The 55,656-nt window shown below is 73.5% G+C and carries 52 protein-coding genes and 1 pseudogene (1 of these 53 only partly in view); 28 read left to right on the top strand and 25 right to left on the bottom strand.

All coding sequences use genetic code 11. The features are described from left to right. Window positions 1-99: 99 nt before the first annotated feature. The 3 genes from ABZ951_RS18165 to ABZ951_RS18175 form a co-directional block, all read right to left on the bottom strand. Window positions 100-597, bottom strand: a complete 498-nt coding sequence (locus ABZ951_RS18165) for a nucleoside deaminase (RefSeq protein WP_344095000.1) — start codon at window positions 595-597, stop codon at window positions 100-102. 93 nt (window positions 598-690) lie between these two features. After that, the gene (cynS, locus tag ABZ951_RS18170) at window positions 691-1,161 is read right to left on the bottom strand and encodes a cyanase (RefSeq protein ID WP_344095022.1); all 471 of its coding nucleotides are present in this window, start codon (window positions 1,159-1,161) and stop codon (window positions 691-693) included. Window positions 1,162-1,269: 108 nt separating this feature from the next. Next, complete coding sequence (locus ABZ951_RS18175) at window positions 1,270-1,872, bottom strand: carbonic anhydrase (protein WP_344095002.1); 603 nt, start codon at window positions 1,870-1,872, stop codon at window positions 1,270-1,272. A 123-nt stretch (window positions 1,873-1,995) separates the two neighbouring features. Here ABZ951_RS18175 and cynR point away from each other — a divergent pair, with 123 nt between their 5' ends. The 5 genes from cynR to ABZ951_RS18200 all read left to right on the top strand — a co-directional run bounded on the left by cynR (window position 1,996) and on the right by ABZ951_RS18200 (window position 5,639). Further along, the gene (gene cynR, locus ABZ951_RS18180; protein WP_344095004.1) at window positions 1,996-2,913 is read left to right on the top strand and encodes a transcriptional regulator CynR; all 918 of its coding nucleotides are present in this window, start codon (window positions 1,996-1,998) and stop codon (window positions 2,911-2,913) included. Between the two features lie 74 nt (window positions 2,914-2,987). Next, window positions 2,988-3,830 carry a 3-keto-5-aminohexanoate cleavage protein gene (locus ABZ951_RS18185; RefSeq protein WP_344095006.1) on the top strand — a complete coding sequence of 281 codons (843 nt, stop codon included), beginning with the start codon at window positions 2,988-2,990 and terminating at the stop codon, window positions 3,828-3,830. 131 nt (window positions 3,831-3,961) lie between these two features. Further along, window positions 3,962-4,411, top strand: a complete 450-nt coding sequence (locus tag ABZ951_RS18190) for a helix-turn-helix domain-containing protein (RefSeq protein ID WP_344095008.1) — start codon at window positions 3,962-3,964, stop codon at window positions 4,409-4,411. Window positions 4,412-4,663: 252 nt separating this feature from the next. Then, the gene (locus ABZ951_RS18195) at window positions 4,664-4,846 is read left to right on the top strand and encodes a hypothetical protein (RefSeq protein ID WP_344095010.1); all 183 of its coding nucleotides are present in this window, start codon (window positions 4,664-4,666) and stop codon (window positions 4,844-4,846) included. A gap of 343 nt (window positions 4,847-5,189) precedes the next feature. Further along, complete coding sequence (locus ABZ951_RS18200) at window positions 5,190-5,639, top strand: nucleoside deaminase (protein ID WP_344095012.1); 450 nt, start codon at window positions 5,190-5,192, stop codon at window positions 5,637-5,639. A gap of 20 nt (window positions 5,640-5,659) precedes the next feature. On the opposite strand, the gene ABZ951_RS18205 is transcribed toward ABZ951_RS18200, so the two are convergent. Further along, on the bottom strand, window positions 5,660-6,499 hold the full coding sequence (locus tag ABZ951_RS18205; protein WP_344095014.1) for an alpha-L-glutamate ligase: 840 nt from the start codon (window positions 6,497-6,499) through the stop codon (window positions 5,660-5,662). 5 nt (window positions 6,500-6,504) lie between these two features. Next, a complete protein-coding gene (locus tag ABZ951_RS18210; protein WP_344095016.1) occupies window positions 6,505-7,395 on the bottom strand; it encodes a hypothetical protein in 891 nt (296 codons plus the stop codon). Between the two features lie 344 nt (window positions 7,396-7,739). Between ABZ951_RS18210 and ABZ951_RS18215 the strand changes: the two genes are divergently transcribed. Beyond that, entirely contained in the window at window positions 7,740-8,228 is a 489-nt protein-coding gene (locus tag ABZ951_RS18215; protein WP_344095018.1) for a glutathione peroxidase, read from the top strand. Window positions 8,229-8,285: 57 nt separating this feature from the next. On the opposite strand, the gene ABZ951_RS18220 is transcribed toward ABZ951_RS18215, so the two are convergent. Beyond that, window positions 8,286-8,528 carry an alpha/beta hydrolase gene (locus tag ABZ951_RS18220; protein WP_344094998.1) on the bottom strand — a complete coding sequence of 81 codons (243 nt, stop codon included), beginning with the start codon at window positions 8,526-8,528 and terminating at the stop codon, window positions 8,286-8,288. A 239-nt stretch (window positions 8,529-8,767) separates the two neighbouring features. Here ABZ951_RS18220 and ABZ951_RS18225 point away from each other — a divergent pair, with 239 nt between their 5' ends. The 8 genes and pseudogenes from ABZ951_RS18225 (at window position 8,768) to hemC (ending at window position 15,127) form a co-directional block, all read left to right on the top strand. Further along, complete coding sequence (locus ABZ951_RS18225) at window positions 8,768-9,979, top strand: helix-turn-helix transcriptional regulator (RefSeq protein WP_344094996.1); 1,212 nt, start codon at window positions 8,768-8,770, stop codon at window positions 9,977-9,979. 93 nt (window positions 9,980-10,072) lie between these two features. Further along, window positions 10,073-10,540: a hypothetical protein gene (locus ABZ951_RS18230; protein WP_344094994.1), complete on the top strand. Its 468-nt coding sequence runs from the start codon at window positions 10,073-10,075 to the stop codon at window positions 10,538-10,540. Window positions 10,541-10,883: 343 nt separating this feature from the next. Continuing rightward, on the top strand, window positions 10,884-11,198 hold the full coding sequence (locus ABZ951_RS18235) for a hypothetical protein (protein ID WP_344094992.1): 315 nt from the start codon (window positions 10,884-10,886) through the stop codon (window positions 11,196-11,198). A gap of 105 nt (window positions 11,199-11,303) precedes the next feature. Then, complete coding sequence (locus ABZ951_RS18240; protein WP_344094990.1) at window positions 11,304-11,588, top strand: hypothetical protein; 285 nt, start codon at window positions 11,304-11,306, stop codon at window positions 11,586-11,588. A gap of 5 nt (window positions 11,589-11,593) precedes the next feature. Continuing rightward, a complete protein-coding gene (locus tag ABZ951_RS18245; RefSeq protein ID WP_344094988.1) occupies window positions 11,594-12,595 on the top strand; it encodes an MvdC/MvdD family ATP grasp protein in 1,002 nt (333 codons plus the stop codon). Continuing rightward, window positions 12,592-13,704 (top strand): methyltransferase domain-containing protein, encoded by a 1,113-nt coding sequence (locus ABZ951_RS18250; RefSeq protein WP_344094986.1) that lies wholly within the window; start codon window positions 12,592-12,594, stop codon window positions 13,702-13,704. The genes ABZ951_RS18245 and ABZ951_RS18250 overlap by 4 nt, the downstream gene beginning before the upstream one ends. Before the next feature lie 237 nt (window positions 13,705-13,941). After that, a pseudogene (locus ABZ951_RS18255) lies at window positions 13,942-14,046 on the top strand (glutathione peroxidase); the annotation flags it as partial. 145 nt (window positions 14,047-14,191) lie between these two features. Beyond that, entirely contained in the window at window positions 14,192-15,127 is a 936-nt protein-coding gene (gene hemC, locus ABZ951_RS18260) for a hydroxymethylbilane synthase (RefSeq protein ID WP_344094983.1), read from the top strand. A 26-nt stretch (window positions 15,128-15,153) separates the two neighbouring features. Here hemC and ABZ951_RS18265 read toward each other — a convergent pair whose 3' ends face one another. Continuing rightward, window positions 15,154-16,374, bottom strand: coding sequence for a cytochrome P450 (locus ABZ951_RS18265; protein WP_344094981.1), 1,221 nt, complete (start codon window positions 16,372-16,374; stop codon window positions 15,154-15,156). Window positions 16,375-16,589: 215 nt separating this feature from the next. On the opposite strand from ABZ951_RS18265, the gene ABZ951_RS18270 reads away from it, so the two are divergent. Further along, a complete protein-coding gene (locus ABZ951_RS18270; protein ID WP_344094979.1) occupies window positions 16,590-17,636 on the top strand; it encodes a hypothetical protein in 1,047 nt (348 codons plus the stop codon). A gap of 4 nt (window positions 17,637-17,640) precedes the next feature. Here ABZ951_RS18270 and ABZ951_RS18275 read toward each other — a convergent pair whose 3' ends face one another. Further along, window positions 17,641-19,791 carry a beta-galactosidase trimerization domain-containing protein gene (locus ABZ951_RS18275; RefSeq protein ID WP_344094977.1) on the bottom strand — a complete coding sequence of 717 codons (2,151 nt, stop codon included), beginning with the start codon at window positions 19,789-19,791 and terminating at the stop codon, window positions 17,641-17,643. A 361-nt stretch (window positions 19,792-20,152) separates the two neighbouring features. Here ABZ951_RS18275 and ABZ951_RS18280 point away from each other — a divergent pair, with 361 nt between their 5' ends. Continuing rightward, window positions 20,153-20,788: a 50S ribosomal protein L25/general stress protein Ctc gene (locus ABZ951_RS18280; RefSeq protein ID WP_344094975.1), complete on the top strand. Its 636-nt coding sequence runs from the start codon at window positions 20,153-20,155 to the stop codon at window positions 20,786-20,788. A gap of 63 nt (window positions 20,789-20,851) precedes the next feature. On the opposite strand, the gene ABZ951_RS18285 is transcribed toward ABZ951_RS18280, so the two are convergent. From ABZ951_RS18285 to ABZ951_RS18295, 3 genes are all read right to left on the bottom strand, one after another. Further along, window positions 20,852-21,628, bottom strand: coding sequence for a VOC family protein (locus ABZ951_RS18285; protein ID WP_344094973.1), 777 nt, complete (start codon window positions 21,626-21,628; stop codon window positions 20,852-20,854). Window positions 21,629-21,893: 265 nt separating this feature from the next. Then, the gene (locus ABZ951_RS18290; RefSeq protein WP_344094971.1) at window positions 21,894-23,732 is read right to left on the bottom strand and encodes a M4 family metallopeptidase; all 1,839 of its coding nucleotides are present in this window, start codon (window positions 23,730-23,732) and stop codon (window positions 21,894-21,896) included. A 359-nt stretch (window positions 23,733-24,091) separates the two neighbouring features. Further along, complete coding sequence (locus ABZ951_RS18295; RefSeq protein WP_344094969.1) at window positions 24,092-24,508, bottom strand: gamma-glutamylcyclotransferase family protein; 417 nt, start codon at window positions 24,506-24,508, stop codon at window positions 24,092-24,094. Window positions 24,509-24,596: 88 nt separating this feature from the next. Between ABZ951_RS18295 and ABZ951_RS18300 the strand changes: the two genes are divergently transcribed. From ABZ951_RS18300 to ABZ951_RS18310, 3 genes are read left to right on the top strand one after another with little or no spacing between them, the layout of a single operon-like run. Beyond that, window positions 24,597-26,894: an FHA domain-containing protein gene (locus ABZ951_RS18300; protein ID WP_344094967.1), complete on the top strand. Its 2,298-nt coding sequence runs from the start codon at window positions 24,597-24,599 to the stop codon at window positions 26,892-26,894. A gap of 18 nt (window positions 26,895-26,912) precedes the next feature. Next, window positions 26,913-27,530 carry a hypothetical protein gene (locus ABZ951_RS18305; RefSeq protein ID WP_344094965.1) on the top strand — a complete coding sequence of 206 codons (618 nt, stop codon included), beginning with the start codon at window positions 26,913-26,915 and terminating at the stop codon, window positions 27,528-27,530. Continuing rightward, a complete protein-coding gene (locus ABZ951_RS18310; protein ID WP_361280236.1) occupies window positions 27,530-28,552 on the top strand; it encodes a serine/threonine-protein kinase in 1,023 nt (340 codons plus the stop codon). The genes ABZ951_RS18305 and ABZ951_RS18310 overlap by 1 nt, the downstream gene beginning before the upstream one ends. A 4-nt stretch (window positions 28,553-28,556) precedes the next feature. Here the strand turns inward: ABZ951_RS18310 and ABZ951_RS18315 are convergent, their stop codons facing one another. Continuing rightward, a complete protein-coding gene (locus tag ABZ951_RS18315; protein ID WP_344095020.1) occupies window positions 28,557-29,825 on the bottom strand; it encodes a streptophobe family protein in 1,269 nt (422 codons plus the stop codon). A 666-nt stretch (window positions 29,826-30,491) separates the two neighbouring features. Here ABZ951_RS18315 and ABZ951_RS18320 point away from each other — a divergent pair. Together ABZ951_RS18320 and ABZ951_RS18325 are read left to right on the top strand one after the other, a co-directional pair. Further along, window positions 30,492-31,394: a DUF6777 domain-containing protein gene (locus tag ABZ951_RS18320; protein ID WP_344094961.1), complete on the top strand. Its 903-nt coding sequence runs from the start codon at window positions 30,492-30,494 to the stop codon at window positions 31,392-31,394. A gap of 48 nt (window positions 31,395-31,442) precedes the next feature. Further along, on the top strand, window positions 31,443-32,180 hold the full coding sequence (locus ABZ951_RS18325) for a DUF998 domain-containing protein (RefSeq protein ID WP_361280238.1): 738 nt from the start codon (window positions 31,443-31,445) through the stop codon (window positions 32,178-32,180). A gap of 21 nt (window positions 32,181-32,201) precedes the next feature. Here the strand turns inward: ABZ951_RS18325 and ABZ951_RS18330 are convergent, their stop codons facing one another. The 8 genes from ABZ951_RS18330 to ABZ951_RS18365 form a co-directional block, all read right to left on the bottom strand. Further along, window positions 32,202-32,882, bottom strand: a complete 681-nt coding sequence (locus tag ABZ951_RS18330; RefSeq protein WP_344094057.1) for a helix-turn-helix domain-containing protein — start codon at window positions 32,880-32,882, stop codon at window positions 32,202-32,204. 795 nt (window positions 32,883-33,677) lie between these two features. After that, window positions 33,678-34,946: an MFS transporter gene (locus ABZ951_RS18335; RefSeq protein WP_344094055.1), complete on the bottom strand. Its 1,269-nt coding sequence runs from the start codon at window positions 34,944-34,946 to the stop codon at window positions 33,678-33,680. Beyond that, entirely contained in the window at window positions 34,943-35,545 is a 603-nt protein-coding gene (epsC, locus tag ABZ951_RS18340) for a serine O-acetyltransferase EpsC (RefSeq protein WP_344094052.1), read from the bottom strand. Before epsC ends, ABZ951_RS18335 begins: the two co-directional genes overlap by 4 nt. Further along, complete coding sequence (locus ABZ951_RS18345; RefSeq protein WP_344094050.1) at window positions 35,542-36,111, bottom strand: NADPH-dependent FMN reductase; 570 nt, start codon at window positions 36,109-36,111, stop codon at window positions 35,542-35,544. Before ABZ951_RS18345 ends, epsC begins: the two co-directional genes overlap by 4 nt. Next, window positions 36,108-38,630: an ATP-grasp domain-containing protein gene (locus tag ABZ951_RS18350; RefSeq protein WP_344094048.1), complete on the bottom strand. Its 2,523-nt coding sequence runs from the start codon at window positions 38,628-38,630 to the stop codon at window positions 36,108-36,110. The genes ABZ951_RS18345 and ABZ951_RS18350 overlap by 4 nt, the downstream gene beginning before the upstream one ends. Window positions 38,631-38,686: 56 nt before the next feature. Beyond that, on the bottom strand, window positions 38,687-39,937 hold the full coding sequence (locus tag ABZ951_RS18355) for an ATP-grasp domain-containing protein (protein ID WP_361280241.1): 1,251 nt from the start codon (window positions 39,935-39,937) through the stop codon (window positions 38,687-38,689). A gap of 1 nt (window position 39,938) precedes the next feature. After that, entirely contained in the window at window positions 39,939-40,583 is a 645-nt protein-coding gene (locus ABZ951_RS18360; RefSeq protein WP_344094044.1) for a methyltransferase domain-containing protein, read from the bottom strand. Then, a complete protein-coding gene (locus ABZ951_RS18365; protein WP_344094042.1) occupies window positions 40,580-41,611 on the bottom strand; it encodes a pyridoxal-phosphate dependent enzyme in 1,032 nt (343 codons plus the stop codon). Before ABZ951_RS18365 ends, ABZ951_RS18360 begins: the two co-directional genes overlap by 4 nt. 1,069 nt (window positions 41,612-42,680) lie before the next feature. Between ABZ951_RS18365 and ABZ951_RS18370 the strand changes: the two genes are divergently transcribed. Further along, window positions 42,681-43,751, top strand: coding sequence for a hypothetical protein (locus tag ABZ951_RS18370; protein WP_361280244.1), 1,071 nt, complete (start codon window positions 42,681-42,683; stop codon window positions 43,749-43,751). 54 nt (window positions 43,752-43,805) lie between these two features. Here the strand turns inward: ABZ951_RS18370 and ABZ951_RS18375 are convergent, their stop codons facing one another. Continuing rightward, window positions 43,806-44,747, bottom strand: a complete 942-nt coding sequence (locus ABZ951_RS18375; RefSeq protein ID WP_344094038.1) for an MBL fold metallo-hydrolase — start codon at window positions 44,745-44,747, stop codon at window positions 43,806-43,808. Window positions 44,748-44,865: 118 nt separating this feature from the next. On the opposite strand from ABZ951_RS18375, the gene ABZ951_RS18380 reads away from it, so the two are divergent. Continuing rightward, window positions 44,866-45,765 (top strand): AraC family transcriptional regulator, encoded by a 900-nt coding sequence (locus ABZ951_RS18380; protein WP_344094036.1) that lies wholly within the window; start codon window positions 44,866-44,868, stop codon window positions 45,763-45,765. Between the two features lie 13 nt (window positions 45,766-45,778). Here ABZ951_RS18380 and ABZ951_RS18385 read toward each other — a convergent pair whose 3' ends face one another. After that, window positions 45,779-46,870, bottom strand: coding sequence for a PP2C family protein-serine/threonine phosphatase (locus ABZ951_RS18385; RefSeq protein WP_344094034.1), 1,092 nt, complete (start codon window positions 46,868-46,870; stop codon window positions 45,779-45,781). A gap of 687 nt (window positions 46,871-47,557) precedes the next feature. On the opposite strand from ABZ951_RS18385, the gene ABZ951_RS18390 reads away from it, so the two are divergent. Together ABZ951_RS18390 and ABZ951_RS18395 are read left to right on the top strand one after the other, a co-directional pair. Continuing rightward, window positions 47,558-47,728, top strand: a complete 171-nt coding sequence (locus tag ABZ951_RS18390; RefSeq protein WP_344094031.1) for a hypothetical protein — start codon at window positions 47,558-47,560, stop codon at window positions 47,726-47,728. Then, window positions 47,725-48,471, top strand: coding sequence for a DUF2334 domain-containing protein (locus tag ABZ951_RS18395; protein ID WP_344094029.1), 747 nt, complete (start codon window positions 47,725-47,727; stop codon window positions 48,469-48,471). Before ABZ951_RS18390 ends, ABZ951_RS18395 begins: the two co-directional genes overlap by 4 nt. A 70-nt stretch (window positions 48,472-48,541) precedes the next feature. Here the strand turns inward: ABZ951_RS18395 and ABZ951_RS18400 are convergent, their stop codons facing one another. Beyond that, complete coding sequence (locus ABZ951_RS18400; protein WP_344094027.1) at window positions 48,542-49,480, bottom strand: hypothetical protein; 939 nt, start codon at window positions 49,478-49,480, stop codon at window positions 48,542-48,544. Between the two features lie 273 nt (window positions 49,481-49,753). Here ABZ951_RS18400 and ABZ951_RS18405 point away from each other — a divergent pair, with 273 nt between their 5' ends. Together ABZ951_RS18405 and ABZ951_RS18410 are read left to right on the top strand one after the other, a co-directional pair. After that, window positions 49,754-51,070 (top strand): alpha/beta hydrolase-fold protein, encoded by a 1,317-nt coding sequence (locus ABZ951_RS18405; protein ID WP_344094025.1) that lies wholly within the window; start codon window positions 49,754-49,756, stop codon window positions 51,068-51,070. Continuing rightward, entirely contained in the window at window positions 51,067-53,595 is a 2,529-nt protein-coding gene (locus tag ABZ951_RS18410) for a DUF2156 domain-containing protein (RefSeq protein ID WP_344094023.1), read from the top strand. The genes ABZ951_RS18405 and ABZ951_RS18410 overlap by 4 nt, the downstream gene beginning before the upstream one ends. An 85-nt stretch (window positions 53,596-53,680) precedes the next feature. Here ABZ951_RS18410 and map read toward each other — a convergent pair whose 3' ends face one another. Next, window positions 53,681-54,448 carry a type I methionyl aminopeptidase gene (map, locus tag ABZ951_RS18415; RefSeq protein WP_344094021.1) on the bottom strand — a complete coding sequence of 256 codons (768 nt, stop codon included), beginning with the start codon at window positions 54,446-54,448 and terminating at the stop codon, window positions 53,681-53,683. Window positions 54,449-54,509: 61 nt separating this feature from the next. Between map and ABZ951_RS18420 the strand changes: the two genes are divergently transcribed. Next, window positions 54,510-54,785, top strand: a complete 276-nt coding sequence (locus ABZ951_RS18420; RefSeq protein ID WP_344094018.1) for a helix-turn-helix transcriptional regulator — start codon at window positions 54,510-54,512, stop codon at window positions 54,783-54,785. A 59-nt stretch (window positions 54,786-54,844) separates the two neighbouring features. On the opposite strand, the gene ABZ951_RS18425 is transcribed toward ABZ951_RS18420, so the two are convergent. Further along, window positions 54,845-55,656, bottom strand: the 3' portion of a protein-coding gene (locus ABZ951_RS18425) for a macrolide family glycosyltransferase (protein WP_344094016.1). 364 nt of this gene lie beyond the right edge of the window; 812 of the gene's 1,176 nt are visible here — the last part of the coding sequence; the start codon falls outside the window, past its right edge — the gene reads right to left on this strand; it ends in the stop codon at window positions 54,845-54,847.

Consider the following 55,656-nt stretch of genomic DNA (forward strand, 5'->3'; position numbering starts at 1 on the left):
GTCACCCCCACCGGCGCCGCCCGCGGCCCGGCCCGGCGTCAGGCCGGCCCGGGGCGCGTGCCCGAGGGGTGCGGAGGTCCCGCACCCCTCACGGTGCTCTCAGGCGGTGGGAGCGCCGGCCACGCGGCGCTCGCCGCCGTTGCGCTCCTGCCACGCCCGGTAGACGTCGACCGCGGCGTCCCGCGCCTCGTGGCGCATCGGCAGCCGCCGCTCGGTCCAGTCCTTGGCGAACTCGCCGTAAAAAGTGTCGAGTTCGAAGTACTTGCGGTCGTCCACGTAGTGGGGCTCGTAGGCGTCTCGGGTGGTGAGGAAGACGACTTCGTCCGGTGAGCAGTAGTACAGCGAGCCGAGGCACATCGGGCAGGGGTGGGCGAGCACGTAGATGGTGGTGCCGGTCAGGTGCTCGGTGCCCAGCTTCCCGCACGCCTCGCGGATGGCGAGGATCTCGGCGTGCGCGGTCGGGTCGGAGGTCTGCGCGACCAGATTCGGGCTCTCGGCCAGGATCTCGCCGTCCTTGACGATGACCGTCGCGAAGGGGCGGCCGCCTTCCGCGACGTTGCGGCGGGCGATGTCGATGGTGCGCTGTGCGAAGTCCACGGGGTTCCTCCCGGAAAGAGGGGTGAGGGTGCGGGGGCGGGCCGGTGGCGTCGTCGCCACGGGCCCGCCCCGCGGCCGGCCGGACCGGTCGGCTCAGAAGGGCTTGGTGGGGAGGTACTTGCCGTCCAGGGTGATGACGGCGCGCTCGCCGCCCTCGGGGTCGGCGACCTTCTTCACGTCGAGCTTGAAGTTGATCGCGCTGATGATGCCGTCCCCGAACTGCTCGTGGACCAGGGCCTTGAGGGTGGTGCCGTAGACCTGGAGCATCTCGTAGAAGCGGTAGATGGTCGGGTCGGTCGGTATGCCGCCGGGGATGGAGCCGCGGGTCGGGACGGTCTGCAGCAGCCGCGCCGCGTCGTCGTCCAGGCCGAGGAGCTCGGCGACGGCCTCGGCCGCGGCCTCGGGCAGGGGGTGCTGGCCGAGGACGGCGGCGGTGACGAAGGCGACCGACAGGCCGGCGGCGTCGGCGATCTGCTGCCAGGAGAGGTCCTTGCGCACCTTGGCCTCGACGGCGGTGACGGCGAGGGCCTGACGGGCGGTGGGGTCGAGCTGGGCGTGCACCATGGACATGGCTTCCTTTCGAAGGTGTGCCGTCCCGCCGGGGGGCGGGAGGCAGGGGGTTCCGGGGAGTCCCGGCGCCGGACGGTGCCGGGGGCGGCCGTGGGGCCGGGGTCAGGCCGCGGGGGCGGCCCGGTGGCCGGCGGCGCCGAGGTCTTCGACGGTCCCGGTGGGGATGTCGTAGACCCAGCCGCGCAGGGTGAGCGCGTCCGCGGCGAGGGCGCGGGCCACCGAGGGGTGGGTGGCGAGGTTCGCCAGCTGGGCGCGGACGTTCTCCCGCACCAGGGCCGCCACCTGCCCGGCCCCGGCCCCGGCGGCGACGCGGGCCCGCGAGGCGTCGGCGTGCCGCAGCCAGTCGGCGACCGCGGGGGCGGCGCTCAGGTCGTGGTGCTCGGCGAGGGCGGTCATCGCGCCGCAGGCGGAGTGCCCGCACACCACGATCTCGCGCACCCCCAGGACGGCCACCGCGTACTCGATGCCGGCGGCGACCGCATCGGCGCCGGGGGTGTAGGCGGGGACGAGGTTTCCGGCGGTGCGGATGACGAACAGCTCGCCCGGCTCGCTCTGGGTGATGAGCTCCGGCACCACTCGGGCGTCCGAACAGCTGATGAACAGCGTCGCCGGCCGGTGGGTCGCGGCCAGGCGGGCGAAGAGCTCCGCCTTGGCCGGGTAGACGTCCCGCCGGAACCGCGCGACGCCCTCGGTGAGGTCTTGCATGGTCACTCCCTTCGTGGCTGCCGGCCCCGTGGGGCTGACGGGATCCACCATGCACGACCTGCACCTATAGCGTCCAAGACGCAATAACCATGATTGCTATTGTTGGCATCTATAGTTGCGGCCATGGCTCTGGAACTGCGTCATCTGCGCTATCTGCTCGCCGTCGCCGAGCACGGCAACTTCACCCGCGCCGCGGAAGACCTGCGGGTCTCCCAGCCCACGCTCTCCCAGCAGGTCAAGCAGCTGGAACGCACCGTCGGCGCCCAGCTCCTCGACCGCACCGGCCGCACCGTGCGGCTCACCGACGCGGGCGAGACCTACGCGCACTACGCCCGCCGCGCCCTGCGCGACCTGGCGGCCGCCGAGCGCGCCGTCCTGGACGTGGCCGACCTCTCGCGCGGCCACCTGCGCCTGGCCCTGACGCCGACCTTCACGGCCTACCTCGTCGGCCCCCTCACCGCCGAGCTCCACACCCGCCACCCGGGAATCACGCTGACCGTCCAGGAGATGACCCAGGACCGCATCGAAGCCGGGCTGCTCGCCGACGAACTCGACCTCGGCATCGCCTTCCAGGGCCCCCACCTGCCGGGCATCACCGCGACCGCCCTGTTCACCGAGACCCTCAGCCTCGTCACGGGCACCGAGCGGCCCGGCGCGCGCCCGGCCGGCGCCCGCGCGCAGGCGCTGCCCGTCCGCTCCGCCGCGGACCGGCATCTCGCGCTGCTCAGCGAGGACTTCGCGACCCGAGGGCACATCGACGCCTACTTCGCCGCCCACCGGGTGCGGCCGCACATCGCGGTGGAGGCCAACTCCGTCCAGGCGCTGACCGAGATCGTCCGGCGCACCCCGCTGGCCACCGTCCTGCCCGACGCCGTCACCCACGACCACCCGCACCTCGAACCCGTCCCGCTGGAGCCGCCCCTGCCCGCCCGCACCGTCACCCTGCTGCGGCGCGAGAACGCGTACCGGAGCGCGGCCGCCCGCGCCTTCACCGACCTCGTCCACCACCTCGTCCGCACCCGCGGCTACGCCCCCGCCTGACCACGGACGGGGGTGCACGCGGGGTGGCCTCACGACCCGTCAGCACGGCTGTGCCGCAAGGTCACGGCGGCCCGATGTCAGACCCCCCTGCCACCATGGTCCTCATGTTGCAGGTATGCCTGAACGGCTCCCGAAGCCGGGACGAATGCCCGGTCGTCCCCGTCACCGCGGCCGAGCTCGCGGAAGCGGCGCGCGCCGCGGTCGCCGCCGGTGCGGAGGCCGTCCGGCTGCACCCGCGGACGCTGGACGGGGGCGACACCCTTGACGCCGGAGCCGTCGCCGAGGCGCTGCTGGCCGTGCGCGCGGCCGTGCCGGGCATACCGGTGGGCGTCAGCACGGGCGCCCGGTCGGTGCCGGACGCGCGGCGGCGCGCCGCGCTGGTCCGCGCCTGGACGGTCCTGCCCGACCACGCCTCCGTCGACTGGCACGAGGACGGCGCGGATCTGGTCGCCCGCGCCCTGTGGGAACGGGGCGTCGGCATCGAGGCGGGCGTGCGCTCGGGCACGGACGCCGCGGGCCGGTTGCGGGCCTCCCCGCTCTCGGGGCAGGTCCAGCGGGTGCTCGCCGGGGTCACCGACACCGACCCCTTCACCGCGCTGGCCACGGCCAAAGCGCTGCTGCGCGCGCTCGGTCCGGGTCTTGGAGCCCCGGTGCTGCTGCACGGGCAGGGCGGCGGCGCGTGGCCGGTCCTGCGCCTGGCGACCGCCCTCGGGCTCGCGCGGCGCGTCGGCCTGGAGGACGTGACGCACACGCCCGACGGGCACCCCGCCACCGGCAACGGCGCCCTGGTGCGGGCCGCTCGCGCCCTGACGGCTCCGCTCGGGCGGAGCGCCGCCGGCCGGGCCGGCGCCTGGACGGCTCCCCGGGTGGCCGCGCCCATGAGGCCGCGGGCGGCGCGCCTGGTCTGCGGGGTGTAGCGGCCCGCGGGGCCGTTCGGCCGCCTGCGGGGGGGCGATCAGGGGGGATCAGGGGGATGTGAGCAGAGGGCTGATCGGAGGGTTGATCAGAGGGTTGGGGAAGCAAATCCACCTGCTTTACGATGGAGGGCATGACGACACCGCGCCCCTGTTCGATCGCCGACGCGCTCGGCGTGGTCGGAGAGAAGTACTCCCTGCTGGTACTGCGCGAGGTCTTCTTCGGCGTCCGGCGCTTCGACGCCATCGCGCGGAACACCGGGGCCCCTCGCGACATCCTCGCCGCCCGGCTGCGGCGCCTGGTGGAAGCGGGCGTCCTGGAGAAGGTCCCCTACAACGAGCGCCCCGCCCGCTTCGAGTACTGCCCGACCGACGCGGGGTACGACCTGCGGCCGGTCCTGCTGATGCTGATGCGCTGGGGCGACCGGCACCTCGCCGAGGTGCCGCCGACCGTGCTGGAGCACTCCTGCGGTGCCGACCTCGACCCCGTCGTCGTGTGCCGGTGCTGCGGCGAGGAGGTCGACAACGCCGATTTGACATCGCGCTTCCAGGTCGAGGGCTGGGGAGTGGAAGGCGCGGCCTGAGCCGTGCCCGGCGTGCCACCGGCCCGCACCCGGGCCCCGGCCCATGAGCTGTGCGCAAACGGCCACTTGGCAGTCGCCGGGACCGCCGCCCGATGTTCCGCACGGCGACCGGCGGTTGACGCCCGGGCGGGTGGGCCGCGCGCGACGCGAGTGGCCTCGATGACGGCTGACCGGACACCGCCGTCCGGGCCGAAGTCCACTAGAATTCAGGGCATTCCCCGTTGTCGCCAGGTGATCCGCTGGGGGTCCGTCGTGAGCGTCTTCGCCGAGGCCATGCGACAGCGGGTGCGCGACGCGCGGGCCGCGCTGGCAGCGGCGCGAGCCGCCGGGGACGCCTATGAGGCGGCTGTGGCGGAGGATGAGCTGGAGGACGCGCTGCGGCTCGCCCGCTGCCACGGCGTCGATCCGGACGAGCCCTCTCCGCTCCCGCGGTAACACCGCACCGGCCGACGGCCGTTCCGCGCGGGGAGGCAGGCGGCGGAAGCGGGTGGCCGGAGACGGCTGAAGAGGGCGGCCGGAGGCGGTGCCGCCGCGGGAGCCGATGGTCAGTGGCATGCGGCTGACACGAGAGCGGATAGGGCCCGAGGAGGTCGTCCCCCCCCAGGCGGATGGTTGCCCGGGCCCCCTGCCCCGGCGAGGGGCGGAGTACGCCCTGCCGCGTGACCGTGTCGCCCTGCGGCTCGGGCCGGTGCCGCAGGCCGGGGCGCGGAGCGCCGGTGCGGCGGCGGTGGGCGCATAGCGCGGGCGGCCGGGGGCGAACGGGGGGAGAATCACTCCCATGGCCGACGATCCCCGGCGGATGCTGCGGGTCGCCCTCGAACAGGCCCGCACCGGGCTCGCCGAGGGCGGCGTTCCCATCGGCGCCGCCCTGTTCGGTCCCGGCGGGGAACTGCTGGGCGCCGGGCGCAACCGCCGGGTGCAGGACGGCGATCCCGCCACGCACGCCGAGACGGCGGCCTTCCGGGCCGCCGGCAGGCGCCCGGCGGGCTATGCCGACACCACCATGGTCACCACGCTGGCCCCGTGCTGGTACTGCTCCGGCCTGATCCGTCAGTTCCGCATCGGCCGTGTCGTCATCGGCGAGGCCACCACGTTCCCGGGCGCCCACCGCTGGCTGGCCGAGGCCGGGGTCCCCCTCGTCCTCCTCGACGACGGGGAATGCGCCGAGCTGATGCGGGCGTTCGTCCGCGACAACCCCGAGCTGTGGAACGAGGACATCGGCCTGTGACGGGTGCGACTCCGGCCCGCTCAGCCCACCGGGAGCCGGCCGGGCCGGTACCGGCCCGCCGCCGTCCGCAGGGCCAGCTCGGCCAGGGCCTCGGGGGCGCCCTCCTGGCCGCGGATCCCGGGGAAGGCGTTGATGTCGACGATCAGCGGGCCGCCGTCCGCGTCGAGGAGGTCGACGCCGTACACGTCGAGGGCGAAGACCTCGCCGACGCGGCGCACCGTCTCGATCCAGTCCGCGGGCAGGCCGCGGGCGGCCGGCGCCCCGCCCCTGCCCTGGCGCGGCAGGTCGTGGGCGGCCAGCTCGGAGCGGCGCAGGTCAGCGAAGATCTCGTCACCGACGACCCAGACCTTGCGGTCCCAGCCGTCGTTCGGGGTGAAGGGCTGGACGACCACCGGCTCGTCCGGCCAGCGCGCCGCCAGCGCGCGCAGCCCGGCCGGGTCCTCCACCCGGGCCACCAGGTCGTGACGGCGGCTGTGACGGCTCTTGACCACGAAGGGGTACGCGAAGCCGGCGCCGGCCTCCGGGTGCGACAGCGCCGGCAGGGTGGTGGTCGCGGCGAAGGGCAGCCCGGCGCGCAGGGCCAGCTCGGCCATGGCGGTCCGGTCCTGGCACAGCTCGGTGGCGGCGGCCGAGTTCAGCACGGGGGCGCCGTGCTGTTCGAGAAGGCGGGCGAAGGCCAGGGCGCGCGGACTCCGCGTCTTGAGCAGGTACACGTCGGAGAGAACCGCGGGGACCGCCCCCGGCAGGGGTTCGGCCGTGCCGGGGTCGAGCGACTCGACCTGGTGGCGGGGCGTCAGCAGTGCCGTGGCCGCGGCGAGGACCGGGTGGTCCGGCGTGGGCGTCAGCAGGCAGATCTTCATGGGCCTCACGCTCCGCCGCCCACCCGCACCGGCAGCAGCGCGCCCGGCCCGGCACCCGGGAGGGAGGAGGGCACGCCGGGCCGGGACGGCCCCGCGTGGGCCAGGCGCAGCACGGCCCAGGCCACCCGGGCCACCGCGTCGGGCACCTGACGGAAGCTCGGGAAGTCGTTGACGTCGACGAGTACCGGGCCGTCGGCGCCGAGGACGATGTCCACCCCGTACAGGTCGAGGCCGTAGACGGTGCCGACCTCGGCGGCGATCGCCGCCACCTCGGGGGTCAGCGGCACCTGGCGTTCGCGCGCGGGCCGGTCGGGGTGGAGGGGCGAGCAGCGCTCGGTCGCGTACAGCTCCCCGTCGACGCAGTACACCTTGAGGTCGATGCCCGAGTTGGGCACGTACGGCTGGGCGATCAGCATGCCGCCCCCGGCCTCGGCACCGGCCTCCGTGAGCCGGTCCGGGGAGGGCACCAGGCGCACGGCCCGGCCCGAGCTGCCGTCGGCGGGCTTGACGACCAGCGGGTACTCGGCCGCGGGTATCTCCGCGAACTCCTCCGCCCGGGCCGCCGCGTAGGTCACCGGGACGGGCAGGCCGTGACTCTCCGCGATCACCGCGGCGAGGGCTTTGTCCCGCACCCCGCGGATCGACCGGGCGTCGTTCACCGTGGTCAGGCCGACGGTCGCGGCGGCTTCCAGCAGGGTGAGGCCGGGGCCGCCGGACACGGTCTTGAGGATCCAGGCGTCGTGGACGCCCGAGCGGACGGTCTCGGAGAGCTTGAGGAGGGAGCCGCCGGGCCGCACCACGTCCACACGGTGACCCCACGCGGTGAGTTGGCGGATCACGTCCACCGGCATGCCGTCGTGCCGGTACTGCTCCTCCACCAGGAAGCAGAGTCTCATTGGTGCATCCTCATAATCCCCGGATGTCCGCCGATCCTCCCGGCGGACTGTGACGGCTCAGGATGTCATGGGCCGGGCGACCGGATCGCCCAGGGCTGTCTCATTTTCATGGCAACACCACCGGTCGACGTCTGTTTTTCTCCGTATCCGACCGACTGGTGCGGGTGTCGGATGATCTGGGGTACGGCTTGTTCGTGAGGGTCACCGCGCTCGGACCGGGTATCCGGGAAGATCGGTGGGGCCGCGGAGGTTGACACGGACAATGAGGACGGCCGTCCGTCACCTCCGACCACGGGCCCACGGCCGCCCACGACGACCCATGGCAGACCGCCCGAGGAGTTCCGTTGAGTCTCTACGACATCCCGCTGCGCACCCTGACCGGTGACCCCGCTTCCCTCGCCGACTACCGCGGCAAGGCGCTGCTGGTGGTGAACGTGGCGTCCAAGTGCGGCCTGACCCCGCAGTACGAGGGCCTGGAGCGGCTCCAGGAGCGCTATGCCGGGCGCGGCTTCAGCGTGCTCGGCTTCCCGAGCAACCAGTTCGCGGGCCAGGAGCCCGGCTCGGCGGAGGAGATCGCGGCCTTCTGCTCGGCGACGTACGGCGTGAGCTTCCCGCTGTTCGAGAAGACCGACGTGAACGGGGAGGGCCGGCACCCGCTGTACACGGAGCTGACCCGGACCGAGGACGGCACGGGCGAGGCCGGGGACGTCCAGTGGAACTTCGAGAAGTTCCTGCTCTCCCCGCGGGGCGAGGTCGTGGGCCGGTTCCGCCCGCGCGTCGAGCCCGAGGCGGACGAGGTGGTCCGGGCGATCGAGGCCCAGCTGCCGGCCTGACGCCGGGCCGGGCCGCGGGCGGCGCCGGTGGGGGTGACCCCACCGGCGCCGCTTTCGTCAGCGGCAGGTGGTGCGGTCGGGGGGCAGCGTGCCGTCCAGCAGGAAGGCGTCGATCTTCTCGTTCACGCACGCGGCGTCCGGCGACCCGTAGACGCCGTGCCCGCCTCCGGTGTCGGTCAGTCTGACGGCCGGGCCGACGGCGCGGGCCATCGCCGTCAGCCACCGGACGGGGGTCGCCGGGTCGTACTCGCCGGTGTGCATCAGGATCTTCGGGGCGCCGACGGCCCTGACGTCAATCATGAAGGCGGTCGGCGGCACACCGGCGCCGGCCCAGCAGTATGAGCCCTACCCGGGCGAGGGTGCAGACGGCCGTCGCCCTCGCCGTCCTGCTCCCCGCCCTCATCGACGCCGCCGACATCCCCTTCACCCTCCCGTGGGTCGCCGCGGCCCTCGCCACCGCCGACGGTCTCTGACGCACAGGCGTGCCCCTACCATCGGAATGGACGCCGCAGAGTTCTAGCTGACTCCCCGAGGTGAACGTGAGCAACTGGGCTGACCTAACAAACGGTAAGCGGATCAAGCACCTTCGGGGCTCTGATCTGACCCAACAGGGCCTGGCCGAGGCAGCAGGGGTATCGCTCGCCCTCGTGCAGAAGGCTGAGCAGGATCGAGGCGAACTGTCTGTCGGCTCCCTGCTGAAACTCGCCAGTGCTCTGCACACGGATGTTGGCGTGATCCTCGGCCAACAGGCCCCGCGTCGCGGCATGAAGGGCAGTGACCGCGCGGCGCTCCGCCAATTGTCTGATGCGGTGCACGAGAGCGCCCTCGGCGAGTGGGACGGCATTGATGATCCGAGCTCAGTCGAAGAACTGGGCCGGGCTCGTGACCTCGCCTGGTCCGCCTTTTGGAAAAGCGACACAGCAGCACTCAGCAATCTTGCCTCGAAAGTCCTCATGGAGGGGCACGTCAGGTACGACAGTGCGATGGGCAGGGAGCGCGAGCAGGTCGGGCTCATCCTGGCCAGCACGTACCGCGTAGCCGCATCGTGCGCCAACGGATTCGGACAGAGGGACCTCGCGTTGAGTGCACTCACGTCGGCAAAGCTGCGTGCCCGAGAAGTCGATGACCCCATCATGATGGCGCTCCTTGAATCCACGCTGTCTTGGATCTATTTGCGTGGGGCCAAGATGCCCCGGGCGGTCGCCGTAGCGGAGCGGGCCGCGCTGGCAATCGAGCCGTCGTTCAGGAAGGCTTCCAGGCCACAACTGCTCGCCTACGGCCGTCTGATGATCTCGGCCGCCGTGGCGGCATCACGCCGGGAGGACGAGGCGTCAGCCGACGACTACATTTCGCAGGCGCACGCCGCAGCCGCCCGTCTCGGCAGCGACGAAAAGCTGTACGGAACCGCGTTCGGGCCAACCGCAGCGAAGACGGAAGCCGTAGGGATTCACGTAGCCCTGAAGAACTACGGCCGTGCCCTCAAGCTGGCCAACCAGAAGGACATGGCTGACATCCCCCGGCAGATGTCCATGGTGGCAAGGAACCGCTACAAGCTCGATGTTGCCCTCGCGCAGTGCGCGGCGGGCCTCCATGACCAAGCAGCAAGCACCCTGATCGAGGTGGGGCTCGACGCGCCCGAGTGGGTACGCCATCAGGCCCTGCCTGGTGTCATCGGTCAGCGGATTGCCAAGATCTCCACGGCGAAGGTCCGCCACATCAGCGAGGTCATTGGGGTTCCCTTGATCACGTGAGCCCTACGGAGCGTACGAGTCGTCACTGACGATCTAGTGAGGTCGTACGCTCCGTCACTTCAGGTTGGCCTCGGAAGCGAGCACGATTTCCACATGGTCAGCAACCAGAGGGCCGAACCTCAGCAGCATCCGCCTGCCGCACGTCGGACGGAAGCCGATCGCCAACGACGGCGCACCCTCGCAGACGCTGCAAGCCTCACGCCGAAGATCGAACGCTTCAGGTGCGTCGTCTATCTCTCCGGCATCCCCAGCGCCGACGCCGATCAATACCGGCAGGAGTGCCAGGAAACCGCCCGGGTCCTCGGATGGGACGTCGTGGCTGTGGTCGTGGAGGACGGCGAGCAGCTCGCCGTCCCGCCGCGCGAACGCGAGGGGCTGACTTCGGCCCTCAGCCACCTGCTCCGTGGGGAAGTCGGCGCGATCCTGACGGCTTGGCGCTCGATGATCTCGCCGTCTGTCGACGAGTGCAGAGAGATCCTCCGCGAGATCGAAGAGTCCGGCGGATTCGTGTACACGAAGCTGCTCGCTGCCCCGGAGGAAAAGAACGGAGCGGCGCCTTGACGATCTCGCTACCCCACTCGTCCGGGCCCGGCGGAGTCACCGTCGGTACGACAGTGGACGAGTGCGCCGACTGCACCCGCCTCAACAATATTCGGCGCCGGGCGTGGACTCCGCCAACGGTGAACTGGGGCACTGAGAAATGGGCTCGTGAACAGTTCCATGAGCACTGGACGGAGGTGCACCGTGCCTAGGCCCCGTGCGCCAAAGGTCAAGGCAGTAGTAGCCGCTGACTGCAAGGACTGCGCGAAGATCCGAGCCAGCCTGGCGGACGCTGCGAGTCAGGGTGATGTCGACAGGGTGGGCACACTGGACGTGGTGTTAGGCCGTCATGAGAGGGCCGCACATGTCCAGGGTTGAGAGCCACCCTGCCGACAATGATCCGCCCGCGCGAGTTGCCTTGGTGGTTGGGCAAACGAAGGCGGTCGCAGCACCCGAGACGCCGCCTGCGCCCAGTCCGTTCGTCTACGACACGCCGCAGTTCCGCAGTGCGCTACGCAAGGCGGTGACGCGCGAGTTTGGCCGTGAGACCGAGGAACTGGAAGCGTTCGCCGACGCCCTGGAGCGGCTTGAGCGGTTCTTCGTGGGCACGACCGCCACGCATGATTCCTACCCTTCCGCCGGAGGCACCTCCCCGCATCCCTTCCCGGCGGAGGGGTAGGCACGAACGCCCGGCGGGTCGATCCTGGAGAGTTTCGGCCGGCCGGGTGCACCACCGCACAGCGGTGCAGGGAAGGCCCCCGCACCGAACGTTCGAGGAGGACCTGTGTCCGTACTCACTGACCGACTCCCGACTCGGGACCGCGCGATCAGCCCCGAACCGGCCGGCCTCGTTGAGACCCGGCCGTTCGGGCTCGATGCGCTGACCAACTTGTCGCCCGTGGGCATCTCGTCGCACACGTTCACCGTCGATCCCGCCTCGCAGCTCTCCGTCATCGACGGCGAGATCTGCATCAACGCTCCGGCCCACATGAACAACACGATTTGCAACACGGAGTCCGACGGGCAGGACGCCATCGGGGGTGTGGACGAAGACCAGAACGACGACTGACACCCATGACCACACCATCCGGTGAGAGTACGCGCGGCCAGGCGCCGCGCGTGCTCGTCGTCACCTTCGCCTTAGACCCGACCGCCGACTACGTGCTGCGCGAACTCAACGCGCGCCGCGTACCTTTCTGGCGTACCGACCTCGCCGACTTCCCCACCCGCTCTCAGCTGTCCGCCGCACTGGGCACCGACGGCCGATGGCGAGGCGCCATGCACGACTCCGCGCGCGGGGTGGACCTCTCGGAAGTCCGGGCTGTCTGGTGGCGCAAGCCGACGCCGTTCGCTTTCCCTGAAACCATGAGCGCCCCCGAGCAGGCGTTCGCCACGTCACAGGCCAAACGCGCCTTCTCCGGCGTGCTCGGCTCCCTCCCCGACGTGTTGTGGATCAACCGCCCCGAGCGCAACGCAGACTGCACCAAACCTCGGCAGCTAGCCGCCGCGGCCGAGGCCGGCCTGCACGTACCTGAGACCCTGATCACGAACAACCCCGCCGACGTCCTACCCTTCGCCGAGCGATGCGGCGGGCGCATCATCACTAAGGTTCTCGGCGGCATCGTCCACACCGAGAACAACACCCGCGGACAGCTCTACACCCACCGCGTCACCCCCGAGCAGTGGACCGACCCCCGTATCGCTCTAACCGCCCACCTGTTTCAGCGTGAGATCACCGACAAGGCGTACGAGATCCGGGTCACCGTCGTCAACGGCCAAGTCTTCCCCGTGGCCATCCACGCTCCGTCCGGCCCCGCCCGCCTCGACTGGCGCCACGACTCCCGCAGCCTCCACTACAGCTCTGCGCTGCTGCCCTCGGACGTTCAGCGGGGCATCGAAACCCTGATGTGGCGACTCGATCTTTCCTTCGCCGCCCTCGACTTCATCGTTGACAGCAACGGCACGCACTACCTCGTTGACGTCAACCCCAATGGCCAGTGGGCGTGGATCGATCAGACCCGCGACGCCATCACGCACGCTCTCGCCAACCTCTTGGAGAAAGGCAGCTCGACGTGAGCACCAAGACCGATCTCGACCAGGAAGCCGCACAGCTTCGCGCCAAGCTCGTGCAGACCCTCGTCGATGCCGGCGACCTGACCGACCCCGCATGGCGGGACGCCTTCGCGGAGGTGCCCCGCCACAAGTGTGCGCCCTACTTCTACGACCACACCGGGCGCAAGGTCGCCGGAGGCGATCCCGAGACACGCGACCAGTGGCTCACCGCCGTCCATGAAAACCGGCCTCTCGTCACGCACCGCACCGGCGGCAGCGCCACGTCAAGCAGCTCGCAGCCCTCGATCATGGCAAGAATGCTCGAAGCGTTGCAGGTCGACGACGGAATGCGCGTCCTCGAACTGGGAGCCGGCACCGGGTACAACGCCGCATTGCTCGCGCACCGGCTCGGGGACGACAATGTCGTGACCATCGACGTCTCACCCGACATCACCGGCCCCGCCCGCGAACACCTCGCCGCCACCGGGCATCACCCACTCGTCGTGACCGGCGACGGCGCCTTCGGCTGGCCGGACAAGGCCCCCTACGACCGCATCCTCGTCACCTGCCAGCTCAGCACCGTTCCCCCCGCGCTCGTGCGGCAACTCGCCGAGGACGGGTTCATCCTCGCCCCCCTCGGCAACGCCCTCGCCCGTATCCGCCGCACCGGTGACCGCACGGCAGAAGGCGCCTTCCTCCCCGGCGGCGCGTTCTTCATGCCGCTGCGTCGAGGCGCCGACGACGGACAACCGGCCCACCGGCCCGCGCTGCCCGACGCCCTCGGCCGGCCGACGCGCGTCCCCGCCACCGCCATCGCGAACAACGACTTCCGCTTTCTCCTGAGCATCGCCGTACCCGGCCTCACATGGCAGTACGACCTCGACGACGACAAACAGCCCACGGGCGCACGCGTCTGGGCATCCGACGGCTCCATTGCCGATCTCAAGGCCGATGGCACCGTGACCGAGGCCGGCCCCCGGAATCTCTGGAGCCTCCTCGAAGAGGAGTACGACACGTACCTCGGCGCCGGCGCGCCCGGCCCCGAGCGCTACGGCGTCACGATTAACGAGGACGCACAGCGTGTCTGGCTGGACACCCCGGACGGGCGAAGCTGGCAGCTGACACCCGCCTGACAAACGACCCGCCACATCCGCACCACTGGCAGTCAGGCGGAGCAGGACGAGCGCGCGCTGGTCCTCCCCCGATGACGCGGCCCCGGTACCTTCGATAGGCACCGGGGCCGCACCTTTGACTGGCTGTTGTGGTTCTGACCTGCTCCTTTCCCCTGGTGCCCCTTGAGTCCCACTGACGTGCGATCGTGGCAACGGCACGACACCGGAGACAGATGAAGTTCTTTGGAGAAGAAACCCGAAAAGTTCCTGCTCTCCCTGCGGGGCGAGGTCGTGGGCCGGTTCCGCCCGCGCGTCGAGCCCGAGGCGGACGAGGTGGTCCGGGCGATCGAGGCCCAGCTGTGATGCCGGGTGCCCCGCAGCCGCGCCACCTTGCACGAGTGCGCAGATCGCACGTCTGCTCGAAATCATCAACTCCCGCGCCACGCCGGTGGAATGCGCTCCCAGCCGGTGTCCGGGAGCACCCGTCCCACGGTCTAGGGTGGGCGCCATGTCCGCCCCCGAACTGATCCGCATCGTCTCCCGCGACTCGCCCATGGCCCTGGCCCAGGTGGAGCGCGTCCGCGCCGAACTGGCCGCGCACCACCCCGGCACCGCCACCGAGGTCGTCCCCGTCAAGACCACCGGTGACAAGTGGATGGGCGACCTCTCCAAGGTCGACGGCAAGGGCGCCTTCACCAAGGAAGTCGACGAGACCCTCCTCGCCGGGCGGGCGGACCTCGCCGTGCACTGCGTCAAGGACGTCCCCGCCGACCGGCCCCTCCCGGCCGGCACGGCCTTCGCCGCCTTCCTGCGGCGCGACGACATCCGCGACGCCCTCGTCCACCCCGGCGGCCTGACCCTCGACGAGCTCCCCGCCGGCACCCGGATCGGCACCTCCTCCGTGCGCCGCAGCGCCCAACTGGCCGCCTCCCACCCGCACCTGCGGTGCGTGCCGATGCGCGGCAACGCCAACCGCCGCCTGGAGAAGCTCGCCGCCGGAGAAGCCGACGCCCTGCTCCTGGCCGTCGCCGGACTGGAGCGCATCGGCCGGGCGGACGTGATCACCGAGGTGCTGCCGGTCGACGTGATGTGCCCGCCGATCGGCGCGGGCACCCTCGCCCTCCAGTGCCGCGAGGGCGACACCGCCCTCATCGACACCGTCAGCGCGCTCGGCGACCGCCACGCCTACCGCGAGACCACCGCGGAGCGGATGCTCCTGCACGTCCTGCAGGGCCACTGCAACAGCCCCGTCGCCGGGTACGCCAAGGCCGAGCGCGGCGGTGACCTCTCCCTGCGGGCCCGGGTGTTCACCCCGGACGGCAAGACCGTCCTCAACGCCCACGAATGGGCCGGCCCCCTCGACCCCGCCACCCTCGGCACCTCCGTGGCCGTCGCCCTGCTGCGCCAGGGCGCGCGGGAGCTGATCGACAGCATCGCCCACTGAACGGCCCGTGCCGCCCCGGGGTCGCATCACCGCAGTATGACCGGCAGGTCCTGGAGCCAGTTCATCGTCATGCTCGGCCGGCGTTCGACCTCCTCCGCGGGTACCGCCAGCCGCACCCGGGGAAAGCGGTCCAGCAGCCGGCCGAAGAGGGTCTCCATCTCCAGGCGGGCCAGCAGCGCGCCGACGCAGCGGTGGGCCCCGTGGCCCATGGCCAGGTGCTGGTGGTCGGTGCGGGTGATGTCGAAGCGGTGCGGGTCGGGGAAGCGGCGCGGGTCGCGGTTGGCCGCCGCGACGCAGATCAGCAGGAACTCCCCGGCGGGAACGGTGACGCCCTCGCCCAGGTCGACCGGCTCCGAGGTGTAGCGGGGGCCGACCGCGCGGAACGGCCCGTCGAAGCGCAGGCACTCCTCGACGGCGCCGGGCAGCAGGGAGCGGTCGGCGAGCAGCGCGGCGAGCTGCTTGGGGTGGCTCAGCAGCGCGTACATGGCGTTGGACAGGGCGTTCGCCGTCTCGATTCCGGCGACGAGCAGGAGGAACGCGGTCGAGGCGAGCTCGTGGCGGGTCAGCGGCCGCCGCCCCTCGCGCTTGGAGACGAGCGCGGAGAGCAGGCCGCGGGTGGGGTGCGCGCGTCTGCGGTCGACGAGGCGCTCGCTGAAGTGGGCGATGACGAGCGAGGTGTCCCGCACGCCCGCGTCGCTCCGCCGGCACATGAGCGTATCGAACCAGGCCGGGAAATCCTCCTGTTCGTCCGGGTGCAGCCCCAGGAGGTCGGCGACCACGGCGACCGCGAAGGGGTAGGCGATCCGGGCGCGGAACTCCACGGGCCCGGGGGCGTCGAGCGCGCCGAGCGTCTCGTCAGCGAACTGCGCGACGCGGGGCCGCATGGCGTCGACGGGCCCCCGGCTGAGGGCCTGCTGGGTGCCCTGGCGCAGCCGCTGGTGGTCCGGCGGCTCCGCGTTGATCATGTTGGCCCGGATGCGGGTGTTCGTCTCCCGGCGCCGGTCCGGCCGGGCGGCCGGCTGTTCCCGCAGGTCGGGACGCTTCCACTCGTCCTTGCGGACCGTGGGGGAAGTGAGGAGCCGGCGCGCCTCCTCATAGCGCGGCACCAGCCACAGCCGGGTGCCGCTCACCCCCGTCACCAGGGTCGCGGGTGCCTGTTCGCGGAGGTCGTCGAGGACGGGGTGGGCGTTCTGGAAGAACTCGGGCGTGAAGATCCCGGGCGGGACGGTGGTCCGTTCGGTCGTCACAGCGATCCTCCTCGGAGAGGGGCGGGAAGGGCTGTGCCCCCGGCAGCCTACCCAGGGTGTCCGTTCAGTTACACATGGCAACTGAAGAGGCGTGGGCCCGGTGAAGTCCCGTGCGGTGTCGCCGTGTCCCGGAGGGGCGCGGGGAACTGCGCGACCAGCTGCCGAGCTCCCGCAGACGAGGCCCCCGGCTTCCGGCGGAGCGCTAGGGTCGGGGCGTGCGCAGTCGACTGTACGGTGCGATGTTCCTGACCGTCCTCCTGTTGACGGCCTGTGGCGCGAACCCGCGCCGGACCGACGCGCCCCGGCCGCCGGGCCCTTCGGACGGCCGGACGACGATCCGCGGTGACGGAGCCGAGCTGCTGCACCGCGCCGGGGGCCGCGCCAGCGCCCAGAACCCCGCCTTCTCACCGGACGGGACGTCGCTCCTGTTCACCCTCTTCCACGACGGCTACAACGACGGTGCCGCCGCCCTGCGCGTGCTGCCCCTGACGCGCACCGCGACGGCCCGGCCCACCACGCTCCTCGACGAGGCCGACCGGGCCGCCGTGAACCTCACCGGCACGAGCTGGCACCCCTCGGCCGGGGTGACGTTCGCCTCCGACCGGGCGGGCGGCCGCGAAGAGGTGTGGGTCCTGCCGCCCGGCGGCCGCCGCCCCACCCGGGTGACCGACCACCGCGGCCCGTCCGGCTACCTGGAGCCCAGCTTCTCGCCGGACGGCGCGTGGATCGTCTTCCAGGAGAGCGTGCTGAAGGAGAGCGACGGGCAGGACGGCCCGCCGGACCGCTCCGCCCTCGGCTCCCTGTGGAAGGTCCGGCGCGACGGCAGCGGCCGGACCCGGCTGCTGGACGGCCCCGCCACCGGCACCGACAACCGGCAGCCCAACTGGTCCCCGAAGGGCGACCGGCTGGTCTTCCAGCGGCGCGAGGCCGGCGGCGACTGGGCGCTGCACGTGATGAACGCCGACGGCACCGGGCTGCGCCGGCTCACCGACGGCCCCGGGGAGCACACCGACGCGAGCTGGTCGCCCGACGGCAGGTCGGTGGTCTTCTCCTCCACCAGCGGGGGCCTCGACGTGCCCCAGATCTTCGTGATCCCCGCTGCCGGCGGCCGCCCGGCCCGGGTGACCGCCGGCAGCGGCTACGACGGTGCGCCGAGCTGGTCACCGGACGGGCGGTGGATCGCCTTCGAGGCCCACCCGGGGGACGAGGACCGGCCGTCCTCGCTGTGGCGGATCCGCGCCCCCCGGACGCCCCGGGGCTGAGGCGTCAGCCGATGGTGACGGTCAGCAGGGAGTACTGGGCCACCGTCAGGGCGACGGTGGCCGTGCTGCCGGTGACCCGCCAGCTGACCGGCTGCGGGGCGGGGGAGGGCCCGTCCGGAGAGCTCACCGCGGCGGCGAGCACCTGCTTGCCCGGAGGGACGGGGAGCGACACCGTGCACGTGGCCGGAGTGATCCGGAAGGCGCCCGGAGCGTCGCCGAAGTGGGTGAAGTTGACCAGCTGGACGACGGTGTCGTCACCGAGCCGGCCCACCTCCAGATGGATCCGGCGGTCGCCCTGCAGCGTCACCGCGGGCGGGGCCGCCGCCCGGACCGGGGCGAGGAGCCGGTCGGCGCTCGCCTGGTCGGTGGAGCTCAGGTAGCTCAGGCCGGGCCGGCCCCTGAGGTAGTGACAGGTACCCGCGCCGAATCGATTCTCCTTCCGTTCGGGCAGCGGATCGGCCTTGCGGAAGCCGAGCACGTCGGCGAGGGCGTACTCACCGCGGGCCGTTCCCATCGCGTCGAGCCCCGTGGGCGCCGGGCCCGTGATCACCACGGTGCCCCCGCCCGCCACGTAGTCGCGCAGCACGCCCGCCTCCGCGTCGGAGACGGCCTGCAGGTCCGGCAGCATGAGCACCCGGCAGCCGGCCAGGTCCGCGGCGGCCAGACCGGGGCTGGTGACGGTGCGGAACGGGATGTGCGCGTACACCATCGCCTTGACCGTGCCCCGGAACTCCCCGAGCCACTGCTGCCGCGTGCAGCTCTCCTCCGCGCTGCCGCCGCTCCACCAGTCCTTCACCCCGGCGGGCACCTCGGCGTTGGCGAACATGCCCGTGCCGGCGCCGGGACTGACGAAGTCCCGCGAGGCCGAGGAGTGGTAGACGCCCACGACCGCCTCGGAGACGGCGTCGTACAGCTCCTTCTCGTGGGCCGCGACGAACGCGTACATCCGGGTGCGCATCGCCTTGTCGGTGGTGACGTCCTTGAACGGGCTTTTGACCTCGTACGGGTTGCAGCCGGCGGCCAGCAGTTCGGCCATCACCAGCGAGGCGTCGTCGGCCTTCCAGCCGTAGGAGAACGCCCAGGCCGGCTTGGTGCCGCTGGCGGCCCGCGCGTACTTGTACATCGAGATCAGACACGTCCAGTCCGTCGCCGTGGCGTGCCGCATCCCGTCGTAGAGCGCCAGGATGTCCACCTCCCACACCTGGCTGACGCCCTCCGCCTGCCGCAGGTACGCCCCGTCGAGGCCGATGGTGGTGGCGTACTGGTAGTCCATGCTGACCGTCTCGCTGAAGGTCACGAGATCGGGGTTCACCGACCGCCCGGCGGCGGCGATGTCGATCTGCCACTGGTTGAGGGCGCGGTGCCGCCACTCGACGTAGCGACGGAAGGGCAGGCCGGTGAAGTCGGGCGCGGCCGGCAGGGCGAGACCGGTGTCGGCCCGGAACGCGTCCGCGGCCCACGAGGAGGCGTCGCACCAGCTGAGCGCCCCGTCGAAGTAGATGGGGACGTCCGGCCAGAGGGCGTCCAGACCGGTTGTGGCGAGGGCCTTGACGCGGCGCAGATAAAAGTCCCGCCACGGGGAGTTCGGGCTCACCCAGCAGCTCTCGTCGCCCGGATCGACCCAGACCACGAGGCTGCCGTAGAAGACATTGGGCTTGCCGTCGAGCGAGCGCTGCACCCAGGACTTTCCGTCACCGTCCTTGTAGAACGACGGGCCCTTCTCGCCGCCCAGGCTGATCACTTCCAGCGACGGGTAATACATGACCACCCGGATTCCCGCGGCGTGGGCCAGGCCCACGAATTCCTTGATCTTTCCCAGGTGCTCGGTGAACTCCGCGTCGGTCAGCCAGTGCGAAAGGATCGTGTCGACCTCGATCACATTGACGTGCTGCGCTTTGAGTGCCGTGATCACGGGCTTCATGTCGAGCTCGGGATCGGCGTCCTCGTCGAAAGTGCCGTCCGCTATCCGGGCGTACCTGCTCCACTCCGGGAAGACTTCCAGACGGGCCGCCGCGGCCGCCCAGGCGGGTTCGGCGTACGGCTGGAACGGGCCGGGGAACCGGGGGGCGACGCCCGCCGCCAGCGCGGCGCCGCCGGCCGCTCCCAGGCCCGCGCGTAAGAGTCCCCGGCGACTGAATCTTCGTATTCCGCTCATCGACTGCCCTTCATCGGCGCGACGGTGTCCTACGGTGCCCGGAAATTCTGCCCGATCTCCTTCGCCGCGGCGGGCGGAATCCGCAGAACGCCGGAATCCAGGGGCGGCCGGCGGCCCGCCGGCGTTACGGCCCCGCCGCACTTGCCGCACGTTCGGGCTACTTGTCCGGCCGTATGGAGCAGCTTTGGATCACCGCGCCGCCGCGCTCGATAAACTCGCGGAGTTGCTCGGCGAGGGAGGCCGTACTCATGGGGTGCGGCGATACGGTATCGGCGCGCTCTTCTCTTCGTACCAGGTCTGTCGTGGCCCGGGTGACGGCCACAGGACAGTGCAGGGCAGTCTGACCACGAGGAGTGCAGTCATGGCCGAGGTAAAACTGACCGCCGAGCCGCGTACCGAATTCGGCAAGGGCTACGCCCGCCGCATCCGCCGCGCCGACAAGGTCCCGGCCGTCGTCTACGGCCATGGTGCCGACCCCAAACACGTGGCGATCGACGGACACGCCCTGATGATGGCCCTGAAGACGCCGAACGTGCTGATCAGGCTGGACATCAACGGCAAGAGCGAGCTGGTGATCCCCAAGGCCGTGCAGCGCGAGGCCCTGCGCGGCTTCCTGGTCCACGTGGACCTGCTGACGGTGAAGAAGGGCGAGAAGGTCACCGTCGAGGTGCCCGTCCACACCGAGGGGGAACTGGCGCCCGGCGGCAATCTCCTGGAGCACATCCTCAACGCCCTGCCCGTCGAGGCCGAGGCCACCCACATCCCGGAGGGCTTCACCGTCTCCATCGAGGGGCTGGAGGCCGGACACACCATCCGGGCCAAGGACATCGAGCTGCCGCGCGGCAGCACCCTGGCCGTCGACGAGGACGCCGCGGTCCTCCAGGTCGTCGCGGCGCAGGAGGCCCCGGCCGAGGGCGAAGAGGAGGAGGAAGCGGAGGAAGGCGCGGCTGCGGAGCCGGAGGGCGAGAAGCCCGAGGCCGCCGCGGCCGAGAGCTGAGAGCGCCCTCCCGGGCGGTGTGCGGCCTGTGCGCCGCGGCCGCACACCGCTCGCGGGGAGAGCTCAGGCGGCGGGACGGGGCGCGATGACGGCGAACGGGGCGCCGAAGGAGTCGGCGAGCCAGGCGATCCGGCCGACGTCGGGGACGTCCGAGGCCGGCACCAGCACCGAGCCGCCGTTCTCCTGCGTCCGGCTGACGGTGTCGTCGACGTCCGCCGTGTCGAAGTAGGGCATCCAGCGGGGCTCCATGCCCTCCTGGACGGTGGCGAGGCCGCCGAAGGAGGCGTCTTCCTGCTCGCCCTCGGCCGTGGAGAGCACCGTGTAGGTCATCTCCGGCACCGGCATCTCCCGGCTCCGCCAGCCGAAGAGCGCGCGGTAGAAGGAGAGGGCGGCCGCCGGGTCGGGGGCGTGCAGCTCGGCCCAGCACAGGGTGCCGCCCTCCGAGGCCGCCTCCAGGCCCTTGACCGCGGCGGGCTGCCACACGGCGAAGTCGGCGCCGCCCGGGTCGGTGAGACAGGCCATCCGCCCGGCGTCCATGACGTCGAACGGCGCGACCCGCACCGTGCCGCCGGCCTGCTCCACCGCCTTGGCCGTGGCGTCGGCGTCCGGGGTCTGGAAGTAGACCGTCCAGGCGGGGCTCGCGCCCTCCTCGGTGAGGGGCCCGAGGGCGGCGAGGGTCCTGCCGTTCTTCTGGAAGAAGCCGTAGCCGCCGGCGTCGGGCCCCGCGGGCTGGAGGTCCCAGCCGAAGACGGCGCCGTAGAACTCCGCGGAGGCGGCGGTGTCGGGGCTGCCGAGGTCGAGCCAATTGGGCGCGCCGGTCACGAAATCGGTGCTGAGCATGGTGGGTGCTCCTTCGACGGATCCTCGCCGGGCCGTCCGCCGCGGGCGCGGTGGGCGGGGGCCGGTGCGGATTTTTAGTCTCGCACCGGGCACTGACATCCGCCGGTCACCGTTCGCCGCGGGCCGCGGCGCGCCCCGGGCGCGCGGAGTCCCGGCCGGGGCCCCGCGGTGGGGGAGGAGCCCCGGCCGTCCGCGGGTCGCCTCCGGGGCGCCGCCGATGTGGCGCCCCGGAGGCCGTCAGCCGGCCGCGGACGGACCCGTGCCGTCAGCGCTCGGCGGCCGGGCCCTGCTTCGGGGTGTTGGCCTCGGTGACGTTCACCGCGGCCCAGGACCGGTCGACCGCCTTGTACTCGGCGCTGCCGGCCCCGTGGAGGTCCTCGGCCGCCTGCAGGGTGGCCGTGCGGGCCTCGTGGAAGTCGGTGGTCGAGACCATGTAGCGGGTGAGCGCCCGGTAGTAGATCTGCTGGGCCTTGTCCCGGCCGATGCCGGCCACCGGCGCGCCGTCGTAGGTGGGGGAGTCGTAGGCGACGTTCCCGATCGTCTTCTTGCCGCTGCCCTCGGCCAGCAGGTAGAAGGCGTGCGAGGAGACGCCGGACCCCGCGTGCACCTCGCGGTCGTAGGCGCCCGCGTCCCAGTAGTCGACGGTTCCCTCCAGGACGTCCAGCGACGGCTTGTCCAGGCGGCGCAGGAACGTCTGGTCCAGGCCGAGCTTCTCGCCGAGCAGGTAGTTCGGCGGGTTGCCGGTGTTGGCGGTGGCGAACTCGACGCCGGCGCCGAAGATGTCGGCGAGCGACTCGTTGAGCGCGCCGGCCTCACCGAACTGGTTCTGTGCCGCGTCGACCCGGGTGGGCTGGAAGTCCGCGGTCGCCTCGATCACTCCGTGGCTGAGCTCGTGACCGGTGACGTCCAAGGCCACCAGCGGCTGCTTGAACGTTTCTCCATCGCCGTCGCCGTAGAGCATGCACGAGCAGTCGGGGGACCAGAAGGCGTTGGGGACCTTGTCGCCGAAGTGCACGACGGCCTTCGGCCCGGCGCCGTCGTTCTTGATGCCGTTCCGGCCGAAGGTGTTCTTGTAGTAGTCGTAGGTGCTGGTGATGCCGAATTGCGCGTCCACGGCGGCCGTCACAGGGTCGGCGGCCGTGCCGTTGCCCCAGCGGTTGTCCTGATCGGTGAGGGCCTTGCCCTCGGCGTAGCTCTCGATCTCCTTGCCGTCCGCGCTCCGGGTCTCGCCACCGCCGCGGCTGGGGTCCTTGAGGGTGTAGGAGTCCTTCGCCGTCCGGGTGGTGATCAGCGGCACACTGCCGGCGAACAGGGCGGCGCCGGTGCCGTTCGCCTGCACCGGGAAGCCGGTGTCGGGGCGGATCCGGCCGGCGGGCGGTGCGGTCTTCGGGCCGGTGCCGGGCCCGGCCTGCTGCCCGAGGCCGCGCAGCTTCTTCTTGAGCCCGGGGGAGATGAACGCGTCGGTGCGCGGGGTGGTGCGCAGGACCTCGCCCGAGCCGGCGTCCACGACCACGTCGCGCACGCTGCCGGTCTCGGCGGTCCGGCCGCCGGTGACGGTCACCCGGTAGGCCAGCGTGGACGTGCCGCCCCGGGCGTCGACCACCAGCTCGGCCCGGCCGGCCGTGCCCCCGGCCGACGCGGCGGCCTTGGCGGCGGCTTGAGGGGCCGTCAGCTCGGGGGTGGTGCCGGGCAGCGAGATCTGGTGGCGGATGGCCCGGGTCACGCCCAGGTAGCGGAGCTGGGCATCGAGGTGGACGACGAGGTCGCCGCCGACGACGGGGACGCCCCGGTAGACGCGGTTGAAGCGGACGTGCCGCTTACCCTCCGGGTCGACGAGGGTGTCCTTGACCGTCAGGGTCTCGTTCTTGCCGACGCCGGTGGCACTCGCACGGGCGAGGGCGGCGGTGCGTGCCGCCTTGACGATCTGTGCCGCACCGGCGGTGGCCGCGGACGCGGCGGCGGCCCGGGCGGACTGCCGGGCCCCGGCCGGAGTGTTCACGGAGTGAGACGGCGCCGCGACGGCCGGACCGGCCAGCGTGGCCGCGGCCGCCACGGCCACGGCAGCGGTGAGTATTCGTCTGGAGGACGTGGGGGGTGTACGCACGGTCAGCGCCCTTTGCGGAGAGGGCGGTTCGGGGCATGCCCGGCCGCCTGCAGCCACGCGGTGCTTTCCCTGCTGCACCGCGGGAACCTGTGGTCCCGCCGGTGACTTTGCCTGGTTGGCATGCCCACGAAAAGAGGAAAAGTCGCCTTGTCCGGACAGTTGATCAATTATTTACATTGCGTCAACGCAGAGTGAGGAGCAGGCGACTTGGTGTCGACGTACCGGTGAAGACGCGACATCGGGCGCGCAGGTTGTCGCCCTTCGGAAGTGTTCACTATGTGAGACGGGCGGGCGCGGCCATCGTGGGTGTCCTCCGCTGACTCCCGGCGGCATCAGGCGAATTGCCGCCCGGTGCCGGATCACTCGGGCCAGCTGCCGCCCGGAATCGGGGTGCCCACCGCCCGCAGCCGCCGCGCCAGGGCGTCCGCGGCCAGATAGACCCAGGCCCGGACGGCCCCACCGGCGGCGGGCAGCACGGTCCGCTCCACCCGCACGTAGTGGTGGGTCGACCCCCGCGCGTGACCTTCCAGCCGATCGAGCGACGCGAGCACCGCCCCGTGGTGCGCCGCCGCCAGCGAGATCAGCTCGCCGTGGATCTCCCCGCTCGGATCGGTCACGGCGTACGGGTAGCCGGGCCCCTCGTAGAGCACCGCCCCGCGCATCCGGGCCGGCTCCTCCGCGGCGGTCCGGCCGTGCAGGAAACGCCCGTAATTGCTCTGCCCGGGGCGCAGCGTCCCGTAGACGAACACGGGCAGCTGCTCGGGGTCCGCATCCACCTCGGGTGGCTCCCTCCGTCACCGGTCACGCGCGCGGGGTGCCGACCGCCGGAAGGCGGGAGCGTGCACCCAGCCGTAAAATACCCGTATGGGAGAGCGGCCGGTCGTGCCCTCCGCCCCCGAACTCGTCGTCGAGTCCGATGGCGGCTCGCAGACGATGACGGCGAGCCGGACCTATCAGGTGGGGCGCGATCCTACGAGCGACATCGTGCTGAGTGACGCCCGCGTCTCCTGGCACCACGCGGTGCTGCGCCCCGTCGAGGACCACTGGACCGTCGAGGACACCGGCAGCACCAACGGCACCTATACCCACGGCCGGCGCGTCGGCTCGACGGACGTCGGCCCGGGTGACGTCATCCGGTTCGGCAACCCGGCCGACGGGCCCGCGGCCGTGCTCAAGGAGGCGCCGCCTCCGCCCGAAGAGGCACGGCGCCCGGCGGAGCGCCCGTCCGCCGTCTCCCTCCCCGCCGCCACCGGAACCTTCCGGCGGCCCACCTCCGTACGGCCCCTGCCGACCCGTACCGTCCGCATCGGCCGCGGCACCGACAATGACCTGACCGTCGACGACCTCGTCGCCTCCCGCCGCCACGCGGAGCTGCGCACCCGCCCCGACGGCGGCTACGAGATCGTGGACCTCGGCAGCCACAACGGCACCTATCTCAACGGCCGTCGCGTCCGGCGCGCCCCGGTCGAGCCCGGGGACATCGTCGGCGTCGGCCACTTCGCGTTCTGCCTCGTCGGCGACCAACTCCAGGAGTACGTCGACAGCGGTGAGGTCTCCCTCGACGTGCAGGACCTCTCCGTCCGCGTCGACAGCGGCCGCAAGACCCTCCTGGACGACGTCTCCTTCCCCGTGGGCGCCAAGTGCCTCCTGGCCGTCGTGGGGCCCAGCGGCGCCGGCAAGTCGACGCTCCTCAACGCCCTCACCGGGCTCCGCCCCGCCGACGTGGGCACCGTCCTCTACGACGGCCGCGACCTGTACGCCGACTACCCCGAGCTCCGCTCGCGCATCGGCCTCGTCCCGCAGGACGACATCCTGCACGCCCAGCTCAGCGTGGGCCGCGCCCTGCGCTACGCCGCCGAGCTGCGCTTCCCCGGCGACACCGCGAAGGCCGAACGGCAGGCCCGGGTCGACGAGGTGATCGGCGAACTCGGCCTCCAGCAACGCGTCGACCAGCCCATCCACAGCCTCTCCGGCGGCCAGCGCAAACGCGTCAGCGTGGCCCTGGAACTGCTGACGAAACCCTCCCTGCTCTTCCTCGACGAGCCGACCTCCGGCCTCGACCCGGGCATGGACCGCTCGGTGATGACCATGCTGCGGGACCTCGCCGACGACGGCCGCACCGTCATCGTCGTCACCCACAGCGTGCTCAGCCTCGACCTGTGCGACCGGCTGCTGGTCCTCGCGCCCGGCGGCCGGACCGCCTTCTACGGGCCGCCGGGCGAGACGCTCGGGTTCTTCGGCTTCACCCAGTGGCCCGAAGCCTTCGAGGCGTTCGAGAACGACACCGGCCGGGACTGGGCCGGGCAGTACCGCGACTCCGCACAGCACCGCCGGTACGTCACCGCCGCCACCGAACAGCCCCACCGGGCCGCGGCGCGCGAGGCCGCGCCCGCGCCCGCGCTGACCGCCGACCGCACCTTCCTGGCCATCATGATCGCGCTGCCGTTCGTGATGGGCGCGATGGCCCGGGCCCTGGCGGGCAGCAAGCTCACCGCCGAGTCGGCCATGAACGCCCTGCTGATCCTGTGCGTGGGAGGAGTCCTGACGGGCGCCGCCAACGCCGTCCGGGAACTGGTCAAGGAACGCGCCATCTACCAGCGCGAACGCGCGGTCGGCCTGTCCAGATCCGCGTACCTCATGTCCAAGGTCGTGGTCCTGGGGCTGATCACCGCCGTCCAGGCCGTCGTGCTGACCCTGGTCGGCCTGTTCGGGGTGGACACCGCCGCGCCGGGCGGCAAGGGCGTGCTCCTGCCACCCCTCGCCGAGATCGCCCTGGCCGTGGCCCTGCTGTCCTTCACCGCCATGATGCTGGGCCTGGTCGTCTCGGCCCTGGTGCGCAAGGAAGAGGTCACCATGCCGCTGCTGGTGCTCCTCGCCATCGTCCAGGTCGTCTTCTGCGGCGCCCTCCTCAAGCTCGACGGGGTGCCGGGGCTGGAACAGCTGGCCTGGCTGGTGCCCTCCCGCTGGGCGCTCGGCGCGATGGCCGGCACGATCGACCTGGAGCGCGTCGTCGGCGGGAAGCTGACCGCCGACCCCCTCTTCGACCACTCCACGGGCACCTGGCTGCTCAACATGGGCATGCTGGTGGCGCTCTCCGTCCTCTTCGGCTTCGTCGTCGCGCGGCTGCTGCGCCGCCACGAACCCGCCGTCATGCGGAAGTAAGGCAGGTGGGAGCCCGACATGAACACCACCGCGGTCCCCTCCGCCCCGGACACCGGCGACGGCTTCGCGCCCACGCACGTCGTGCCCCCGGACGGGCTGCCCACCTGGCGCGCCCCCGACGGCGCGGTGCCCACCGAGAAACTGGACCCGCTGCTTCCGGTGCGGCTGCTGGACCGGCGCGGCGACTGGGGGCGGGTGCTCTGCTCCAACGGCTGGGCCGCCTGGGTCGACGCCCGGCCCCTGGTCCCCCTGCCCCAGGGCCCGCCCGCCGCCGGTGCCCCGCTCGCCCGCACGGCAGACGCCCGCAAGCTCCTCACCCGCATCGAGGAGACCCTCGGGCGCTACCGCCGGGCCATGGAGGACCTGGCGTCCGGGCGGAGCGACGGCGAGACGTTCCGCCGCGACACACGCGGACTGCGCGTCGGAGCGGTCGTCGACGGGGAAGCCGTCTGGCTCTACGACGCCGACCACGACCGCTGGTGCTACTGCGACGGCACGGCGATGAGCACCCTCGCCCCGCACCGGCCCGGCGCCCCGCCCGTGCCGCCGGAGAGGTCCGGCGCGCCGTCCGCCCCGGACGAGGCCACCCGGGTCGTCCCGCCGCCCGGCGCGGGCCCCGGGCCCGGTGAGAGCTGATGGCGCCCGCCGACCGCCCGCCCCCCGCCTCCCCCGTCGAGCGGCCCTCGGAGCTGATCGGCCGGCAGATCGCCGGCTACCTCGTGGAGACCGAGATCGGCCGCGGCGGCATGGCCGTCGTCTACCGCGCCCGCGACCTGCGGCTCGGGCGCACCGTCGCCCTGAAACTGCTGGCCCCCGAGCTCGCCCGCAACGACACCTTCCGCAAACGCTTCGGCCATGAGTCGCGCGTCGCCGCGGCCATCGACCACCCGCACATCGTCCCGGTGTTCGAGGCCGGCGAGGCCGACGGCGTCCTCTACATCGCCATGCGCTACGTGGCCGGGCAGGACCTGCGCGCCCTCCTCGACCGCAGCGGCCCGCTGTCCCTCCCCGACGCCTGCCGCATGGCCGTCCAGGTCGCCTCCGCCCTGGACGCCGCCCACGCGCACGACCTGGTGCACCGGGACGTCAAGCCGGGCAACATCCTCGTGGCGGAGGGCACCGACAGCGACCACCCCGAGCACGTGTACCTCACCGACTTCGGGCTGACGAAGAAGTCGCTGTCCCTGACCGGGTACACCCGCGTCGGACAGTTCGTCGGCACCCTGGACTACGTCGCCCCGGAACAGATCTCCGGCAAGCCCGTGGACGGCCGCTGCGACGTCTACAGCCTGGCCTGCGTGGTGTTCGAGATGCTGTCGGGGGCACCGCCGTTCCAGCGGGACGACGACATGGCGCTGCTGTGGGCCCACCAGTACGACCCGCCGCCCCGGATCTCCGCACGCGTCACGGGCCTGCCGCCCGGCACGGACGACGTCCTGGCCACCGCGCTGGCCAAGGCCCCCGACGACCGGTTCGACAGCTGTCTGCGGTTCGTCACCGCCCTGCGCCGGGCCGGCGCCGGGGGCGGCCCGGACCCGGCGGCCGTCGTTCCGGCGGCGCACGCGCCGACCCGGGTGGACCGCGGTCCGGTGGGATCGCCGGAGCCGCCGCCGGGGCCGCCGCGCTGGGCGGCCGTGGTCTTCCCCGAACGGCGGTAGGGCCTCAGCGCCTCTCTTCCGACACCTCGCCCCGGCGGCGCACCCGCGCGGCCGGCAGGCTGCCCAGGAACCCGGCGAGGAGCCCCCACAGCAGCCCGAGACCCGTCAGCACGAGCAGCCGGGGGCGCAGCGACACCTCACCGCCGAGGCCCCCCAGGTCGCCGAGGCCGAGCAGCGACAGGCCGAAGCGGGCCGAGATGCGGGTGAGCAGCCCGACGACCAGCAGCGTGACCGCCAGCGCCACGCCGAGGCGCACGGCGTGCTGCCAGGGCCGTGTCCGGGCGGGCGAGCGGGCGGCCGCCACGAACCCCGCGGCCAGCAGCGCGACCACCGCGAGGGCCACCAGCAGCCAGGCCCGCCCGTCGTACTCGGCCAGCGAGGAGAGGTTCACCGTGGCGTCCTTGCCGTCGCGTTCGCGCAGCACCGCCGCGAAGGCCTTCGGCACGGGCAGGCCGATGTCATCGCCCGGCACCCGCCCGTCCCAGGAGCCGCCGAGCCCCACGCCGAAGGCGAGCCAGACGAGGTTGGGCAGCCCGAGCAGCAGCACGGCGGCGGTCTCCGCGGCATGCCCGCGCACGATGAGAACCACGACCCCGACGAGCAACCCCATCACCACGTAGCCCAGCAGCACCACCAGCATGGCGAACGCGGCCGGCCGCACCGAGTCCTGGAAACGCAGCAGCCGCGACGGCAGCGGCGTCCGGCGCGACACGGCGGTGGCCACGGCCAGCAGCACCAGCAGCCACAGCAGGGCGAAGCCGAGGGTCGGGGCCACCGCCGCGCGGAAGCCGACCTCCGGCGTCGCGCCCAGGGCCTCGCCGATGTCCTCGACGATCGAATCGCCCAGGTCGATCCGGAAGGTGTGCCGGGCGCCGGCGGCGATCAGGGCCACCGCGACCAGCCACAGCAGGGCCGTCCGGGCGACGGCGGCGAGGAGTTCGCTCCCGCTCGCCACCGCGCGGTGGCGCAGCGGCCGCAGGAACATCCCGGCGATCGTCAGCGCGCCGGCCAGGGTCACCGACAGCGGCACGACGTTCAGTCCGCCGGCCGTACTGGCCACGAACCCGGCGTCGCCCGACAGTTCCACGGTGCCGCCGACGGCCGTGACGACGGTGGCGGCCAGGACGGCGAGGAAGGCCCCGCCGGGCAGCCCGCCCGCGCCCGCGGCCCACAGGCCCGGCGCGGCGACGGCGAACATGGCGGCCACTCCCGCGGCCACGGTGACGAGGGCGTCCCACCACGCGCGGACGCCGTGGTGCGCGGAGCCCGGCACGGGCCCCCGGGGCTGCGGCGGCTGACTCACACGGCCTCCGGACTCGTCAACGCTGGTCGGTACACGGCGGAGCGGGAGCGTCCCGGCGGACGCCGGCGCAAGCCGTGGAGCCCAACGTAAGCCCGGACGCGCCCGGTCACCTGTCGGGCGCCTGCGGCCGCGGTCTGCGTTTGCGGGGTGCACCGGTTTGCGACACACAATGAACGCCGGGGGCGCATGCACGGGGAGAGCAGGGTAAAGGTCTGTAATCGGCAAAAACGCCTCCAGCGTAGGAGTAGGGCCGTGTCGTCCGAACCACCGTCAGAGAACCACCCCACCGGCCCGCCGTCCGGGCCTCTGTCCGGCCCGGGCTCCGGCCAGGCCTCCGGCTCCGGCTCCGGCCGAGGGTCCGGATCCGGTTCCGGCTCCGGGGCCCGCCGGCCCGAAGAGCCCACCCGGGCGGACCGGCCCGGGCCGCCGACCGAGCCCGCGTACCCCTCCGGGCCGGGCGGGTCCGCCGGCCCGCCGGCACCGCCGCCGGGCGGGCACGGCACCCCGCCGGGCGGGCACGGCACCCCGCCGGGCGGGCACGGCACCCCGGGGTCCCCGGCCCCGGGCCCCGGGGGCGGCAAGCCCCCCTGGTGGAAATCCGGGCCGAAGATCGCGATCGCGGGAGGCGCCGTCGTCGTGGTGGCCGCACTCGCGATCTTCCTCCTGCGCCCGGACGGCGGCTCGGGCGAGGTCTTCCTGGAGTCCGCGTCCGCCGAAGGCAACGCCCCCTTCACCCGTTCGACGGCGAAGGAGCCCACCGCGGAGGCCACGGCCGAACCCACCCCCGCGGGCGGCGGTGGCGGCGGCACCCGGACCGTGCAGGGCTCGACCCCCGGCCTCTACGGCGGCACCCGCAACGTCGCCAGCTGCGACGTCGAACGCCAGATCAGCTACCTGACCGAGGACCAGGCCAAGGGCCGGGCCTTCGCGGAAGCGGCCGGCATCGAACAGAGCACCATCCCCGCCTACCTGCGCGGTCTGACCCCGCTGCAACTGCGCGCCGACACCCGCGTCACCAACCACGGCTACAAGGACGGCAAGGCCACCTCCTACCAGGCCGTCCTCCAGGCCGGCACGTCCGTCCTCGTCGACGGCAAGGGCGTGCCCCGGGTCCGCTGCGCCTGCGGCAACCCCCTCGGCCCGCCGACCGCCGTCAAGGGAACCCCCGAGCCCAAGGGGCAGGCGTGGGCCAACTACCGGAAGTCCGACGTCGTGGCGGTCGCCCCGGCCACCGTCGTCATCAAGGTCATCATCGTCTACGACCCGCACACCGGTGAGTGGTTCGAACGGCCCATCGGCGGCAAGGGCGAGAGCGACCGGCCCGTGCCCCGCCCCCACGACGGCGTATCACCCGGCACCTCGCGGTCCGTCGAGGAACAGCCCAGCAGCGCGCCCCCGTCCGTACCGCCCTCCTCCGACACCCCCTCGGAACCCACGGGGCCCACGGGGCCGACCGGCCCACCGGACCAGCCGACCGGGCAGGAACCCGCACCGGCGTACGGGCGACCGAACGCCGCCTCCACAGGAGGGACCCCATGAACCGGACGGCGCCCCGACACCGCCTCCGGCCGGTCTGAGAGCCCGGCCATGAGCGACCGGTCCACCGCCTCCCGGCGGCCCGCCGCCCGGCCCGCCGCCGGCCCCGCCGTCGGGGCCGGCCCGGCAGGCCGGGCGGCGGCGGTGCGCGCGGCGTGGGCCGCCCGGGCCCTGACGGCGGCGGCGGTCCTCTACAACGCCTGGGTGCTGGAGGCCGTCCTGCCCACAGGCCTGGACCCCCGCCACTCCTACGTCAGCGAGCTCTACGCAGCCGACCAGCCCTTCCACCTGCTCTTCGGCGGCGTCGAGATCCTCACCGCCCTGCTCGTCGCCACGGGCATCCTGGCGTGGCCGCCGGGCGCCCGCCTGCCGGGCGACCGCACGGCCACCGCCGGGCGCTGGGCGCTGGGCGTCTTCGCCCTGGCGTCCGTCGCGGACGTGATCGTGCCCATGCGCTGCGCGCCGTCGGTCAACCACGCCTGCGAGATGGTGAACCCCTGGCACACCGCCACCAGCGCGCTGGTCCACGCCGGCCTCTTCGTCTCCATGGGGCTGCTGGTCGCCGCGGCCGTGGCCCGCGGCGGGCGCACCCGGTGGCCGCCGCTCCGCCGCCGGGGCCCCTGGGTGCTGGCCGCCGCGCTGCTCACGGCACTGGCCACGGTGGGTCCGCTCTTCGGCCGGCCGGGCTGGCACGGCCTTCCGCAGCGCGCCCACCTGGTGCTCGTCGGGGTCTGGCTGGTGCTGCTCGCCGCGTCGCTGCGCGCGGAGCACCGCACGGCCCGGGAGTGAACCGGCCCCTCCCGCCGGGTGTCACCGGGCCGGCGCCGTCTCCAGGGCCGAGGTGATGGCCCGGGCGGCGTCGCGCAGCAGCTCCGTGGCCCGAGCGGCCGCGGCCCCGCCCGCGGGGTCCAGGGCGTGGGCCGGGCCGGTCAGGGACAGCGCGGCGGCGTACGAGACGGGCCCCGGGCAGGTGACGGCGGTGGCCAGCGAACCCGTGCCCGGCTCGCCGGTGTCCGCCGCGTAGACGCACCGCCCGTCGCACGGGGCGTCCAGTGCCCTGGCCAGGGCACTGGTGGCGGGGCGTATCTCGCCGGTGGCCAGCCGCTGCGGGGAGTTGTCGGGCCGGAAGACGTGGTGGACGATCTGCACGCCCTCGGGGTGGGCGACGGCGAGCTGGACGCTCATCCCGCTGCGCGCGGCCAGGGTGTCGGCCCAGGGCATGGCGGCGGAGCGCAGGGCGTTGCAGTCCGGCAGCGGTCCGCGGTCCGCCCGGGCGGACCGGAGCGGGCCGGCCAGGTGGAAGACGTCCGTGCCCGGGTCGCGCCGGACCAGCCCTTCCTCGCGGAGCCCGCCCAGGAGGGTGCGGGTGGTACGGGTGGGCAGGTGCAGGACGGTGGTCAGGTGGCGGACGGTGATGCCCTCGTCGGGGTGCTCGGCCAGCTGCCGCAGGACAGCGGCGGTGCGGCAGACGAATGCGGGGGACCGGTTCATGTGCGCGACGCTCCTTACGGTGACGGCCGGACGGACTGCGGGCCTCCGGGCTCGGTAACGCCGATGGCGATGCGGCGCCGCCCGGAACGCCCGCGACCCAGGCTAGGCACGCCCCGGCGGCATCCGGTGTCGTCCGATCGGGGGAACGGGAGGGGGAACGGGCTGTCGGGCGGGGTGCGGCGGCTTGGGGCGGTTCGCGGTCGTGGCCGGCGGACGTGTCCTCCGGGCCGCCGGTGTCCGGCGCGTGGACGCACCGCCGTTCGCGCCGGGTGACCAGCCGGGGCCCGCTGTCCGTCGGCCCGGGCCCGGCACGCCACGACGGAGGGCCGGGGGCGGGCGGGGACCGCGGCCGAGTGCGGGGCGTTCAGCCGGGGTACGGCGGCGTGGGGGCTGGCTTGAGCAGGTGGTGGGTGGTCGGTGAGTCCGCCGAGTCTGCTGGCCGGTTTGCCGTGTGGTCGCATTGCCCGTCGTGCGGGGTGTTCAGCCGGGGTGCGGCCGAGTGCGGGGCGGGTCTTGAACAGGTGGCGGGTGGTCGGTGAGCCTGCCGAGCCCGCTGGCTGGTTCGCCGTGTGGTCGCCCCGCTCGTCGTGCGGGGCATCCAGCTGAGGCGCGGCCGCTTATGGGGCGCGGGCTGGGCAGCCGGTGGTGGCCGGCGGACGTGTCCCCCCCCGGCTCATCGGTGTCCGCCGCGTGGAGACACCGCCCCGGCCGGGGCGCCCCGCGGGGAAACGCCCTGCCCGCAAGCCGCGTGCCGCAACGGGAGGGCCCGGGGGCGAACGCCCCCGGGCCCTCCCGTCACGCGGCGGCCGTCTCCCTCGCCGGTGTGTTCACCGGCAGCAGGCGGCTGACCAGGGCCAGCGCCAGGAACCAGCCGCCCAGGACCGCCCAGCCCCAGCCCCCGAGCTCCAGCAGGAAACCCATGGCCATCGGGCCCACGATCGTCGCCACGGTGAAGCCGAGGTTGAAGAACGCCAGATAACCCGCCCGCTGGTCGTCCGGCGTGCCCTCCACCGCCAGGCCCCAGCTCCCGGACGTGTGCCACAGCTCGCCGACCGTGAGCACCACCACCAGGGCGGCCAGCAGCACCGCCGCCGCCCAGCCCGGAATCCGGCCGCTGAGCGGGACGAGCAGGCACACCGCCGCCAGCACCACACCGGCCTTCACCAGCATCCGGCGGGCCGTGGGCGGCCGTTCCGACCCCTGGCTCATCCGCACCTGGAGAACGACGGCCAGCACGGTGTTGACCAGCAGCAGGAGCGAGGCCAGCCAGTGCGGCGCCCCCGTCTGCCCCACCAGCCACAGTGGCAACCCGATCGACAGGACGAAGGCGTGCATGCTCATCGCCCCGCTGATCGCGGTCAGGGCGACGAACCGCCGGTCGCGGACCACCGAACGGGCCTTGCGTTCCCGCGCGCCGCGCGCCACCGGGGTGTCCGGCAGCCGCCGGGCCAGCCACGCCGTCACCGCGAACGCCAGCACCGTGCCGCACAGCACGGCCCGGTACGCCGCCGGGGTGCCGACCGCGGCCGCCGCGGCCGCGGGCAGCGCCCCCAGGGCGTACCCGGCGTTGCGCAGCGCCCGGGTCGCGGCCAGCGCGGAGACGCGCTCCTGCTCGGTGTCCGTCATCTCCAGGACCAGTGCCTGGGTGACGGGCCCGGTCGCCCGGCTGATCAGGCCCGCCGCCGCGACCGCCGCCAGCGCGGTCACGAAGTCCCGCGCCAGCAGGATCGCGGCGAACGCCACCGCCCGGTAGGCGAAGAAGCTGATCAGGGCCCGGCGGGCGCCGATCCGGTCGGCGACGGCCCCCAGCGGCATCAGGCCGACGAGGGAGGCGACACCGGAGATCGACAGCACCAGGCCGGTGTCGGGCGTGCTCAGCCCCACGGCCTGGGTCAGGTACAGCGCGGAGAAGGCCAGGTACATGCCCAGCCCGAGGGCGTCGATGGAGATCGCCACGTACAGCCGCCGGATCGGCCCCGACGCCCGGAAGGGGCGGACCGAGTCGAGCGCGGCCTCCCGCAGCCGGCTCAGCGGCGAGGGCGGGCCCTGGGTCGTCGGGCTCATGCCGTGTGCTCCACTCGTGCCGTATCCGAGCCGCTCGGGGAGTTGCGGTGCCGGACCAGGCTCGCCGGCGCCCGCACCCGGCTGTTGGCCGGCAGGTCGGTCGTCACCAGGGCGTGCGCGCCGATGAGGCAGTCGTCGCCGATGTGCACCGGCCCGAGCACGGAGGCGTTGGTGCCCACCACCACCCGGTCCCCGAGCGTGGGGTGCCGGCGCTCGCCGGGCGGCCGGCGGCGGTCCCGCCACCAGCCCATCGCCCCGATGGTGACCTGGTGGTAGAGCGTGACGTCGTCGCCGATGACGGCGTCCTCACCGATGACCACGGCGGCGGCGTGGTCGATGAACAGCCGCCGCCCGATGCGCGCGCCGGGGTGGATCTCGACCCCGCCCGACAGCGCCCGCCCCACCAGACACACCGCGCGCGCCGCGATGCGGTGGTCGGCGACGTACATCCGGTGGGCGGCCCGGTGCAGCCACAGGGCCGGCAGGTACGGGGCGAGCAGCGCTTCGTACGGCTTGCGCACGGACGGGTCGCGCTCGGCGACCACCCGGAGGTCCTCCCGCATCCGGCGGACGGCGGCGAGCCACCCGGGGGCGCTCACAGCACCGCTTCCGTGACGTCCGCGCGCATGGCACGGGTGAAGGCGTGCAGCTGGTCGGCCAGCGTGACGCACCGGCTGTCGATGGCCTCGGCCGCGTCGAGGGAGCGCCGCTCGCCGAAGTCCGCGGCCACCGTGCTGACCTGGGTGGGCACCGTCCAGCCGCCGAGGGCCTTGACGACCTGGCGCAGCTGTTCGCAGGCGTTGCCGGAACCGCGCGGCCCGCCGGCGTTGGCGACCAGCCCGACCGCCTTGCCCTCGAACGCGTCGTGCGGCAGGTGGTCCAGGGCGCTCTTGAGCAGCCCGGAGTACCCGGCGTGGTGCACGGGCGTGCCCAGGACCACCGCGTCGCAGGCGCGGGCGGTGGCGATGAACTCCCGGGCCGCGGGGTGCGGGTGCGGCTCGCTGCTCCAGTAGTGGTCCGGGTGGCTCTGCGGGAGCGGGCTCTCGGCGAGGTCCATCAGGGTGATGTCGAAGCCCCGGGCCTCCAGGAGGTGGGCGACGTGGCGGACCAGGGCCGCGGTGTGCGAACCGCGGCTGGGGCTCCCGGCGATGCACAGGGCCTTCATCGCGCCGTCACCCCGGCTCCCTCGTCGTCCTGGTAGCGGACGGTGGTGTGGGCGCGGATGAACTCCATGCGCTCGCGCACCTGCTGCTCGTCGGCGCCGGTGACGACGTACGTGGCCAGGCTTCCGCCGGCCAGTCCGATCGGGGTGAACCGGCTGCCGGGCGCGGCGGCGACGCGGCGCTCGACCAGCCACTCCCGCGGCACCTCGGCGTCGTCGACGCCCGCCACGACGCCGGGGCGCCCGTAGAGCATCAGGAAGCCGCCGGCGCTCTCGCGCCGCTCGAAGCCGGTCGTGGGCCGTTCCCCGAGGGCGAGGCGGACCATCGCCTCGTTGAGGTTGATGCCGGTGACGGCCTGGAACATCGGGATGATGCCGCCGCCCCCGGCCCGGCAGGCGACCTCGTTGAACAGCAGCCGGCCGTCGTCGAGGAGGAACGCCTCCAGGTGCAGCACCTGGTCCCGCACGGCGAACGCCTCGATCACCTGCCGGGTCAGCTCCTCGGCCCGGGCGCGCACCGCGGGGTCGCCGACCGTGACCGACGAGAGCGGCTCGGCGGTCAGGTGGGAGAGCGTGGAGGACAGGTAGCGCGAGGTCACCGTCGCCATCGGCTCGCCGCCGTGGACGACGGCATCGATGTGCAGCATGGGCGCGTCGATGAACTGCTCGGCCTGATAGCCGGTCAGGTCGGTGTCGGGGTCCGCGTCCAGGGACCGCAGCTCCCCGGCGGAGCCGACGATCCACACCCCGGCCGAGCCGGAGCCGTCCCGGGGCTTGAGGACGATCTTCCCGTGCTTCTCCAGCAGCGGCCGGGCCTGCTCGGCGGTGTCCACGGCCGCCCAGTCGGCGACGGGCAGGCCGTGCCGCTCGGCGGTGCGCTTCATCGTCGGCTTGTCCCGGAAGGGTGCCACCCGGCTCACCGGGTCCCCGGCGACGCGCAGCCGCTCCCGCAGCCGGGCGCCGGGCAGGAGCAGGGCCTCGGTGAACACCAGGACGCGGTCGATGCCGTGGCGGCGGTGCACGGTCTCCACGAGGCCGTCGCGCAGGTCGTGGTCGTTGATGTCCAGGGCCAGGACCTCGGCGCACTCGCCGGGCCGCGCCTGCCCGGCCACCTCGGGGCGGGTGACGAGCGTGACCCGGTAGCGGTCGGGGTCCAGGGCGGGGGCGCCGTCCGGCATGCGGTACGCGTCGTAGCCGATGCGGTCGATGAACAGGACGTGCTCCGGGTCGGCCGGCCGTAGCTCGATGGCCAGGGCCGTCTCGACGGCGGTGACGTTGGCCAGGCAGGTCTCCACGTCCTCGCCGGTGACGAGCATCGACAGCAGGTGCGGGAACCGCCCGGGGTCCACCACGGCGCCCGCGGCGAACCGCATCGAGACGTAGCCCAGGCAGCCGAAGCGCTCGCGCACCTCGGCGAGGTCGGCGATGTGGCCGATGCGCATCGGCCGGTCGGGCCCGGGGATCGTGCGGACGCACACCGCCCGGAGCGGGTTCGCCTGCGGCGACACGGGCAGCCCGGCCGTGATGCGCAGGATGGAGGCCACGATGTCGTGGTCGCTGGCGGTGCCGAATATCTGGCCCATGGGCCCGCCGAGGCGGGCGTTGACCTCGATGCACCGGGGCCCGTCCGGCGTCAGCTTGACCTCGGTGTGCACGGCGCCGTCCCGCAGCCCGAGCGCCCGGATCGCCGCGCCGGCGTGCTCGGTGACGGCGTCCTGCCGGGCGGGGGAGAGCGCGGAGGGGAAGACGTGCCCCTCCTCGGTGTAGCCGTGCCGCAGCGCCAGCTTGTCGACGATGCCCAGGTGGTGCACCTCGCCGTCCTGCACCAGGCTCTCCACGCTGACGTAGTCCGCGTAGCGGTCGTCGGCGTGCCAGCCCTCGCCGCCGACGAGCAGCTCCTCCAGGAGGTACACGTCCTCCTTGATCAGGAACGGGGAGCGGGCGGCCGCGGCCACCGCGGCGTCGTACGCCTCCTGGAGCTCCTCCTTGGAGGTCACCTTGCGCACCTGCATGCTGGCGGCGCCGTAGGCGGGCTTGAACACCGCCGGGAAGCCGACCTCGGCCGCGGCGGGCGCGAGGTCGGCGGCGGTGCGGACGGCGTGGAAGCGCATGCCCAGCACCCCGCCGTCCCGCAGGGCGGTGCGCTGCAGCAGCTTGTTCTGCGCGGCCCGCACCGCCTCCGGGGGGTTGCCGGGCAGGCCCAGCTCGGCGGCGAGGTCGGCCTGGGGCTGGATGAGCAGCTCGGAGAAGGTCGCGATGCCGTCGAGCGGGGACTCCCCGTGGATCTCCCGCACGGCCCGGTACGCCTCGTCCAGGTCCGCGCAGTCCCGCCACGTCCCGGTGAAGCGTTCCTCCCACGTCGCGCGGACGGCGGAGACGTCGAGCGGGCCCCAGGCGTGGAGGTATACGACGCTGAGCCGGCCGGTGACCGTGGCGGCCGGGCCGAGGGCGTTGTCGAGGGTGAGGCCGCCGGCTCCGGCGAGGATCAGGATATGGGGGTGGTCCGAGGGCGCCTGAGGCATCGGGACCTCCTTCCGGGAGTTACGGGTAACGGGTGGGTCAGGTGGCCCCGGGTCGGTCAGGTGGCGGCGTCGGCGGTCACGCGCACCACCGCGCGGGCGAGCGCCGCCTCGGCCGCTCCGGTGACGGCGGCGGCGGACGGGCCGGCCGCGATGAGGAAGCCGAGCCGGTCCCCGTTGGCGCGGGCGGGGCCCACCCGCTGCCCCACCGCCGTGTCCACCAGGACCTCGGCCACCCCGGGGCTGCGGCGCACCCCTTCGACGTCGAGCGCGGCCAGGACCCCGGGCCGCGGGGCGGTGATCGCCCGGATGCAGGCCACCCCGCCGGCCGCGGAGGGCGCCGGGGAGCCGCCGACGGCCAGGTCGACGACGTCGTGGTACACGTTGCGGCCCAGGACGAGGTTCATCATCTCCGGCACGTAGCCGCCGACCAGCCGGCCGTTGATCTCGATGATCTGCGGCCCGTCGGGGCCGAGGACCAGCTCGGTGTGCGTGTGCGAGCGCCGCACCCCGACGGCGTCCAGCGCCGCAGCGCACACCCGCTCCACCTCCGCCAGCAGGTCCGGTTCCAGTTCGGCGGGGAAGCAGCCGCCGAGTTCGACGGGGTGCGGGGGAGGCGCGAGCACCCGGTCGGTGCAGCCGTACGCCCGGTGCTCGCCGTCCACGGTGAGCATCTCGCAGCTGACGACCGGGCCCTGGACGTAGGACTCCACCAGGACGGCGCCGGAGCTGGCCACCGAGCGGCCGTAGCCGCGCGTCGCCGTGATGGCCTCCGCCAGCTCGGCGACCTGCGCGGCGGTGCGGGCCACGCCGACCCCGAGGGAGCCGAAGCCGTCGGCCGGCTTGACGACGACCGGGTAGCCCAGGCCGTCCGCCGCGGCCACGGCCTCCTCGGCGGTGGCCGCGGCGGCGAACCCCGGCTGCGGCACCCCGGCCCGCGCCAGCAGCGTCCGCACCTCGTGCTTGTCGCGCAGCCGCGCGGTGACCTCGGGCCGCTCGTGGCGGAGGCCGAGCCGTTCGGCGACCTCCGCCGTGGCGCGTACGTGGCCCTCGCTGAGGGTCGTCATGCCGTGCACGGGGGACTGCCGGTGGACCGGTTCGAGCGCCGCGAAGAGGGCGCCGGGGTCCGCGGTGGCGACGGAGGTGATCACCCGGGTGGCCGTCGCCAGCGCCGCCTCGGCGCCGTCCGAGCGCAGGTAGGGGCCGAGGGAATGGGCCACGAACGTCACCTCGTGCCCCAGCCCGGCGGCCGCACGGAGGATCTCGAAGCCGGCGGTCGGCTTGGATTCGACCACGACCAGGTGGGCCATGTCAGTTCTCCTGGCTCCGGGCGAGAACGAGCAGGTACGTCCAGTCCGGGCGGCCGCGCTGCACCCGGCGGGTGCTGACAACGGCGAAGCCGGACTCCGCGAGCAGGGTGTCGGCCTCCTCGGCGGTGAACTCCCGGGACAGGCGCCCGTCGTGGGCCTCGTGCAGCTTGCCCTCGGACTCCTCCTCGGCCCGGGCGAACAAGCTCACGGCCAGCAGGCCGCCGGGTCGCAGCTGACGGCGGAGCGTCGCCAGGTAGGCGGGGTAGTCCTGCGGGAGCTGGTGGTGGAGCACGCCGTTGTCCAGGACCGCGTCGAAGCGCTCGTCGTCGGCGAGGTCGCGCACGTCGCCCGCGACGAAGCGGACCTGCTCGCTCCAGCGGGCGGCGACCTCGTCCCACTCGGGGAGGCGGACCAGGTCCACGGCCACGACGCGGTGGCCGAGCCCGAGCAGGGTCTCGGTGTCCCGGCCGCGGCCGACGCCGACCTCCAGGACGCGGCCGGGCTCGCCGAGCCCGTCGTGCAGGAGCGGGACGAGGTGCTGCATGGCCTCCTCGGTCGTCCAGGAGTCCCTGCCGCTGTCGTACAGCGCCTTGAAGGACCGCTGGAGGGTCTCCTGGTAACCGGGGGTGTCGATGGTGTCGGTCATCGGCCGATCCGCTCCCATTCTTCTGGTGTTCCGGCGTCCGGGAAGACCGTGACCACCGTGGCTGAGGAGGGCAGCGACGCGGCGATCTCCTTGGCGGTCAGCCAGTTGGCCGCCGCGGAGCTGCCGATGCGCGTGCCCGTGAGCTCGTGGAACTCCGCCATGACCTCCAGGCAGCGGGGGTAGGACACCGTGTGGTGTTCGACCTCGCTGTCGTGGAGGGTGACGAAGGGCTGCTTGAGGCCGTCGCCCATGCCGCCGGAGCCCGCGTACTTGGGGAGTCCGTTGGGCGGCAGGGGGCTGCCGTAGGGCAGTTCGGCGGGCGTGACGCCGATGGCGCGCACGCCGGGGTGCCGCTCGCGCAGGGCCCGCAGCACGCCGATGAGGGTGCCGCCGGTGCCGATGGAGGCGACCCAGGCGTCCGGGGTCCGGCCGTCGAGCTGCGCGACGATCTCCGCCCCGGTGGAGTGCTGGTGGAAGAGCAGGTTGGCGGTGTTGCGGTGCTGGTACAGCAGGGTCCAGTCCGGCTCCTCCTCCGCGGTGCGCAGGGCGGTGCGGACGACTTCGAGGAAGCCCAGCTCCTTGTCGACGAGGTCGACGAGGGCGCCGCGCTCGGCGAGGGTGTCCAGCAGGCTGCGCGGGCTGGCCGAGGAGAGCACGAAGCGGGCGGTGATGCCGAGCTCGGCGCAGAGCCGGGACAGGGCGCGCGCCAGGTTCCCGCCGGAGTACTCCAGCACCCGGAGCTCCTCCAGGGGCCGGTCGCCGTGCTGGTGCAGCGCGCTGCCGAGCAGCGCGTAGGCGACGCGGTCCTTGACGGAGCCCTCGGGGTTGCCCGCCTCGGACTTGGCGAGGATCGTCGCTCCGCCGTCGGGGCCGGGGACGGGGATCAGCGGAGTGTCGCCCAGCTGTCGCGCGAACCGGCCGTAGGCGGGGTGGCGCTGGTGGAGGGCGTCGTGATCCACGGGGTCCGCGGAGAGTCCGGCGGGTCGGTAGGGCGCGTCGAACGGCTCTACGGATCGGATGAGTGTCATGGTGTCTCCGCAGGTCAAAGCCCAGGGTGGTGGGGCTCGGGGTGGCGGCGGAAAGCGCTGCCGGTAGCGGTCGGGCTGGCAGGGGGCGCCGGCGGGGCGGGTCCTGTGGGACGTTCCCGGGCGCGGCGGTACGGGCGCATCAGGGACGCGGGCCGCCGGGATCGCCGGGCGCCCACCGCCGCCCGAGGCTCAGCGGAATGCGGATCGGTGCCGGGGAATCACCGGCCGGCACCGGCCTGCGGTATTCCCGGATTCCTGATGCGTGGTCAGCCCCCAAGAATTCATGGAGTTTCGATGCGCAGCGCGACACATGTCCGACTATCGGACGTGTGTCAACGCATGGCGAATCTAACGGATTCGGCAGATGCGCAGCCCTTGCGTGTGTCCCAAGTCACAGGGCCGGCGGCGGCGGGAAATGGCGTGAATTCCCCTGACCGGCACGGCCGGAGAAGGCGACGGCGCCCCGCGTCGGCCCGCAGGGGTGCAGGCGCGCAGGTGGGGACGCGGGTGCCGCGCGGGGCCGGTCGGGCCGAAGGGGCCCGGAACGACCGGGCGGGAGGCTTCTTTGAGCGGTTTTACCCGGGCGTGGTGAGATGGTTTTCCGCCAACAATTGATCGCGGGTAACACCCGGCCGCCCCGGTCGCGCGCCGCGAAGTCCGCGCTGTACGGGTGTATTACCGGTTCCGGTGGGCGGCGGCCGCGACCCCTCGGGCAGCGCCCCGGAGCCGATCGCCGACCGCCGGAATGCGGTACCGCGGGCGCCCAGTGAGACGGACGTGGCGATCACGGGGGCCGGGCAGGCGGTTTCCGCCGTGGCGGCTGACGGTGACGGGGTGCGCGCTAGTACGGTGAGCCGTGCGGCACCGCGGCGCGCCGTCATGCCGCCGGGCCGGGAACGCATGCGTCACGCGCGTCCGTGCGTGCGGCGCACCGCGGGAGGCAACGCGCGCCACCTCCCAGGGGTTTCGCAGTATTTCCGGTGATGGAGGGAACCATCAGCTACGGAAGTCAATCTCCGAGTCCGAAGACGTACGAGTGTGCGGACAACCCGAACGCAGGGGGCGGTAAATGACACAGAGAGTCGTGCAGCGGCGGTCGCGAAGCGTGCGGCACGCCGCCGCGGGGTCGGCGATGGCACTGGTGGCCGGGCTCGCGCTGGTCGCGGGGACGGCGGGGCAGGCGACCGCCATACCGGCCGCCGCCGGCGCGAAGGCGGCGGAGAGCTGCGACTCCGGGCGGAACACGGCGGCGTCCGCGGCCGCCGACACCGCGCGCACCGATGCCCCGGCGCGGGCCACGGCCGGGACCACCGCGCAGAAGCTCTCCTACCACCTCCCGGCGCAGGCCCCCATCGGCCTGTGGACGCAGTCCTCCCTCACCCTGCGCGCACCGGTCTCCAAGGGCACCGTGCGCCTGGACGTCAGCAGCCGGGGCTTCGGCACCGACTCCCTGCTGGTGCAGCGCTACGTCCCCGAGACCCGCCGCTGGACCGACCTGAAGTCCGACACCTCCGGCGGCCCCGGGCACGGCGTCTTCACCTTCCCCCTCACCGCCGCCGCGAGCGCCGCCCGCCCCCACACCGTGGCCCTGCGGCTCCAGGACCTCGACCGGCCGGGCACGTTCACCGTCACCGCGTCCGTCGACGACGGCAAGGGCCGCACGCACCGCGCCGCCGCCCGGCACTCCACCGCCACCCGGCCCACCGTCTCCGTCAGCGGCTGGCGCACCGCCACCGCCCTCACCCGCGGCGGCCCGGCGCAGCCCTTCACCGTCACGGTGAAGAACACCACCGACCGGGCCTACCCCGCCCTCAATGCCTCCTACTTCGCCTTCGGCGAGGGCAAGGGCCACGCCCTCGCGCCCAAGGACCTGAAGCTGGAGCAGTACCGGCCCGGCGCCGGCTGGAAACGCGTCCCGCTCGTCGCCGGGGGCTGCGACCCCGGCATGAGCGCGGCGCTGCACCCCGCCGCGAAGGCGCCGCTCGCCCCCGGCGCGACCGCGGTGTACACCCTGCGGGTGGCCGTCGCCTCCTCCGCGCCGCGCGAGGTGACCTCCGCGGACGCGGGCGTCTCGGTCGGCAACGCCGACGTGTCGTTCTTCTCCCGGGAGCTGCCCTTCACCCTCAAGGGAGGGAAGTAGCCGGGACCCGGCGCGCAGCGGGGCGGCAGGCGGATGCCTGCCGCCCCGCGGGCGTCACCAGGACTCCGGCCCGCCCTGCGTCCGGTCGAAGGCCGCCCACCGCGTAAGGGCGAACTTCGATCCCTCGCGGCGCACTTCGGCCGCACCGTGGCCCGGCAGGTGCGCCGGCAGCACCAGCGCGCCCGTGTCGGCGGCCTCCTCCAGGATCCGGCGCCGGGAGCGGGTGGCCTGCTCCTGGTCCTCGCTCAGGCAGGTGTCGCAGTCGGGCTCGGCTATCTGCAGCGGGCTGTGCACCAGGTCGCCGATGAACAGCGCCCGGTCCGTCCCCGACGCCAGCCGCACGACGGACGAGCCCGGGGTGTGCCCGGGGGCGAGCTCCAGGGCGAGGTGGGAGTCGATGCGGTAGGAGTCCTTCCACAGCTGCACCTGGCCCGCCCGGTGCACCGGCGCGACGCTGTCCTCGAACATGTCCCCGCCCGCCCGCGCCACGGTGACGTCACCGAGGACACCGCGCTGGACGTGCCGGTTGGCCGGGTTCCAGTAGTCGAAGTCGGCCTTGGCGATGAGGTACGTGGCGTTGGGGAACGTCGGCACCCACTCACCGTCCACCAGACGGGTGTTCCAGCCCACGTGGTCCGAGTGCACATGGGTGTTCACCACGACGTCCACGTCCTCGGGGCGGACCCCGGCGGCGGCCAGCCGGTCCAGGAAGCCGCTGCGCAGGTGGGACCAGACCGGCATGTTCGGGCGCTCCTTGTCGTCACCCACCCCGGTGTCGATCAGGATCGTCCGGCCCTCGCTGCGCAGCACCCACGTCTGCACGTTGGCCACCAGCTCGTCCGTCTCCGGAACCCAGAAGTCCGGCGTCAGCCAGGAAGCGTTCTCCTTCCACATCTGTGGAGTGCTCGAAGGGAAGATGGCGGAGGTCGGAGCGACCGGCGCGTGCCATTCCACGACGCGGGTGATGTCCACCGCGCCCAAAGTGATCGTCTGCATGCCTCGACGCTAGGCAATCGCGGCGAGACGGCCAATAGTCCGTCGTGCTCGTTCTATACGTCATCGTCTCGCCGGGCCTCCCGGCGGACCGCCGGACGGGCCCGCTCATACTCGACCCATGGACGTTCTCAGCGATGCCGTCGCCGCCCTGCGCAGCGGACGGCCCTACTCGGCCCTGACCGACCGTCAGGGATCTTGGCGCACCGACCTGCGGCCCTTCGCCGGCGCCGGCTTCCACGTCGTCCTGCACGGGAACTGCCGGCTCCTGCCGGCCGGCGGCGGCGAACCGCTGACGCTCACGGAGGGCGACGCGGTGTTCCTGCCGCACGGCACGGCCCACGCCCTGACCGGCACCACCACCGCCGAGCCCACCGTGCTGCTGTGCGGCGCCTACCGGCTGGACCAGAGCCGGGCCCACCCCCTGCTGGCGGACTTCCCCGAGGTCATCCACCTGCCGGCCCGCCCCGGCGGCCACCCGTCGCTCCGCTCGGCCATCACCCTGCTCGGCGACGAACTCCGCACCCCCGGAGCCGGCGCGGCCACCACACTGCCCGCGCTCCTGGAACTGCTCCTCGTCTACCTGGTGCGCGCCTGGTACGAGGAGCGGTCCGCCCGGCCGGGCACCGGCTGGTGCCGAGCCCTCGCCGACCCGGCCGTGGGCGCCGCGCTGCACGCCCTCCACGACGACCCGGCGCGACCGTGGACGGTGGAATCCCTCGCCCTGCGGGCGGGCCTGTCCCGGGCCGCGTTCGCCCGCCGGTTCACCTCCCTGGTCGGCCGGCCGCCGCTGACCTACCTCACCTGGTGGCGGCTGACCCTCGCGGCCAGGATCCTGCGGGAATCCGAGGCCCCGCTCGCCGCGGTCGCCCAGCGCGTCGGCTACACCTCGCAGTTCGCCTTCGCCCACGCCTTCAAACGCGAATACGGCATCCCCGCGGGCCGCTACCGCACCGAACGCCGCGACGACCACCGGAGCATCAGCGACTGGGAGATGTCCACGACGGCCGTGCCCGCCTGACGGCGCGCCGCCCTCACCGCTCCCGGCACACCGCCAGCAGGGCCGCGTCGTCACAGAGCTCGCCGCCCGCGTACGCCAGGAGATCGGCCACGATCCGGTCCAGCAGCACGGGCGGCGCCGCCTCCGGCATCCGGGCCAGCCGCTCCGCCAGCGGGTAGAAGCGCCCGGCCCGGTCCCGGGCCTCCGTCACCCCGTCGGTGTACAACAGCAGGAGATCACCCGGCTCGAAAGGGAACGGCCGGCCGCGGTAGGCGTCGCCGACCATGCCCAGCAGCGCCAGCGGCGGCTGGGGGACGGGCGTCTCCACCTCCGTGACCGTACCGGCCCGCCACAGCAGCGGCGGCAGGTGACCGCAGTTGACCAGCTCGGCCGGGCCCCCGGACGCCGGCACCCCCACCAGCGCGGCCGTCACGAACTCCTCGCCGGGCCGGCGCCGGACCACGGCCGCGTCCAGACGCCGCGCCACGACGGCCAGATCGGGCTCGACCTGGGCCGCCTCCCGGAACGTGCCGAGCACGTCGGCCGCCGTCTCGATGGCGGCCAGGCCCTTGCCCCGCACGTCGCCGATGAGCAGCCGCGTCCCGAACGGGGTGGCCAGTGCCTCGTAGAGGTCGCCGCCCACCCGCGCCTCCGCGGCCGCGGCCAGGTACCGCACCGCCGTCCGCAGCGGCCCGATCCGCTCCGGCGGCGGGCGCAGCAGCGTCCGCTGCGCCGCCTCGGCGACCGAGCGGGACTGCAGCAGCTGGCGCTCCCGCGTCGCGACCAGGACGACGTTGGCGGTGCTCACACAGGTGATGGCCAGCACGGTAAAACCCGACGTCATGTGGACGGAGACGGGCACCCCCGGATCAAACAGCGCGAGCAGCGGGACGAGCCCCATGGCCGACAGGCCCGCCAGCATCGGCACCCGGGCCCGCCGGGTGCCGATGCTGGCGAGCACGGGCGCGGTGGCGAGAACCGGGGACAGCGTCCACTCGGGGTTCGTCGCCAGATCCAGCGTGACCGCCATCGCGAGCAGCACGTAGGCGGCCACGACGAGGCGGCGTGCGAGACGGGGGAGACGCGGGGCCTGCGGCGGCCCGTCCCCGTCCGGGGCGTGGGTCATGACTGGCCACCCTAGGGCGTGGCCGCGAGGTCGCGCGGTACGCCCGGAGGGCGTGGCGCGCGGCGGAGGACCGCCCTCGTGCCGGCGTACCCGGGTGGGCCCGGCACAGCGGCGAGCTCCCCGGCGGGCGCCGTGGGCCGGACAGGACTGTGCGGACACGCCCTGGGAGGCCCGGGCCGTGGCGCGGCGTCCCCTCACCGGGCCCGGTCGCGGGCCCGGCCGGGCTGTCGCGCGGGCGCCTTTCCGGCGCTCGCCGCCCGCCCCCCGTGCCCTCGTACGCCCTCGTGTCAGGCGGGTCGAAAAGCCCCCGCAGGCCCCATCCTTGGGTCACGTGAGGACCGCCGTTGTCGCCGAGCCGTTCCCGGGGACGGCGCGCGCCCGCCTGCCCGAGACACACCTCTCCGGCCGGCGGACGGGCCCCGGCCCGGGTGTCACCGTGGCCGCGCCGGAACTCCGCGCCCCTACCGGATGCGGCCGGGGCGCCGGGCTGCCAGGCTGCCAGGGCCGCGGCGCGCGGCCTTGCCGGGGCGGGGGCCGGTGGGCCGGCGGCGGGCCCTTCGCCGTCGCCGCTGAGCGGTCGCGCGGCTGGTTGCGTGATCTCGACGAGCGCTGCGTCTCCACCGCGCCGTTTCTGGTTCCGGGCCCCGGGGGTGGGCCGGTGTGCGGACGTGTCGTCAAGGGGGGCCGATGACTGCCGGGCTCTTCCTGGTCGCCGTCCACGGCGTCGCTCCCGCCACCGCCGGACAGACCTGCGGCTGGTTGCGCGATCTGGACGAGCGCGTCCCCGTCGCGCCGTTTCTGGTTCCGGGCCCCGGGGGCGGGCTGGTGTGCGGACGTGTCGTCAAGGGGGGCCGATGACTGCCGGGCTCTTTCTCGTCGCCGTCCACGGCGTCGCTCCCGCCACCGCCGAGCAGACCTGCGGCTGGCTGCGCGATCTCGACGAGCGCCGCGTTCCCGCCACCCTGCTGCTGGTGCCCGACCCCCGGCACGGCCCCTGCCTGCGTCACGACCCCGGCCTCGTCGACGCCCTGCGCCGCGCCGAAGCCCGCGGCCACGAGCTCGCCCTGCACGGCTTCGAACGCCGGGGCGCCACCGGCTGCGCCGCCCACCACCGGTGGGCGGACGCCCTCCTGGCCCGCGGCTGCGCCGAGTTCCGCGCCGTCGACCGGACCGCGGCCCTGCACCGCCTGACCCGCGGGCTCGCCGCGCTCGCCACTCTCGGGATCGCCCCGGCCGGCTTCGTGCCACCGGGCCGCCCGGCCTCCCCGGGCACCTTCGCGGCCCTGCACGAACTCGGCCTCGACTACACCACCGGCCCTCTGGCCGTGCACGACCTGATCAGCGGGGCCCGCCACCGGGCGCCGGTGCTGTCCCACCGGCCCGGCGGCGCCGGTGAACGGACCGGCGCCCGGCTGACGCGCGCCGCCGCCGGCCACTGGGCGCGCCGCGGGCGGCCGTTCCGGATCGCCCTGCGCGCGGACGACCTGTCCCGCGAGGGCCTGCGGGAGAGCACGCTCGCGGCGCTCGACGCGGCCCTCGCCGCCGGCGCCCGCCCGTGCACGTACGCCGGCTTCGTGCGCGAGCGGCGGGGGAGCGGATGAGGGTGGCCGGCCGGCTCACCGGCCGGGCCGTGCGCACGAGCGGCACCGGGGCGGCGGCCCGTAACGGGAGTCAGGCGAGGTCGTCCCAGGTGATGACGGGGCTCGCCGCCCGCAGACTGAAATCCACCGGTGCGTTGCGCACGGGCCACTTCAGCCGCAGCCAGCTCGGGACCGTCGCCGAAATCCCGTCGTCGCCCGCGAGGTGCCAGAAGGTGTTGGAGTCCTGCCGCGCGAAGTACGGGCAGAACAGGGAGATCACCAAGGTCACCCGCCGCCCCCGCGTCACCGGCGTGACCGCGTGGAAGATCCGGCTGCCGTGGAGGAACAGCGTCGCCCCGCGGTCCCCGCACGGCGCCTCACGGAGGCGGGGATCGCCCGCCCGCACGCCGGTGAACTCGTCCGTGCGCCCCTGAAAGTAGGTGAACCGCCCGCCCTCGTAGTCGTCGTAGCCGCTGAGCTGGACCGTGAAGACGTAGTCCATCCCGTCACGGTGCCAGCGCACGATCTCCGGACCGCCCCGCCCGTTGCTGTAGTTGATCTGCGCCGTCGGCACCCGCAGGGGGTGGGGGATCAGGGGCACCCCCACCAGACGCGAGCAGGTCAGCAGGAAGCCCCGGTCGCGGATCATGTTGTTGATGAAAGGGGACAGCAGATCGGCGCTGCGCACCCGGCGCGTGGCGATGAAGCGCGTGCGCTGCGCGGCCCCTTCCAGTTGCTCGCACACCTCGGTGAGGCGGCCCAGGCCCTCCTCGGTCAGCAGGCGGAACGGGCCGACGACGGCGGTGTCGTCCGTCCTGCCGCGCCAGGTGCTCAGCTCCCGGGCGGTGTAGCCGAACTCTTGCAGGGCCACGCGCGCCCCGGTGGCGTCCCGGTCGATGAAGTCGCTGCGCCAGCGCGGTTCCGCGGGCAGCCTCGCCCCACGCCGCGGGGTGTGGGCCCGCAGGGCGTGGAAGACCTGCTGGAAGCCGGTCGGGGTTCTCGGGAGGTCCAGAGCGCTTGCCGTCGGCATGAGCCGTCTCCTTCGATGGAGGACGCTTCCAGGCGTATCCAACGCCCGGCCCCGGGCTCTCACAAGGCCCGGATCCCGCCAGTGGAAGCGGCCCGGCGCGGTCGCTCCAGGGCGCCGGCCGGAGCCTCAGGAGTTGCCGGAAAAACACTGATATGTAGCATTTTGAAGGAACGGGCAGATGGTGCGTTCAAGTCCACCCGGCTCCACCGCGGGGCCGTAGCTCAATGCAGAGCGGCCCGTTCACCCCATCCCCCTACGGACGTGGTGCGACGGATGCGGATCGCGGCAGGCCCGCTGGACTGGTCCCTGGTGAGCGGGTGGATCCCGCTCACCCTGCTGGTCGTGGGCCTGGGCGCGCTGGCGGCGCTCCTCTTCTCCCGGCAGCGCCGGTGGTGGATCCGCTGGGCGCCCGCCGCCGTGGTCCTGGCCGCACTGATCACCTGGCTGCTGCGGACGGCCGTGGACGACTGGCTGGAGCTCTTCCCCGACCCCCTGCCCACCGACGTGGTGCTCTGGGCGGGCGTCGCCGTGCTGGGGCTGTGCCTCGCCGCGTTCCGCATCCCCCTGCTCCGCCCCCGGCTGTGGCTCCCGGCCGCGCTGGCCGGGCTCCTCGTCCTCCTCCTCGGCGCCTCGCAGATCAACCGCCACTTCGACCAGTACCCGACGGCCCGCACCGCCGTGAACACCTGGCTGCAGAAGAGAACGAGCCTGGCCGACGCCACCGGGCGCCGGGAGCCCGCCCTGCGGGTGCCCCCGGGCAAGGCCGTCTCGGAGGTGTGGCGGCCCCCGGCGGGGCTCCCCGGGGACGGCACCCTCTCCGAGGTGTCCGTCCCCGGCACCACGTCCGGCTTCAAGGCCCGGGGCGCGTACGTCTACCTGCCGCCCGCCTACCGGGCCTCCCCCCGCCCCCTCCTGCCCGTCATCGTCCTGATGGCCGGCCAGCCGGGATCACCCGACGACTGGATCAACTCCGGCCGCCTCCTCGACATGATGAACTCCTTCGCCGCCGACCACCGGGGGCTCGCCCCCGCGGTCGTCGTCGTCGACCCGCTCGGTTCGCAGTTCGCCAACACGCTCTGCCTCGACTCGAAACTGGGCAACGTCCAGACCTACCTCGCCACGGACGTCCCCCACTGGATCCGCACCCACCTCCAGGTCGCCACCGACCGCACGTCCTGGATCATCTCGGGCATCTCCTTCGGCGGCACCTGCTCCCTTCAGCTCGGCGTCAACGCCCCCGGCGTCTACGGCATCGTCAACGACATCTCCGGCCAGGAAGCCCCCACCCTCGGCAGCCGGCAGAAGACCGTCGACAAGGCGTTCGGCGGCGACGCCGCGGCCTTCGCCGAGGTCAACCCCCTCGACGTGATGGCACGGCAGCAGTTCCCCGACACCAAAGCCGCGTTCATCGCGGGCAGCGGGGACAGCACCTACGGCCCCCAGCAGCGCAAGGTCTACGAAGCCGCCGTCAAGGCCGGCATGCGGGCCCGGTGGGTGGAGCTCCCCGGCGGCCACAGCTGGCAGGTCTGGCGGCCCGGCCTGGAGAAGCAACTCCCCTGGCTGGCACGGGAGAGCGGACTCATCCGATGACGGACACCACCGCCCCACCGCCCCCGCCCAGCGTCGGCGACAACCGCCACCCCTGGCGCACCACCCTCGACCGGCTGCTCGCGCCCGTCCGCCACGCCCCCTTCACCCTCGCCTTCCTCGCCGTCCTGTGGATCGTGGGCGGCGTCACGGGCAGCCTCGGCAGCGGCCCGAGCCGCCACCGCCTGGAGCGGTTCGGCGCCGGGGCGGCGGCACTGGCGGAAGGCCGCTGGTGGACCCCCGCCACCTCGATGCTGTGGTGCCCCGGCCTCGGCGGCTACATCGGCGCGACCCTGATCGTGCTCGTCCTCGTCACCCCCGCCGAACGGCGCCTGGGAGTCGCCCGCACCGCCGCCGTCCTGCTCGGCGGACAGATCCTGGGCACCTTGCTGGGCATCGGCATCGTCGAGCTCGGCTCCGCCGCGGGCGAGCAGTGGCTCGAGAGCCTCACCGAGGAACTCGCGGTCACCCCGACCGTCGGGGCGCTCGCCGTCGGCGGTGTGCTCAGCTACCGCCTCACCGCCCTGTGGCGCCGCCGGGTACGGCTCGGCATCGTCGCGTTCGCCCTGGTCATGGCCCTGTACGTGGGCCACCTCCAAGGCGTCGTCCGGTTCGGCGGCGTGGTCGTGGGACTGGCCGCCGGAGCCGCCCTCTACCACCGCTCGGGCCCCGTGCGGCTGCGGCGCTCCTCGCACACCGAGGCCCGCGTCCTGGTGGCACTCGTCGTGGCCGCCTCCGCGATCGGCCCGATGATCGCCATCCTCTACCGGGACGCCTACGGCCCCTTCAACTCCTTCGAAAACCTCTACGTCTCCATCCAGCCCACCGCGGAGGAAGTGGCCGACGCCTGTGCCACCTCCACCCTCGACTGCCACTCCGAGCACGCCATCCAGGACTTCTACCACTCACCGTCGATCATCATGGCGGCCCTGGTGCCCCTCCTGCTCCTCGTCCTCGCCGAAGGGCTGCGCCGCGGGCTGAGACCGGCCTGGAGCCTCGCCGTGCTCGTCCACCTCGCCTGGATCGCCCTCCTCGGCTACCTCCTGAACGACTTCCTCAGCGACCCACGGGCGTACGGCGCCGTGCCGGCGGACCACGTGAGCTACGTGCAGAGCTTCGTGGAGCAGATGCTCCTGCCCGTCCTCGTCCTCCTGCTCCTCGTGGTCACCCGCTCCCGCTTCGACCTGCGGCTGCCCCGCTCCGCGGTCGCCAAGCTGGGCGCGGTGACCGGTGGCACCTTCCTGCTGGCCTGCGCCGCGTACGTGGGCCTGGGCTATGCCGCGCGCGACCAGTACGACCCCGACGCCACCCCCGGCCTGCTGTTCGGCGGCCTGGCGTCGGTGTTCCTCCCGCCCGCCTTCCTCGACGAGTTCACCGACTCGCCGATCCCCGTGGGCGGCACGGCGAAGGCCCTCTACCAGTACTGCGGCCTGCTCTTCTGGGCGGTCACCCTGGTCGCGCTGCTCTTCACCTTCCGCCGGACCCGGCTGCACACGGACGCGGACGCCGCCGTCCGGGCCCGGGAACTCCTCATCGCCCACGGCGGCTCGACCCTGTCGTACCTGACGACGTGGGACGGCAACTACTACTGGTTCGACGCCCGCGGCCGGGCCGCCGTCGCCTACCGGGTGGTCGCCACGGTGGCCCTGACCACCGGCGACCCCTTCGGCGCGCCGGACGCCCGCGCGGACGCCGTCGCCGGCTTCTCCCGCCACTGCGACGAACGCGGCTGGACCCCGTGCTTCTACAGCGTCGGCGCCGAGACCCTCCACGCCGCCGAGCGGCTGGGCTGGCGGTCGGTACAGGTCGCCGAGGACACCGTCGTCCCGCTGCCCGACCTCGCCTTCACGGGCAAGAAGTGGCAGGACGTCCGCACCGCCCTCAACAAGGCGAAGAAGGAGGGCATCACCGCCGAGTGGTGGTCCTACCCCGACGCCCCCGTGGCCCTCACCGACCAGGTGCGCTCGATCTCCGAGGAGTGGGTCGCGGACAAGGGGCTGCCGGAGATGGGCTTCACCCTGGGCGGCCTGGACGAACTCGACGACCCGGCGGTGCGCTGCCTGCTCGCCGTCGACGCCGACCGGACGGTACACGGCATCACGAGCTGGCTGCCGGTGTACGAGGCCGGTGAACCGGTCGGCTGGACCCTGGACTTCATGCGGCGCAGGGCCGGCGGGTTCCGGGGCTCCATGGAGTTCCTGATCGCCTCGGCGGCCCTGGGCTTCAAGGAGGAGGGCGCCCGCTTCCTCAGCCTCTCGGGAGCCCCACTGGCCCGCCAGGAGACCGGCGAACCGGCCGCCGCGCTGCAACGCGTCCTCGACTACGGCGGCAAGGTCCTCGAACCGGTCTACGGCTTCCGCTCCCTGCTGGCCTTCAAGGCCAAGTTTCAACCGCAGTACCGCCCGATGTACATGGTTTACCCGGACCCGGCGGCGCTCCCGGCCATCACCAGGGCCATCAGCAAGGCGTACTTGCCACACATGACACCCGCTCAGGGGATGCGGCTGATGCGGCAGTTCTCGTCCTAGGGGCGCGCCCTTCCGGAGGTCTCGGCGCCGGCGCTGACGGACCTGCGCGTCGGTGGGACGCGGCCCGGCAGGGTCGCGGCCCCGGTCAGGGCAGCGTCAGAATACGAGGGCCCTCGGTCGTGACGGCCACCGTGTGTTCGATGTGCGCGGCCCGGCTTCCGTCGGTGGTGCGCAGGGTCCAGCCGTCGGGGTCGGTGCGGTAGTCGGTGCGGCCCCCGGCCATCAGCATCGGCTCGATCGCGAGGACCAGGCCGTGCCGCAGCGGGAGTCCGCGGCGCGGGCGGCCGTAGTTGGGGACGGACGGGTCCTCGTGCATGCGGCGGCCGATGCCGTGCCCGCCGAAGTCGTCGGGCATTCCGCAGCGGGCCGCACGGGCGACCGTGCCGATGGCGTGGGAGATGTCACCGATGCGGTGGCCGACGGTGGCCGCCGCGATCCCCGCGTCGAGGGCCCGCTGAGTGGCCGCGATCAGGGCGGTGTCCGCGGGGCGGGCGGTGCCGACCGTGAAGCTGATGGCCGCGTCGCCGGTCCAGCCGTCGAGGTGGGCCCCGCAGTCGATGCTGACGAGGTCGCCGTCCCGCAGCCGGTCCTCGCCCGGTATGCCGTGCACCACGGCGTCGTTGACGGAGGCGCAGATGACCGCCGGGAAGGGAACGGGCGCGAAGGAGGGCCGGTAGCCCAGGAAGGGCGAGGTCGCGCCGGCCTCGTCCAGCACCGCGCGGGCCGCCTCGTCCAGCTCCCGCAGCCGCACGCCCACGCCCGCCGCCTCGCGGACGGCGGCCAGCGCGTGGGCGACGACGCGTCCCGCCTCGCGCATGGCGTCGAGCTCTCCGTCGGTCTTGATCTCCACCATGTGTGTGAAACTCCCCGAGTCGCGTGGAACCAATTCTTATACCGGTATTAGTATCACGGTCATGGTGAGAACTCCTTTGACCCCGTGGGAGCGGCAGCGCGGGGAGACCTTCGGCCTGCTGCTCCGCCGGGCCCGCGGCGACCGCAGCATGGTGGAGATCGCCGCGGCCGCCGGGCTGTCCGCGGAAACCCTGCGGAAGATCGAGACGGGCCGGGCGCCGACCCCCGCCTTCTTCACGGTCGCGGCCCTGGCCTCCGTGCTGCACCTGTCCCTGGACGAACTGGCCGCGGCCGCCGTCGAGGGCGCCGACTGCGCCGAGCAGCCCCTGTCCGCCTGACACCCGCTGTGCGTGCCCCTGGAGTCCGCGCAGGCACGGCAGGGGCACGCCCGCGGGGATCAGCTCAGCATCTGCTCGACGAGGTCGGCGGCCCGCGCCGTGCCGCCCTCGGCTCGCGTAGCGGCCCGGAGCCGCGCCGAGCGGCGCGCGACCTCGGCGTCGGTGACCAGTGCGAACAGGGCGCTTCGCAGTGCCTCGGCCGTGGCGTCCGCGGTGTCGATCCGGCGGGCGACGCCCAGCTCCACGAGACGGTCGGCGTTCATGAACTGCTCGGCGCCCTGCGGGACGGCGATCATGGGAACACCGGCCAGCAGCCCTTCACCGCAGCCGCCCATGCCCGCATGGGTGACGAAGGCGTCCGCCTGCTCCAGGATCGTCCGCTGGGGCACCCAGGAGCGCACTTCGACGTCGGGCGGGATGTTCCCCAGTTCCCGCGCGTCGGTGTACTTCCCGATCTGGAGGACGACGTGCCAGCCGGGCAGCTCGCCGAAGGCCGCCAGGCACTGGCGGTAGAACTCCGGCCGGCGGGTGTACGCCGAGCCCAGGGAGATCAGCAGGACGTTCTCGGCGTCGGCGGGACGCGTCCAGCTGTCCTCGTCCCCGCGCGGGCCGAGGCAGGGGCCGACGAACGTCACGGCGTCGGTGTCCACTCGTTCGACGTGCGGTTGCATCGCCCGGGGGATCAGGGCCAGGGCCCGTGCGGGGTGGCCGGAGAAGGCGCCCACGTCGGTCGTGGACGCCCCGCTGTCGATGAGCCACCGGGCGAACTTCGCCCGGTGGGCGTCGGCGCCCGGAAGCTGCCACAGGTGTGCCGCCACGTCCTGCTCGTAGCCCTTCCAGCCCACGAACGTCGGGGACAGCTGCAGGACGG

It is taken from the genome of Streptomyces sp. NPDC046215 (assembly GCF_040646215.1).
Classification (GTDB): domain Bacteria; phylum Actinomycetota; class Actinomycetes; order Streptomycetales; family Streptomycetaceae; genus Streptomyces; species Streptomyces stramineus.

Excerpts from the sequence above, each read along its gene's own strand:
- cynS (WP_344095022.1), bottom strand. The coding sequence starts at position 1,161 with ATGGTGCACGCCCAGCTCGACCCCACCGCCCGTCAGGCCCTCGCCGTC.
- ABZ951_RS18175 (WP_344095002.1), bottom strand. The coding sequence starts at position 1,872 with ATGCAAGACCTCACCGAGGGCGTCGCGCGGTTCCGGCGGGACGTCTAC.
- cynR (WP_344095004.1), top strand. The coding sequence starts at position 1,996 with ATGGCTCTGGAACTGCGTCATCTGCGCTATCTGCTCGCCGTCGCCGAG.
- ABZ951_RS18185 (WP_344095006.1), top strand. The coding sequence starts at position 2,988 with ATGTCAGACCCCCCTGCCACCATGGTCCTCATGTTGCAGGTATGCCTG.
- ABZ951_RS18190 (WP_344095008.1), top strand. The coding sequence starts at position 3,962 with ATGACGACACCGCGCCCCTGTTCGATCGCCGACGCGCTCGGCGTGGTC.
- ABZ951_RS18200 (WP_344095012.1), top strand. The coding sequence starts at position 5,190 with ATGGCCGACGATCCCCGGCGGATGCTGCGGGTCGCCCTCGAACAGGCC.
- ABZ951_RS18205 (WP_344095014.1), bottom strand. The coding sequence starts at position 6,499 with ATGAAGATCTGCCTGCTGACGCCCACGCCGGACCACCCGGTCCTCGCC.
- ABZ951_RS18210 (WP_344095016.1), bottom strand. The coding sequence starts at position 7,395 with ATGAGACTCTGCTTCCTGGTGGAGGAGCAGTACCGGCACGACGGCATG.
- ABZ951_RS18220 (WP_344094998.1), bottom strand. The coding sequence starts at position 8,528 with ATGATTGACGTCAGGGCCGTCGGCGCCCCGAAGATCCTGATGCACACC.
- ABZ951_RS18230 (WP_344094994.1), top strand. The coding sequence starts at position 10,073 with ATGGTCAGCAACCAGAGGGCCGAACCTCAGCAGCATCCGCCTGCCGCA.
- ABZ951_RS18235 (WP_344094992.1), top strand. The coding sequence starts at position 10,884 with ATGTCCAGGGTTGAGAGCCACCCTGCCGACAATGATCCGCCCGCGCGA.
- ABZ951_RS18245 (WP_344094988.1), top strand. The coding sequence starts at position 11,594 with ATGACCACACCATCCGGTGAGAGTACGCGCGGCCAGGCGCCGCGCGTG.
- hemC (WP_344094983.1), top strand. The coding sequence starts at position 14,192 with ATGTCCGCCCCCGAACTGATCCGCATCGTCTCCCGCGACTCGCCCATG.
- ABZ951_RS18275 (WP_344094977.1), bottom strand. The coding sequence starts at position 19,791 with ATGAGCGGAATACGAAGATTCAGTCGCCGGGGACTCTTACGCGCGGGC.
- ABZ951_RS18280 (WP_344094975.1), top strand. The coding sequence starts at position 20,153 with ATGGCCGAGGTAAAACTGACCGCCGAGCCGCGTACCGAATTCGGCAAG.
- ABZ951_RS18285 (WP_344094973.1), bottom strand. The coding sequence starts at position 21,628 with ATGCTCAGCACCGATTTCGTGACCGGCGCGCCCAATTGGCTCGACCTC.
- ABZ951_RS18300 (WP_344094967.1), top strand. The coding sequence starts at position 24,597 with ATGGGAGAGCGGCCGGTCGTGCCCTCCGCCCCCGAACTCGTCGTCGAG.
- ABZ951_RS18305 (WP_344094965.1), top strand. The coding sequence starts at position 26,913 with ATGAACACCACCGCGGTCCCCTCCGCCCCGGACACCGGCGACGGCTTC.
- ABZ951_RS18310 (WP_361280236.1), top strand. The coding sequence starts at position 27,530 with ATGGCGCCCGCCGACCGCCCGCCCCCCGCCTCCCCCGTCGAGCGGCCC.
- ABZ951_RS18325 (WP_361280238.1), top strand. The coding sequence starts at position 31,443 with ATGAGCGACCGGTCCACCGCCTCCCGGCGGCCCGCCGCCCGGCCCGCC.
- ABZ951_RS18330 (WP_344094057.1), bottom strand. The coding sequence starts at position 32,882 with ATGAACCGGTCCCCCGCATTCGTCTGCCGCACCGCCGCTGTCCTGCGG.
- ABZ951_RS18335 (WP_344094055.1), bottom strand. The coding sequence starts at position 34,946 with ATGAGCCCGACGACCCAGGGCCCGCCCTCGCCGCTGAGCCGGCTGCGG.
- ABZ951_RS18345 (WP_344094050.1), bottom strand. The coding sequence starts at position 36,111 with ATGAAGGCCCTGTGCATCGCCGGGAGCCCCAGCCGCGGTTCGCACACC.
- ABZ951_RS18350 (WP_344094048.1), bottom strand. The coding sequence starts at position 38,630 with ATGCCTCAGGCGCCCTCGGACCACCCCCATATCCTGATCCTCGCCGGA.
- ABZ951_RS18355 (WP_361280241.1), bottom strand. The coding sequence starts at position 39,937 with ATGGCCCACCTGGTCGTGGTCGAATCCAAGCCGACCGCCGGCTTCGAG.
- ABZ951_RS18360 (WP_344094044.1), bottom strand. The coding sequence starts at position 40,583 with ATGACCGACACCATCGACACCCCCGGTTACCAGGAGACCCTCCAGCGG.
- ABZ951_RS18365 (WP_344094042.1), bottom strand. The coding sequence starts at position 41,611 with ATGACACTCATCCGATCCGTAGAGCCGTTCGACGCGCCCTACCGACCC.
- ABZ951_RS18370 (WP_361280244.1), top strand. The coding sequence starts at position 42,681 with ATGACACAGAGAGTCGTGCAGCGGCGGTCGCGAAGCGTGCGGCACGCC.
- ABZ951_RS18375 (WP_344094038.1), bottom strand. The coding sequence starts at position 44,747 with ATGCAGACGATCACTTTGGGCGCGGTGGACATCACCCGCGTCGTGGAA.
- ABZ951_RS18380 (WP_344094036.1), top strand. The coding sequence starts at position 44,866 with ATGGACGTTCTCAGCGATGCCGTCGCCGCCCTGCGCAGCGGACGGCCC.
- ABZ951_RS18385 (WP_344094034.1), bottom strand. The coding sequence starts at position 46,870 with ATGACCCACGCCCCGGACGGGGACGGGCCGCCGCAGGCCCCGCGTCTC.
- ABZ951_RS18390 (WP_344094031.1), top strand. The coding sequence starts at position 47,558 with ATGACTGCCGGGCTCTTCCTGGTCGCCGTCCACGGCGTCGCTCCCGCC.
- ABZ951_RS18395 (WP_344094029.1), top strand. The coding sequence starts at position 47,725 with ATGACTGCCGGGCTCTTTCTCGTCGCCGTCCACGGCGTCGCTCCCGCC.
- ABZ951_RS18400 (WP_344094027.1), bottom strand. The coding sequence starts at position 49,480 with ATGCCGACGGCAAGCGCTCTGGACCTCCCGAGAACCCCGACCGGCTTC.
- ABZ951_RS18405 (WP_344094025.1), top strand. The coding sequence starts at position 49,754 with ATGCGGATCGCGGCAGGCCCGCTGGACTGGTCCCTGGTGAGCGGGTGG.
- ABZ951_RS18410 (WP_344094023.1), top strand. The coding sequence starts at position 51,067 with ATGACGGACACCACCGCCCCACCGCCCCCGCCCAGCGTCGGCGACAAC.
- map (WP_344094021.1), bottom strand. The coding sequence starts at position 54,448 with ATGGTGGAGATCAAGACCGACGGAGAGCTCGACGCCATGCGCGAGGCG.
- ABZ951_RS18420 (WP_344094018.1), top strand. The coding sequence starts at position 54,510 with ATGGTGAGAACTCCTTTGACCCCGTGGGAGCGGCAGCGCGGGGAGACC.